At 58.7% G+C, this 57,671-nt stretch carries 53 protein-coding genes and 2 tRNA genes (2 of these 55 only partly in view); 16 read left to right on the plus strand and 39 right to left on the minus strand.

Going from position 1 to position 57,671, the window contains the following annotated elements; translation table 11 throughout:
- A protein-coding gene (locus R5R33_RS05215) for an NADP(H)-dependent aldo-keto reductase (RefSeq protein ID WP_318954987.1) crosses the window boundary here: on the minus strand, positions 1-183 show its 5' portion. It extends 861 nt beyond the left edge of the window; 183 of the gene's 1,044 nt are visible here — the first part of the coding sequence; it begins with the start codon at positions 181-183; the stop codon falls past the left edge of the window.
- A 226-nt stretch (positions 184-409) separates the two neighbouring features.
- Positions 410-1,588 (minus strand): enoyl-ACP reductase FabV, encoded by a 1,179-nt coding sequence (fabV, locus tag R5R33_RS05220; RefSeq protein WP_318954988.1) that lies wholly within the window; start codon positions 1,586-1,588, stop codon positions 410-412.
- Between the two features lie 577 nt (positions 1,589-2,165).
- Here fabV and R5R33_RS05225 point away from each other — a divergent pair.
- Complete coding sequence (locus R5R33_RS05225; RefSeq protein ID WP_318954989.1) at positions 2,166-2,579, plus strand: acyl-CoA thioesterase; 414 nt, start codon at positions 2,166-2,168, stop codon at positions 2,577-2,579.
- Positions 2,580-2,666: 87 nt separating this feature from the next.
- Here R5R33_RS05225 and R5R33_RS05230 read toward each other — a convergent pair whose 3' ends face one another.
- Positions 2,667-3,524: a universal stress protein gene (locus tag R5R33_RS05230; RefSeq protein ID WP_318954990.1), complete on the minus strand. Its 858-nt coding sequence runs from the start codon at positions 3,522-3,524 to the stop codon at positions 2,667-2,669.
- Between the two features lie 222 nt (positions 3,525-3,746).
- Positions 3,747-5,255 carry a SulP family inorganic anion transporter gene (locus tag R5R33_RS05235; RefSeq protein ID WP_404810386.1) on the minus strand — a complete coding sequence of 503 codons (1,509 nt, stop codon included), beginning with the start codon at positions 5,253-5,255 and terminating at the stop codon, positions 3,747-3,749.
- Between the two features lie 535 nt (positions 5,256-5,790).
- Between R5R33_RS05235 and R5R33_RS05240 the strand changes: the two genes are divergently transcribed.
- The 6 genes from R5R33_RS05240 (at position 5,791) to R5R33_RS05265 (ending at position 13,156) form a co-directional block, all read left to right on the plus strand.
- Positions 5,791-7,071, plus strand: a complete 1,281-nt coding sequence (locus tag R5R33_RS05240; RefSeq protein WP_318954991.1) for an efflux RND transporter periplasmic adaptor subunit — start codon at positions 5,791-5,793, stop codon at positions 7,069-7,071.
- Between the two features lie 55 nt (positions 7,072-7,126).
- Positions 7,127-7,828, plus strand: a complete 702-nt coding sequence (locus tag R5R33_RS05245; RefSeq protein WP_318954992.1) for an ABC transporter ATP-binding protein — start codon at positions 7,127-7,129, stop codon at positions 7,826-7,828.
- 10 nt (positions 7,829-7,838) lie between these two features.
- Positions 7,839-9,152: an ABC transporter permease gene (locus R5R33_RS05250; RefSeq protein ID WP_318954993.1), complete on the plus strand. Its 1,314-nt coding sequence runs from the start codon at positions 7,839-7,841 to the stop codon at positions 9,150-9,152.
- Between the two features lie 27 nt (positions 9,153-9,179).
- Entirely contained in the window at positions 9,180-10,391 is a 1,212-nt protein-coding gene (locus R5R33_RS05255) for an ABC transporter permease (RefSeq protein WP_318954994.1), read from the plus strand.
- Positions 10,392-10,463: 72 nt separating this feature from the next.
- On the plus strand, positions 10,464-11,810 hold the full coding sequence (locus tag R5R33_RS05260) for a sigma-54-dependent transcriptional regulator (protein WP_318954995.1): 1,347 nt from the start codon (positions 10,464-10,466) through the stop codon (positions 11,808-11,810).
- Entirely contained in the window at positions 11,810-13,156 is a 1,347-nt protein-coding gene (locus R5R33_RS05265; protein ID WP_318954996.1) for a sensor histidine kinase, read from the plus strand. The genes R5R33_RS05260 and R5R33_RS05265 overlap by 1 nt, the downstream gene beginning before the upstream one ends.
- A 1-nt stretch (position 13,157) precedes the next feature.
- Here the strand turns inward: R5R33_RS05265 and R5R33_RS05270 are convergent, their stop codons facing one another.
- The 7 genes from R5R33_RS05270 to R5R33_RS05300 form a co-directional block, all read right to left on the minus strand.
- Entirely contained in the window at positions 13,158-13,553 is a 396-nt protein-coding gene (locus tag R5R33_RS05270) for a hypothetical protein (protein ID WP_318954997.1), read from the minus strand.
- Between the two features lie 61 nt (positions 13,554-13,614).
- Positions 13,615-13,881, minus strand: a complete 267-nt coding sequence (locus R5R33_RS05275; protein WP_318954998.1) for a hypothetical protein — start codon at positions 13,879-13,881, stop codon at positions 13,615-13,617.
- 82 nt (positions 13,882-13,963) lie between these two features.
- The gene (locus tag R5R33_RS05280; protein ID WP_318954999.1) at positions 13,964-14,233 is read right to left on the minus strand and encodes a hypothetical protein; all 270 of its coding nucleotides are present in this window, start codon (positions 14,231-14,233) and stop codon (positions 13,964-13,966) included.
- Positions 14,234-14,528: 295 nt separating this feature from the next.
- On the minus strand, positions 14,529-16,172 hold the full coding sequence (gene aceF / locus R5R33_RS05285) for a dihydrolipoyllysine-residue acetyltransferase (RefSeq protein WP_318955000.1): 1,644 nt from the start codon (positions 16,170-16,172) through the stop codon (positions 14,529-14,531).
- A gap of 26 nt (positions 16,173-16,198) precedes the next feature.
- Positions 16,199-18,868, minus strand: coding sequence for a pyruvate dehydrogenase (acetyl-transferring), homodimeric type (gene aceE / locus R5R33_RS05290; RefSeq protein ID WP_318955001.1), 2,670 nt, complete (start codon positions 18,866-18,868; stop codon positions 16,199-16,201).
- Positions 18,869-19,496: 628 nt separating this feature from the next.
- Positions 19,497-20,114 carry a class GN sortase gene (locus R5R33_RS05295; RefSeq protein WP_318955002.1) on the minus strand — a complete coding sequence of 206 codons (618 nt, stop codon included), beginning with the start codon at positions 20,112-20,114 and terminating at the stop codon, positions 19,497-19,499.
- A complete protein-coding gene (locus R5R33_RS05300; protein ID WP_318955003.1) occupies positions 20,111-22,447 on the minus strand; it encodes a marine proteobacterial sortase target protein in 2,337 nt (778 codons plus the stop codon). The genes R5R33_RS05295 and R5R33_RS05300 overlap by 4 nt, the downstream gene beginning before the upstream one ends.
- Before the next feature lie 46 nt (positions 22,448-22,493).
- Here R5R33_RS05300 and R5R33_RS05305 point away from each other — a divergent pair, with 46 nt between their 5' ends.
- Entirely contained in the window at positions 22,494-24,074 is a 1,581-nt protein-coding gene (locus tag R5R33_RS05305; RefSeq protein WP_318955004.1) for a DUF1254 domain-containing protein, read from the plus strand.
- A 60-nt stretch (positions 24,075-24,134) separates the two neighbouring features.
- On the opposite strand, the gene R5R33_RS05310 is transcribed toward R5R33_RS05305, so the two are convergent.
- The 3 genes from R5R33_RS05310 to R5R33_RS05320 all read right to left on the minus strand — a co-directional run bounded on the left by R5R33_RS05310 (position 24,135) and on the right by R5R33_RS05320 (position 26,826).
- A complete protein-coding gene (locus R5R33_RS05310; protein WP_318955005.1) occupies positions 24,135-25,238 on the minus strand; it encodes a phosphoribosylaminoimidazolesuccinocarboxamide synthase in 1,104 nt (367 codons plus the stop codon).
- A 120-nt stretch (positions 25,239-25,358) separates the two neighbouring features.
- Positions 25,359-26,474 (minus strand): AI-2E family transporter, encoded by a 1,116-nt coding sequence (locus tag R5R33_RS05315; protein WP_318955006.1) that lies wholly within the window; start codon positions 26,472-26,474, stop codon positions 25,359-25,361.
- A gap of 79 nt (positions 26,475-26,553) precedes the next feature.
- Positions 26,554-26,826, minus strand: coding sequence for a sulfurtransferase TusA family protein (locus tag R5R33_RS05320; RefSeq protein WP_318955007.1), 273 nt, complete (start codon positions 26,824-26,826; stop codon positions 26,554-26,556).
- A gap of 164 nt (positions 26,827-26,990) precedes the next feature.
- Here R5R33_RS05320 and R5R33_RS05325 point away from each other — a divergent pair, with 164 nt between their 5' ends.
- Positions 26,991-28,514, plus strand: coding sequence for a M48 family metalloprotease (locus R5R33_RS05325; RefSeq protein ID WP_318955008.1), 1,524 nt, complete (start codon positions 26,991-26,993; stop codon positions 28,512-28,514).
- Between the two features lie 75 nt (positions 28,515-28,589).
- Here R5R33_RS05325 and nadA read toward each other — a convergent pair whose 3' ends face one another.
- The 18 genes from nadA to R5R33_RS05415 form a co-directional block, all read right to left on the minus strand.
- A complete protein-coding gene (gene nadA, locus R5R33_RS05330; RefSeq protein ID WP_318955009.1) occupies positions 28,590-29,669 on the minus strand; it encodes a quinolinate synthase NadA in 1,080 nt (359 codons plus the stop codon).
- Positions 29,670-29,873: 204 nt separating this feature from the next.
- A tRNA-Lys gene (locus R5R33_RS05335) sits at positions 29,874-29,949 on the minus strand.
- A 92-nt stretch (positions 29,950-30,041) separates the two neighbouring features.
- A tRNA-Lys gene (locus R5R33_RS05340) sits at positions 30,042-30,117 on the minus strand.
- Between the two features lie 131 nt (positions 30,118-30,248).
- Positions 30,249-30,923: a 7-cyano-7-deazaguanine synthase QueC gene (queC, locus tag R5R33_RS05345; protein ID WP_318955010.1), complete on the minus strand. Its 675-nt coding sequence runs from the start codon at positions 30,921-30,923 to the stop codon at positions 30,249-30,251.
- Positions 30,924-30,981: 58 nt separating this feature from the next.
- On the minus strand, positions 30,982-31,671 hold the full coding sequence (gene queE / locus R5R33_RS05350) for a 7-carboxy-7-deazaguanine synthase QueE (protein ID WP_318955011.1): 690 nt from the start codon (positions 31,669-31,671) through the stop codon (positions 30,982-30,984).
- A gap of 270 nt (positions 31,672-31,941) precedes the next feature.
- The gene (ybgF, locus tag R5R33_RS05355; protein WP_318955012.1) at positions 31,942-32,730 is read right to left on the minus strand and encodes a tol-pal system protein YbgF; all 789 of its coding nucleotides are present in this window, start codon (positions 32,728-32,730) and stop codon (positions 31,942-31,944) included.
- Between the two features lie 57 nt (positions 32,731-32,787).
- Positions 32,788-33,261: an OmpA family protein gene (locus tag R5R33_RS05360; RefSeq protein WP_318955013.1), complete on the minus strand. Its 474-nt coding sequence runs from the start codon at positions 33,259-33,261 to the stop codon at positions 32,788-32,790.
- 136 nt (positions 33,262-33,397) lie between these two features.
- Positions 33,398-34,672 carry a Tol-Pal system beta propeller repeat protein TolB gene (gene tolB / locus R5R33_RS05365; protein ID WP_404810387.1) on the minus strand — a complete coding sequence of 425 codons (1,275 nt, stop codon included), beginning with the start codon at positions 34,670-34,672 and terminating at the stop codon, positions 33,398-33,400.
- Between the two features lie 20 nt (positions 34,673-34,692).
- Positions 34,693-35,487 (minus strand): cell envelope integrity protein TolA, encoded by a 795-nt coding sequence (gene tolA / locus R5R33_RS05370; RefSeq protein WP_318955015.1) that lies wholly within the window; start codon positions 35,485-35,487, stop codon positions 34,693-34,695.
- Between the two features lie 16 nt (positions 35,488-35,503).
- Positions 35,504-35,935, minus strand: coding sequence for a protein TolR (tolR, locus tag R5R33_RS05375; protein WP_318955016.1), 432 nt, complete (start codon positions 35,933-35,935; stop codon positions 35,504-35,506).
- 35 nt (positions 35,936-35,970) lie between these two features.
- Positions 35,971-36,663, minus strand: coding sequence for a protein TolQ (gene tolQ / locus R5R33_RS05380; RefSeq protein ID WP_318955017.1), 693 nt, complete (start codon positions 36,661-36,663; stop codon positions 35,971-35,973).
- A gap of 4 nt (positions 36,664-36,667) precedes the next feature.
- Positions 36,668-37,072, minus strand: a complete 405-nt coding sequence (ybgC, locus tag R5R33_RS05385) for a tol-pal system-associated acyl-CoA thioesterase (protein ID WP_318955018.1) — start codon at positions 37,070-37,072, stop codon at positions 36,668-36,670.
- 133 nt (positions 37,073-37,205) lie between these two features.
- On the minus strand, positions 37,206-38,225 hold the full coding sequence (gene ruvB / locus R5R33_RS05390; RefSeq protein WP_318955019.1) for a Holliday junction branch migration DNA helicase RuvB: 1,020 nt from the start codon (positions 38,223-38,225) through the stop codon (positions 37,206-37,208).
- Positions 38,226-38,270: 45 nt separating this feature from the next.
- A complete protein-coding gene (gene ruvA, locus R5R33_RS05395) occupies positions 38,271-38,882 on the minus strand; it encodes a Holliday junction branch migration protein RuvA (protein WP_318955020.1) in 612 nt (203 codons plus the stop codon).
- A gap of 51 nt (positions 38,883-38,933) precedes the next feature.
- The gene (gene ruvC, locus R5R33_RS05400; RefSeq protein ID WP_318955021.1) at positions 38,934-39,464 is read right to left on the minus strand and encodes a crossover junction endodeoxyribonuclease RuvC; all 531 of its coding nucleotides are present in this window, start codon (positions 39,462-39,464) and stop codon (positions 38,934-38,936) included.
- Positions 39,465-39,614: 150 nt separating this feature from the next.
- Positions 39,615-40,358, minus strand: a complete 744-nt coding sequence (locus R5R33_RS05405; protein WP_318955022.1) for a YebC/PmpR family DNA-binding transcriptional regulator — start codon at positions 40,356-40,358, stop codon at positions 39,615-39,617.
- Between the two features lie 95 nt (positions 40,359-40,453).
- Positions 40,454-42,232, minus strand: a complete 1,779-nt coding sequence (gene aspS / locus R5R33_RS05410; RefSeq protein WP_318955023.1) for an aspartate--tRNA ligase — start codon at positions 42,230-42,232, stop codon at positions 40,454-40,456.
- 32 nt (positions 42,233-42,264) lie between these two features.
- Positions 42,265-42,546: an FmdB family zinc ribbon protein gene (locus tag R5R33_RS05415; protein ID WP_318955024.1), complete on the minus strand. Its 282-nt coding sequence runs from the start codon at positions 42,544-42,546 to the stop codon at positions 42,265-42,267.
- 305 nt (positions 42,547-42,851) lie between these two features.
- Between R5R33_RS05415 and R5R33_RS05420 the strand changes: the two genes are divergently transcribed.
- The 4 genes from R5R33_RS05420 (at position 42,852) to R5R33_RS05435 (ending at position 47,216) form a co-directional block, all read left to right on the plus strand.
- Entirely contained in the window at positions 42,852-43,319 is a 468-nt protein-coding gene (locus tag R5R33_RS05420) for an HU family DNA-binding protein (RefSeq protein ID WP_318955025.1), read from the plus strand.
- Positions 43,320-43,437: 118 nt separating this feature from the next.
- Positions 43,438-45,168: a proline--tRNA ligase gene (locus tag R5R33_RS05425; protein WP_318955026.1), complete on the plus strand. Its 1,731-nt coding sequence runs from the start codon at positions 43,438-43,440 to the stop codon at positions 45,166-45,168.
- Between the two features lie 398 nt (positions 45,169-45,566).
- Positions 45,567-46,127, plus strand: a complete 561-nt coding sequence (locus R5R33_RS05430) for a lytic transglycosylase domain-containing protein (protein WP_318955027.1) — start codon at positions 45,567-45,569, stop codon at positions 46,125-46,127.
- A 36-nt stretch (positions 46,128-46,163) separates the two neighbouring features.
- Positions 46,164-47,216 carry a helix-turn-helix transcriptional regulator gene (locus tag R5R33_RS05435; RefSeq protein ID WP_318955028.1) on the plus strand — a complete coding sequence of 351 codons (1,053 nt, stop codon included), beginning with the start codon at positions 46,164-46,166 and terminating at the stop codon, positions 47,214-47,216.
- Between the two features lie 200 nt (positions 47,217-47,416).
- On the opposite strand, the gene R5R33_RS05440 is transcribed toward R5R33_RS05435, so the two are convergent.
- Positions 47,417-47,728 (minus strand): c-type cytochrome, encoded by a 312-nt coding sequence (locus R5R33_RS05440; RefSeq protein WP_318955029.1) that lies wholly within the window; start codon positions 47,726-47,728, stop codon positions 47,417-47,419.
- A gap of 240 nt (positions 47,729-47,968) precedes the next feature.
- Between R5R33_RS05440 and R5R33_RS05445 the strand changes: the two genes are divergently transcribed.
- A complete protein-coding gene (locus tag R5R33_RS05445; RefSeq protein WP_318955030.1) occupies positions 47,969-48,832 on the plus strand; it encodes a peptidylprolyl isomerase in 864 nt (287 codons plus the stop codon).
- Entirely contained in the window at positions 48,829-49,845 is a 1,017-nt protein-coding gene (locus R5R33_RS05450; protein ID WP_318955031.1) for a HupE/UreJ family protein, read from the plus strand. The genes R5R33_RS05445 and R5R33_RS05450 overlap by 4 nt, the downstream gene beginning before the upstream one ends.
- A gap of 3 nt (positions 49,846-49,848) precedes the next feature.
- Here R5R33_RS05450 and R5R33_RS05455 read toward each other — a convergent pair whose 3' ends face one another.
- The 6 genes from R5R33_RS05455 to R5R33_RS05480 all read right to left on the minus strand — a co-directional run bounded on the left by R5R33_RS05455 (position 49,849) and on the right by R5R33_RS05480 (position 57,229).
- Positions 49,849-50,325 (minus strand): Lrp/AsnC family transcriptional regulator, encoded by a 477-nt coding sequence (locus R5R33_RS05455; protein WP_318955032.1) that lies wholly within the window; start codon positions 50,323-50,325, stop codon positions 49,849-49,851.
- Positions 50,326-50,478: 153 nt separating this feature from the next.
- The gene (locus R5R33_RS05460) at positions 50,479-51,672 is read right to left on the minus strand and encodes a pyridoxal phosphate-dependent aminotransferase (protein ID WP_318955033.1); all 1,194 of its coding nucleotides are present in this window, start codon (positions 51,670-51,672) and stop codon (positions 50,479-50,481) included.
- Positions 51,673-51,816: 144 nt separating this feature from the next.
- On the minus strand, positions 51,817-54,006 hold the full coding sequence (locus R5R33_RS05465) for an autotransporter outer membrane beta-barrel domain-containing protein (protein WP_318955034.1): 2,190 nt from the start codon (positions 54,004-54,006) through the stop codon (positions 51,817-51,819).
- Between the two features lie 67 nt (positions 54,007-54,073).
- Complete coding sequence (locus tag R5R33_RS05470) at positions 54,074-54,589, minus strand: DUF2878 domain-containing protein (RefSeq protein WP_318955035.1); 516 nt, start codon at positions 54,587-54,589, stop codon at positions 54,074-54,076.
- Between the two features lie 113 nt (positions 54,590-54,702).
- Complete coding sequence (locus R5R33_RS05475; protein ID WP_318955036.1) at positions 54,703-56,190, minus strand: cryptochrome/photolyase family protein; 1,488 nt, start codon at positions 56,188-56,190, stop codon at positions 54,703-54,705.
- A 7-nt stretch (positions 56,191-56,197) separates the two neighbouring features.
- Positions 56,198-57,229 (minus strand): YbgA family protein, encoded by a 1,032-nt coding sequence (locus R5R33_RS05480; RefSeq protein ID WP_318955037.1) that lies wholly within the window; start codon positions 57,227-57,229, stop codon positions 56,198-56,200.
- A 237-nt stretch (positions 57,230-57,466) separates the two neighbouring features.
- Here R5R33_RS05480 and ydiJ point away from each other — a divergent pair, with 237 nt between their 5' ends.
- Positions 57,467-57,671 carry the 5' end (the start) of a D-2-hydroxyglutarate dehydrogenase YdiJ gene (gene ydiJ, locus R5R33_RS05485; RefSeq protein ID WP_318955038.1) on the plus strand. It continues 2,882 nt past the right edge of the window, so the window shows 205 of its 3,087 coding nt (coding positions 1-205); its start codon is at positions 57,467-57,469; the stop codon falls past the right edge of the window.

Raw genomic sequence — 57,671 nt, forward strand, 5'->3', positions numbered from 1 at the left:
AGTTTCAGGCTTCGGCGGCACCGGATACATTTCCGCGCAGTCGATGAAATTCACCCCGTGGGCAACCGCGTAATCCAACTGCTCGAAGGCTTCAGCTTCCGAATTCTGCTCACCAAAGGTCATGGTGCCGAGGCAGATCTTGCTCACCTCGAGATCGGTTTTTCCGAGCTTGCGGGTTTCCATGAAACGTCTCCTGCGGAATCAAAAGTTCACAAGTATAAAACGGAAACGCCGGGCAAATACCCGGCGTTTCATTCCTGCGATTTTTTTAACAATAACAAGTATCGGAAAAAATCGTAGCGAGCGGGTGGCTGACGGTGGCCGCCGGAGCGCAGGCCGCGGAATGTATATGTGATACATGAGCAGCCGAGCACCGCCGGACGCCGTCAGGCGCACGCGCAGTAGATTTTTATTTGAAGTCTGCTTCCACCAGCGGGCTGGTGTCGGCATCGTAGTCGATACCCTTTACACCAAAACCGAACAGCTTGAGGAAGTCGTCCGCATAACCTTTGTAATCGGTCAGCTCAAACAGGTTTTCCTCGGTCACTTCCGGCCACAGTTTTTCAATCTTGGCCTGGGTTTCCGCGCGCAACTCCTTGTCATCCATACGGAAGCGATTGACGTCGTCGAGACGCGGGGCATCGGTGTACAGGCCTTCGGTGTAGAGGCGGTACAGCTGTTCGATACAGCCCTCGTGGGTGCCCTCTTCCTTCATCACCTTGTAGACAAGAGAAATGTACAGCGGCATTACCGGAATCGCGGAGCTGGACTGGGTGACCAGGGCTTTCAGAACGGCAACGTTGGCGCTCGCACTGCCGCTGTCGCTGATGGCCTTGGCAGCGCGGTCCAGGTCTTCCTTGGCCTTGCCGATGGTGGCGTGACCGTAGATCGGCCAGGTAAGTTTTTCGCCGATGTAGGTGTAGGCAACGGTTTTGCAGTCGTCCGCCAGTACACCGGCGTCGTTCAAGGCCTGCATCCACAGTTCCCAGTCTTCACCGCCCATCACTTTGACGGTGGCCGCGATCTCTTCTTCGTTCGCTGGATCAACACTGATGTCAGAAATTTCCAGCTTGTCGGTGTTGAGGTTTTTCGCGGTGTAGGACTTGCCGATGGGCTTCAACACGGAGCTGTACAGTTCACCGGTTTTGGGGTCGGTACGACGCGGAGACGCGAGGCTGTATATCACCAGGTCAATTTTGCCGAGGTCTTTTTTGATGAAGTCGATGGCCTGGGCTTTGATTTCGTCAGAGAAGGCGTCGCCGTTGATGCTTTTGGCATACAGGCCGGCTTTGTGGGCCTCTTCTTCGAAGGCGGCGGAATTGTAGTAACCGGCAGACGCAGTGCGCTTATCGGTCGGCGGTTTTTCGAAAAATACACCGAGGGTGTTGGCACCACAGCCGAAAGCGGCGGTGATGCGGGAGGCGAGGCCGTAACCGGTGGAAGCACCTACCACGAGAACATTCTTGGGACCGTTTTCGATGGCGGGCTGAGATTTGATGTATTCGATCTGCTCGCGCACATTGGCAGCGCAGCCCTGCGGGTGGGCGTTGGTACAGATGAATCCGCGAACTTTCGGCTGGATGATCATGCCGGGCTCTCTCCGTTGGGTGATTCTTCGTTGGGGGGACCGCTGAAAAACGTAGCGAGCGGGTGGCTGGTGGTGGCCGCCGGAGCGGAGCAACCGGAGCGTACTGAAGTACGTGAGGATTGCGAGCACCGCCGGACGCCGCCAGGCGCACGCGCAGTAGTTTTTCAGTGGTACCCATAGATGGCCGACTGACCGGCCATTAAAGCCGCACATTCTAATGGCGTTTGGAGGCAACTCCCAGAGTGGCAGGTCACGATACGGGAATTTCGCGGCCAGAATATCTGGTATTGCGGCCAGTTTAGCCAAGCTCAGGCAGTAGTGCCTGCCCCCATTAAGTGCGCGCCGCACATAATTTGTACATCTCTGACTGCAACCAGCTCAATGGTCGCCTTTTAAACAAGCCAGGTGACGGTGTGACGCCGGGTAACTGGCACTTTTACTTCCGATCCCCGCCTTCCCCTTCACATCTAAATATTCACAAATCCTTGGCATGCTTAATGCAATTCATGTAGTGGGGCCGCTATGGAATGCGGCATTTTCCAGTCCCAAACAAAGGGTAACCAGCGAGGTATCACTCATGAAGTACTACTCACGTCATTTCGTAAAACCCGGCGACCTGAATCCGGCCCAACGTCTGTTCGGCGGCCAGGCACTGGCGTGGATAGATGAGGAGGCGGCCATTTTCGCGGGATGCCAGATGGGTACCGCAAACATCGTTACCAAGATGATGTCGGAAATTGATTTTGTCAGTTCCGCTGTGTGCGGGGACATTGTGGAATTCGGGTTTGAGGTAGTGGATATCGGCCGTACATCGCTGACGGTGCACTGCGAAATGCGCAACAAGCAGACCCGGGACCTGATTGTGCGGGTGGATCGTATCGTCTTTGTGGCCCTGGATGCGGAAGGAAAGCCCACCCCCCACAAGAAAGCGGGCATGACCGTGGAGCAGGCTGCAAATTCAGCCATCGCAGAAAACAAACTTGCCAGTTAATTTTTTCTAATTTCATTGGCCCGGAGCACCCGGCTCCGGGATTTCAGAAAATCGCATGCAACTTTCAATCAGCCAAGCAACTTCCAATCAGCGCAGCAATAACAACGGCTGCTTGGTCCCCAGCAACATCTTCGCCGTCACACTACCCAGCAACAGATCCCGCAACTTACTGTGGCTGAACGCCCCCATTACCGTCAGGTCGATGTCGTGCTGCTGCTGATAGGCAATCAGTGCATCCACGGTTTTACCCTGCAGGTTTGCACTGATTACCGAAATACCACCGTGGCTCAACGCTTCCGCCCCTTCCATCAGCACCGACTGAGCACCCTCGCCAACGTGTACCAGGTGACACTCAATGCCCTTAAACACCGGGCTACTCGCCACCATATCCAGCGCCTTGCGCGCAGCTTCACTGCCATCGTAGGCGAGCATGATCGAGCGCGGCGCCTTGAACTCCCGGTTCACCACCAGAATCGGTTTGTGTAGCGAGCGCACAATCGACTCCAGCTGTGCGCCCAGGCCCCGGTTTTGCTGTTCGTGTTCCTCACCGCGAATTCCCAGCACCAGAACCCGGATATGATCCTCCAGTTCCACCAGCGACTCCACCAGGGAACCGTGGCGCTGACACGTCAACACCCGCTCCGCCCCGGCATCCGCTGCCCGCTCTTTGGCCCTCTCAAGCATCTGCCGGCCCTGTTCCAACAACAGCTTCGAACGCTGCTGCTCCAGGTTGGCCAGCTCTTCCAGCAACTCTTCCTGACTGCCGAGACCAATGCTGCCGGAAAGATCCGCTACTGCGGGTGTGGAAACACGTTCGATATTGTGAAGAAGCTTCACCGGTGCGCCTGTGCGGCTGGCAATCCACGCGGCGTAATCACAGACGGCGCCGCTGTAGCGGGAGCCGTCGATGCAGGAGAGCACAAGGGGATCTTTCTGTTCGGTCATTATTATTTTCTCTTCATCACTCGCTAAAAATTTCAAATCCGGAGCACCTAAAGAACAGGGCTCAGAAATCAAAATCTAAGGCAGGGTGGCGGGACTTGGGTTTCAAAAGCGTCGGCGACATGGACGTCGCCGACGCAGCGTACAGGGATGTATACACAGCGGTTTTGAAACCCAAGTCCCGGTGCGCTGCCGCCACCTAATTCACTGACGAAGCACCGTTCCTCAATGCCCCCCCAGCACCTTCTCAATTTCTTCAGGCTTATCGTGCACCCCAAAGCGGTCCACAATCGTCGCACTGGCCTCATTCAGGCCGATCAACTCTACTTCTGCACCCTCACGACGGAACTTCAGCACCGCCTTATCCAGCGAGTACACCGCCGACACATCCCAGAAGTGCGCCCGGCTCAGGTCAATCACCACCTTATCCAGCGCTTCCTTGAAATCAAACGCCGCAACGAACTTGTCCGCGGAATTGAAGAACACCTGCCCCGCAACTTTATAGGTCCGGCAATTCTTCTCCTCATCCAGCTCCGAGCTCACGTACATAAAGTGGCTCACCTTGTTGGCGAAGAACAGCGATGCCAGCAGCACCCCCACGAAAACCCCAAACGCCAGGTTGTGGGTAAACACTACCACAATCACTGTGGACAACATCACCAGATTGGTCGACAGCGGCAGTCGCTTCAGGTCGCGCACCGAGCCCCAGTTGAAGGTACCGATAGACACCATGATCATCACCGCCACCAGTGCGGCCATCGGAATCACGGCCACATAATCGCTCAGGAAAACCACCAGTGTCAGCAGCCCCACACCTGCCACCAGCGTCGACAGGCGGCCGCGACCACCGGATTTCACGTTGATCACAGACTGGCCGATCATCGCGCAACCCGCCATACCGCCCAACAAACCCGCACCGATATTCGCAATACCCTGCCCCTTGCACTCGCGGTTTTTGTCGCTGCTGGTATCGGTCAGATCGTCGACGATAGTTGCCGTCATCAGGGATTCCAGCAGGCCCACCACGGCGAGGCCGGCGGAATACGGGAAGATGATTTTCAGGGTTTCGAGGTTAAGCGGAACTTCCGGCCACAGGAATACCGGCAGCGTGTCCGGCAGATCGCCCATGTCACCCACGGTGCGGATATCCAGCCCAAGAGCCACAGACACTGCGGTACAGGTGAGGATACAAACCAGCGGTGAGGGCAGCAGCTTGCCTACCACCGGCATATAGGGAAACAGGTAGATGATGCCGAGGCCTGCCGCGGTCATCGCGTAGACATGCCAGGTGACATCGATCAGTTCGGGGAGCTGGGCCATAAAAATAAGGATGGCCAGGGCATTTACGAACCCGGTGACAACCGCCCTCGATACAAAGCTCATCAGGCTGCCAAGTTTCAGGTAGCCGGCGATGATCTGCAGTACGCCGGTGAGCAGCGTGGCGGCGAGCAGGTATTGCAGGCCGTGCTCCTTGACCAGGGTCACCATGAGCAGCGCCATCGCGCCGGTGGCGGCAGAGATCATGCCAGGGCGGCCGCCGATAAAGGCGATGACCACGGCGATACAGAAGGAGGCGTAGAGGCCTACACGTGGATCGACGCCGGCAATGATGGAGAAGGCGATGGCCTCGGGAATGAGAGCCAGGGCGACCACGAGGCCGGCGAGCACGTCGCGGCGGATATTGCCGAACCAGTCGTTTCTGGTGGACGACAACAGGGTATTGGAGAACTGCATTGTCAGAAGAGCCTGTCTGGAGAGTCTTGTTCTTAGCCCGGAAAAGGGGGCGCGGATTCTAGCATCTTGGGGTTTCTGGCTAAAGAACGCTCAGTGCATTGATCCAGTTTTCGTGGCGGTGCCGCTACCGGGTATTCCTTTGCGAGACACGAGCTAGGCGCCCCCCCTCAACCCATCCATCGGGGCTCGGCTGCGGCCATCCAGGCCGCAGACGGTCTTGCATAGCGGCACCCGGTATCGAGATCTTCATTTTTACCACCCGCGCTACGAATCCTGTGTCGCCAAATGTCACTCCTGTCCGCCCGTCCGGACAGCGTTCAGCGGACACATTTTCCGGACACTCCCCCGCCCCACCGGAAATGCACAAAAATTTTATTTTCTATATTTTTCAATCAGTTAGGAGGATTTTCCGGCTTGGCACGGCGATTGCGATAAGGCTGCTGCATCCAAAAACTTCACTGTGCATCCGCGGCGCGAATTACCCGCGTCACAGACGCAGAACAAGACAAACCGATTCGACGTACTTGGGAACAACATGATCAGAGATACCTCCGGGCAGGACGTCCAGCTCACACCGCAAAGCCCGTGGAAGAACCCGCGTGTGCTGAAACGCGCAGGCCTTGGCCTCGGCGCGGCGGCATTCGTGGTTTGGGGGCTGGTGAGCTGGCAGAGCTCCAACGCTGTGGATGGGAGCCTGTCGCTGTCGCGTATCAACATTGCCGAGGTACAGCGCGGGGATCTGGTGCGGGACCTGGTGGTGCAGGGCAAGGTAGTCGCAGCCAACAGCCCGACCCTGTTCAGCCCGGCCCAGGGGATTGTGAAGTTCACGGTCAAGGCGGGCGACGCGGTCACACGTGGACAGCTGCTGGCGGAAGTGGACAGCCCCGAGCTGCAGAACCAGCTCGCGCAGGAAAGTGCGCTGTTCAACAAGCTGAGCGTCGAGTTGGCCCGCCAGAAGATCCAGGCGAAGCGCCAGCGCCTCGAGAACACCCAGAAAGCCGACCTCGCCAAGGTCGACCTCACCGCCGCGCAGCGCGAGCTGAAGCGCGCACAGCTGTCACAAGAGAAACAGATCATCTCCCAGCTGGATTTCGAAAAGGCATCGGACGACCTCGCCCGCGCCGAGCTGGAGTACAAGCAGGCGGTACAAAACGCGCAGCTTGAAGACGAAGCCCTGGCCTTTGAAACCCAGACCCTGGAACTGCAGGTGTCGCAACAGAAACTGCAGATGGAAGAGCTGCAGCGCAAGGTCGACGACCTGCGCATTGTGTCCCCGGTCGACGGCACTATTGGCAGTCTCGCGGCAACCCAGCGCTCTGCGGTGGCCGCCAACACACCGCTGCTCACGGTGGTGGACCTCACCAGTTTCGAACTGGAAGCCGCGGTGCCAGAAAACTATGCGGATGACCTGGGCCTGGCGATGGCGGTTGAAATCAATATGGCCGGCAAGAAGCTTCCCGGGGAAATCACCGCGATTGCGCCGGAGGTCATCGACAACCAGGTGATTGCCCGCGTTCGCTTCACCAGCAACCAGCCTAACAACCTGCGCCAGAACCTGCGCCTCACCGCGCGCGTGCTGCTGGAAAACCGCGCGGATGTGATCCTCGTCAAACGCGGCGCCTTCCTCGATCAGACCGGCGGCCGCTTTGCATGGAAACTGAACGACCAGCACCAGGCCGTGAAGGTGCCCATCACCATCGGTGCGCTGGGGCTCAATCAGGTGGAAATTGTTTCGGGCCTCAACGAGGGCGACAAGATCATCACCTCCTCCGCCGACGCTCTGGAAAATGCGCAACTGGTTGCGCTGAAAGACTGAATCAAATCTGTAAATAAAACCAACAAGCTCTCACGTTAAGACAAGGACATCCATCATGTTGAAAATGCACAACATTCGCAAAAGTTACCGCACCGATACCATCGAGACCCACGCGCTCAGGGATTTCAGCCTGGTGGTCAACGAGGGAGAGTTCGTTTCTGTCACCGGCCCCAGCGGTTCCGGTAAAACCACCTTTCTGAATATTGCCGGTCTGCTGGAAACCCCCACCGGTGGTGAATACCTGCTGGACGGACAGGAAGTGGGCGGTCTTTCCGACCGCGAGCGCTCACATCTGCGCAATGAAAAAATCGGCTTTATTTTCCAGGGCTTCAACCTGATTCCCGATCTCAACCTGTTCGACAATATCGATGTGCCCCTGCGCTATCGCGGCTTCAATGCCAAGGAGCGCCGCCGCCGCATTGAAAAGTCGCTGGAACAGGTTGGCCTCTCCGCGCGCGCCAAACACCTGCCGGCACAGCTCTCCGGTGGTCAGCAGCAGCGTGTGGCCATTGCCCGGGCACTTGCCGGCGAACCCCGCTTCCTGCTCGCGGACGAACCCACCGGCAACCTCGACTCACTGATGGCCCGTCAGGTCATGGAACTGCTGGAATTCATCAACGAGTGGGGCACCACCATCATCATGGTGACCCACGACCCCGATCTGGCCCGTCGTGCTCAGCGCAACATCCAGATCGTGGACGGTCAGGTTTCCGACCTGCGTCAGGCCACACCGCAAGAACAAGCGGCCATCGCCTGAGGAGACGACCATGTTTGGATATTACGTTTCGCTCGCAATACGCAGCCTGCGCCGCACACCGGTGCTGAGCGCACTGATGGTCGCGGCCATCGCTGTCGGTGTCGGCGCAGCCATGACCACTCTGACCCTCAACTACATGATGTCGCGCAATGCACTCGCCGCCAAAGACGACGTGCTGTATGCCGTGCAGCTGGACGGCTGGGATCCCCACGAAGCGTCGGATAACCCCAGTGAAATGCCCTGGCAGCTTACTTATCAGGATTCAGTGAACCTGCTGCGCTCGGACATTCCAACACACCAGGTTGCCATGCACCGGTGGGGGGGGCCCATTTCTCTGGAAGATTCCGATATCCGTCCATTTACCGCCGATGCCAGGGTCACCAGCAGCGATTTCTTCGCCCTGTTCGGTGTTCCGTTCATTTACGGAGGTACCTGGTCAGCCGAAGCGGACCAGGGCCCGGTTCAACAACTGGTGCTGTCAAAGGAAACCAACGACAAACTGTTCGGTGGCGAAAACAGCGTCGGACGCACCGTCAACTTTAACGGTGTGCCCTTCACGGTGGTGGGGGTTACCGAGCACTGGCAGCCCAGTCCCAAGGTACACGACCTGAATAACGGCCACTTCAACGAATCCGCCGAAGTGTTCCTGCCGTTCGGCCTGCACCGCACGTTTGAGATTTACCCCTGGGGCAACACCAATGGCTGGAAGTCCGAAGAGATCAACAGCTATGAAGATCGCCTGAACAGCGACATGGTATGGCTGCAGTACTGGGTACAGCTAGATACGCCTCAGCAGATCGAAGCCTATCGGGATTTCCTCACCGGCTACATTCGCGAACAGAAAGAACAGGGACGCTTCCCGCGCCCGCTGAAATTCGGCCTCAGCAAACCGTCCGAATGGTTGGTGCTGAACGAGGTAGTAGACGGTGATGACCGTATGCTCAACTGGCTGTCACTGGCCTTCCTGCTGGTGTGCCTGGTGAACGCGGTTGCGCTGCTGCTGGCAAAATTCCTGCGCAAGGCACCGGAAGCCGGTGTGCGTCGCGCGCTCGGTGCCAGCCGCAACGCGGTGTTCAGTCAGCATCTGGTGGAAAGCAGTTGTGTCGGCCTGCTCGGCGGGTTAGGTGGCATCCTGCTGACACTCGCCGGTCTGGCGCTGATTCGACAGCTGCAGATGGGTTATATGGATCGCGTTGCCTCCATGGACTGGACCATGATGCTGGCAGCGATTGGGCTCGCAGTGATTTCCAGCCTGCTTGCCGGTTTCTACCCGGCTTGGCGTATCAGCCGCACCAATCCGTCCATTTACCTGAAAACCCAGTAAATCAGCGCAAGCAGAAAGGAAAATACCATGTTGGAACTGCGACCCATTTTATCGGCGCTGTGGCGCCACAAAGTCTCCGCACTGCTGATTGCACTACAGCTGGGGCTCACGCTCGCCATCGTCAGCAATGCGCTAGTGGTCATGAACGAACGCACCGAACGCATGTCGCGGCCCACCGGTATCGCCGAAAATGACATTGTCACTTTCAATTTCATGGCGATCCCGAAGGACTACGACATGTACGGCGCCTTCCGCCAGGATATGGACATGATCCGGTCCCTACCGGGTGTGGCAAGCGCTTCCGTATCTAATGCAGTACCGCTTTCCGGCAGCGGCTCTGCCAGTGGTTTCTATTCCGAACCGAACAAGGAAACCGGCGCGACGGGTGCCAACTACTACACCATGGATGAACACTTCATCGATGCACTGGGTATGAAGCTGGTCGCCGGCCGCGGGTTTTACCCCGAAGAGGTGATGAAAATCAGCCCCAGCAGCAACGATCGCCCGACAATCGCCGTGGTGACCCAGAAATTTGCCGATGACCTATTTCCCGAGAGCAATGGCAATGTGCTGGGCAAAGTGTTTTTCAACGGCGGTGACGACCATCCGATCAAGATTGTCGGCATCGTAGAGCGCAACCTGGGACCTTGGCCCAACTCCTCCGTGGCCGGTCGCGGTGCGTTTTATCCGGCCATCACCGACCGCTGGTTCCACTATATCGTGCGCGCCGAACCTGGGCAGCGCGACAAGGTGCAGAAGTTGGTCGAGGAAAAGCTGGCCGAGCGCGATGGCAACCGCGTCATCAACTCGCACACGATCGAAGAGGAAAAAGCTCAGTACTACGCCGGTGACAACACGATGGTCAAGGTACTGAGCGGCGTCGTCATTCTGCTGACTTTTATCGTTGCCCTGGGCATCGTGGGACTAACCGTATTCTGGATTACCCAGCGCCAGAAGCAGATCGGCGTGCGTCGCGCATTGGGCGCCACCCGCACCGCCATCTGTCGCTACTTCCTGCTGGAAAACCTGATGATCGCGGCCACCGGTATTGCCCTGGGAACCGCTGCCGCACAGATTTTCAACGGTCTCCTGGTGAGGGAATTCGACCAGCCAGTACTGCCACTGATGATTACCGTCTCCTGCGCAGTGGCTCTGCTCGTGGTAAGTCTGGCAGCATCCCTGATCCCGGCGTTGCGCGCGGCCAATATCTCACCGGCAACCGCCACACGCAGTGTATAAAGCAGGGTACACTATCTCCCCTACCGGAACGGGCGCCCGCGCCCGTTCTCTCCTGCAGCCCGAAATGGAATTATGGATAAAGTTCTTGTCATAGATGACAACACCGGCATCATCTCTGCCCTTTCCCTGCTGTTGTCCCTCCACGATATCGAAACCCTGAGTGCCATAACTCCCCAGGCCGGCCTGCAACTGCTGCGGGAAAACCCGGACATCAGTCTTGTCATCCAGGACATGAACTTCACCGCCGACACCACCTCCGGAGAAGAAGGGCGAGCTCTGTTTTTCGCCCTGCGCGAGTTACAGCCAGACATTCCGGTCATCCTGCTTACCGCCTGGACCCAACTGGAAATGGCCGTGGAGCTGGTCAAGGCCGGTGCCGCCGACTATGTCGGAAAACCCTGGGACGACAACAAGCTCATCGCCACGATCAAAAACCTGCTGGAACTGCACGAATTGCAACAACAGCAACGCCAGTCCCAGCGCCGCGCGCAACAGGCGCGGGAACAACTGCAACAGCAATTTGACCTGCAGGGTATCGTCTACCGCAGCCAGCAGATCCAATCCTTGTTGGAAATGGCCACTCAAGTAGCGCACTCCGATGTACCGGTACTGATTACCGGCCCCAACGGTGCCGGCAAGGAAAAGATTGCCGACGTTATCCAGGCCAACTCCAGCGTCAAAGATGGTCCCTACATCAAGGTCAACGTCGGCGCACTGCCGGAAGAGCTGATGGAAGCGGAGTTGTTCGGCGCCGAAGCCGGGGCCTATACCGGCGCGGGCAACAAAATGCGTCAGGGCCGATTCGAGGCCGCCGACGGCGGCACCCTGTTTCTCGATGAAATCGGTGAGCTGTCTGCCAGCGGCCAGGTGAAATTGCTTCGCGTATTGCAGACGGGGGAATTCCAGCGCCTCGGCAGCAGCCAGACCCGCAAGGTTCGCGTGCGCGTTATCAGCGCCACCAACAGCGACCTGCCGCAGATGATCAGCGATGGCAGCTTCCGCCAGGACCTGTTCTACCGTCTGAATGTGATTGAACTGAAACTGCCACCGCTATGGGAAAGGCCGGAAGATATCCTGCCGCTCGCGCGCGCGTTTCTCACCGCCAGCGGCAAGCAGCTTTCGCCCCCCGCACAGCAACGCCTGATGCGCTACAGTTGGCCCGGCAATGTACGCGAACTGCAGAATGTCATGCAGCGCGCTGCGGTACTCACCAGGGGCGATACCATTGAGGAGGCGACCCTGGCACTGCCGGAAGATACGCAATCGAAAATCCCCGAGCACAGTTTCGAACCCAGCCGGGAATTACTGGAACAGACACTGGCCAACTGCAACGGCATCATCGCCCAGGCCGCGCGCGAACTGGGCCTCAGCCGCCAGGCCCTGTACCGGCGGCTGGACAAATACGGAATTCCCTATTGATGCCTCGTATCGCCCGCTCCCGGGTTTCGCTGGAAGGAAAACTCTTCGCCACAGTACTGATCGCGGTGGCACTGGGTACCGGTATTCCCTTCGGATTATTAACGCTCGGCGCCGAGCCCGCTCTCGCCTGGAGCGCCGGCCTGCTGTTCGCGCTTATACTGGCGTTCGCGCTATTGCGCCCCCTCACCCGTAATCTGAATCGCGCACTGCAAAGCCTGGAGGGCGGCCTGCTCAATTTTCGCGACGGCGACTTTTCCATATCCCTCGCACTGAACCGCAATGATCAACTGGGCCATCTCGCACGCCTGTATAACGAAGTGGGCGAAATACTGAGACGGGAACGCGCGCACATTCACCAGCGGGAATTATTGCTGGATACCGTAATCCAGAGTTCACCACTGGCGCTGCTGCTGGTGGATCAGGGTGAACACATCATCTATGCCAACACTAGCGCCCGCCACCTGCTCCACGGCGGCAAAGCCCTGCAGGGCCACCTGCTGCAACAGGTGTTTCCGCACTGCCCGCCGGAGATTGCCCAGGCCATAGAGCAGCAGCGTGAAGGACTCATCAGCTATCTCGATGGAGAGAGCAGCCAGACACTGCATATCAGCAACAGCACCTTTGTCCTCAACTCCCAGCGACACCGCCTTATTCTGTTGCGGGAAATGACCAGGGAACTAACGCGGGCGGAAGTGCAGGTGTGGAAAAAGGTAATCCGCCTGATCAGCCACGAGCTCAACAATTCCCTCGCACCGATTTCGTCCATGGCGCACAGTGGCAAATTACTGTCGGAAAAAATGCTGCCCGATAACCTGCACGCGCAACAGCTGGCCGGTGTTTTCGACGTTATCGCCGATCGCTGTCGTCACCTCACGGAATTTACCCAGGGCTACGCACGCTTCGCCAAATTGCCGGCGCCGGCCTGTGAAGAGGTCGCATGGAGCAGATTGGTCGCGAGACTGCAGCCGCTACAGCCTTTTACCCTGCAGGGCGAGCTGCCTTCTCGCCCCGGATATTTCGATGCGGCGCAGATAGAACAGGCACTGCTGAACTTGCTGAAAAATGCCGCGGAATCCGGCAGCGAGCAAAAGGACATAACCCTGCGCATCGAAACCGACGCGCACGGGCAATTGCTTACGGTTGCCGACCGCGGCGCCGGCATGAGCGACAGGGTGCTGCAACAGGCGCTGCTCCCCTTTTATTCCACCAAACCGCAGGGGGTTGGACTCGGGCTCGCCCTGTGCCGGGAAATCGCCGATGCCCACGGCGGCCAGATTCGCTTGCATAACCGCAGCGACGGCGGCCTTCAGGTCAGTATCTGGCTACCCTGGTCTCCTAAGGTATGAACTAGGCGTCAATTGAGTAACAGCGAAGGCCTTCGCTGAACAACCAGCAACGACCGCCCTCGGGGCATGGCGCATCCATGGTCAACGGCGCGCTGCCGGCGGGGCACTGGGGTGTGACGCCCGCGGTACACCAGTTACCGGTATCCAGTTGATAACAGACGGTATCGCCGGTGAGGCAGGCGCTGGCCGTTGGGATTTGCGAGTCGCCGGCAAAGCAATTGCGGGGATACAGCGGCGTCAGGTTTTCGGGCAGCCGTCCCTGATAGTAGGTGGCAGGACTACCGGTGAGGTCACACCAGAATCCGTCCAGGCTTGTGACATTGTCCATGTTGCTTGCAGTGCCGGCACAACCGGCAAAGAGAGCAGTAGCGAACAGGGCAAACAGGCGCAATTTCATCGCACATCCTCTGTGAACACCAATGGGCTTCCCTGCCCAATCCCGGCAGTTTTCCGCAGGCTTACTTCTCGTAAACGATACAGCGGCGTCCGCCGGCAATTTCGTAGCACTGGGCCGAGGCCGGGCAGATGGAGCCCGGTGCCAGCTCCTCGGCATCGCCGGGACAGCCGCCGTAATTGGTTTTCTGCTCTTCCTGCGCGCGGGGAATGGGCGCACTGTTAGGGTAGACCACCTGATCGCGCACGCTACTGGTTCCACAGGCGGCAAGAAACGAAGTGGAAAGTGTGGCTGCCGCCAACAGGGAGAGAGTCATCACGGGTGTGCGCATGGAGCCTCCTGGCCATGGGACCTTGATACTGCGACCTGCCGAACAGGAAGGTCGTAATGAAATCCGGAGTTATTTGCGGGAATTAGTAGACCCGCATCACCGGGAAAAACCAGCAGGCAGAGCCCACCCTGGCGTTTTCAACATCTGTCGAACACTGGCGACTGGCCGCAGGCGGCGCAGAGGTATTGGGAAGGTAGTTCCCCACCTCAACGAAATCTGCGGTCTGGCTTTTGTCGTCCGGATTGAAGAAGAACGGGTCGTAACTGTGTTCATTTTCGAAGGGTACGAATATACAACCTTGTAAGCACAGGGTGACACTCATTGCCACCACTGCGATCCCTGAGCGATTCATGACTCGACTACCTCGCGATTCGCATTGCACCACTTCGGCATGCCCGGAGTGTCCTATCCCGGGACCCGCCTGTTGTATTTTCAGTTTAGTCATCAGGACGTGTTCGACGACGCTGTACAGCTTTTAACCAGAATTAAAAGCGCGGGATTCAACTGCAGCAAACATTACGCGACAGCCGCGGGAGATACGGCGTCAACCTATGACGTTGAGGCGTCGGAAACCGCCAAATTGCACGCATAAAAAAACGCCGGCGGGTTTCCCCACCGGCGTTCTTGAGTAGGCACGGTGCCGTCGATTACAGCAGCAGTCGACGCACGTCGGCGAGCATTGCAGACAGGTAGGTCAGGAAACGCCCCGCATCACCGCCGTTCACCGCGCGGTGATCGTAGGACAGCGCCAGCGGCAGCATCTGCCGCGGTACGAATTCCTTGCCGTTCCACTCCGGGCGCACCGCCAGCCTGGAAACGCCGAGGATACCCACTTCCGGCGCATTCACGATCGGGGTAAAGCCAGTGCCACCGATGGCGCCGAGGCTGGAGATGGTGAAGCAGGCACCCTGCATATCGCGGGGTTTCAGCTTGCCATCGCGCGCCGCAATCGCCATTGCGGTGGCTTCTTCTGCCAGCTCGTAGAGCCCCTTCTTGTCCACGTCGCGGATCACCGGGACCATCAGACCTTTCGGGGTATCTACCGCCATACCAATGTGTACGTAATCCTTGTGCACGATGTGCTCGCCATCGTTGTGCAGGGATACGTTGAAGCTCGGTACTTCGCGCAGTGCTGCCGCCGCCGCTTTCAGCAGGAATGGCACGGGGGTGAGTTTCACCCCGCGCTTTTCCGCTTCCGCTTTCATGGACTTGCGGAATTCTTCCAGCTCGGTGATATCCGCGTCGTCGAACTGGGTAACGTGGGGCACGTTCAGCCAGTTGCGCGACATGTTGGCCGCGGTGATCTTGTGGATCTTGCTCATCGGCTCGGTGCGCACCGCGCCGAACTGGCTGAAGTCGATCTCCGGCATCGGCGCGATGCCAATGCCGCCACCAACACCAGCTACCGCACCGCTTTCCGCCTTCTTCACCTGCTCCTTGATATAGGCGTGCAGGTCATCCTTGGTGACACGGTTGCGCGGGCCGGAGGGTTTGACCTTGTTCAGGGTCACACCCAGCTCGCGCGCCAGCTTGCGCACGGCGGGGCCGGCGTAAACTTCCGCAGCCGGGGAGTGATCCCGCTCCAGGTGAGGATCTTTCTGCGGTGCCGCCGGCGGTTCCTGGGAGGCCGCCACAGCCACCTCGGCAGCTGCCGGTGCCACCGCGGGAGCGTGGGCCGCTGCAGGCGCCGGTGCTGCAGCACCAGCGGCCTGGGCCTTCATCACACCGATCACGTCGCCAGTGGAAACCTTGTCGCCCACCTTCACGGACAGGGACACGATGGTGCCCGCTGCCGGTGAGGGAACATCCATGGAGGCCTTGTCGCCTTCCACCACGATCAGGGAGTCGCCCTCGCCCACTTCGTCGCCGGCGGCAACGGAGAGTTCGATCACATCCACAGACTCGGCGCCGCCGAGGTCCGGTACCACGATGTCCTGCTCCACCGCCGCGCCTGCGGGCGCAGCAGCAGGGGCCGGCGCGGGCGCCGCAACCGGTGCCGGAGCAGCGGCCGCTTCGGCGACCGGTGCCGCTTCCTCCGCTTGCGCGGAATCGCCGGCAACCTCAATCTCGCCGATGACATCGCCTTCGGAGATTTTGTCACCCACCTTGACGGAGATGCTCAGGATCTTGCCGGCCAGCGGCGCGGGTATGTCCATGGAGGCCTTGTCGCCTTCGACGACAATCAGCGCATCCTCTTCCGCCACTGTGTCCCCCACAGCAACGGCAATTTCAATTACATCGACCTGATCGGCGCCGCCGAGATCGGGCACTTTAATGACTTGTTTTGCCATATCTCTAGTTTCCTTTTCAGCGGACCTTAAACGAGGCGCGGATTAACTTTTTCCGCATCGATGTTCAGTTTCTTGATGGCGTCCGCCACTTCACTGGCATCGATCACACCCTGCTTCGCCAGGCCGGTCAGCGCGGCGATGGCCACATAGTTGCGATCCACTTCGAAGAAGCGGCGCAGCTGCTCACGGCTGTCGGAGCGGCCGTAGCCGTCGGTGCCGAGCGCAATCATGTCGCCATCGATGAACTCGCGCAGCGGCTCTACGTAAGCGCGGATGTAGTCGGTGGAAATCACCACCGGGTTCTCGTTGCCGGCAAACTGATCGCTGATCCACGCGGTGCGCGGTGCTTCGGTCGGGTGCAGCATGTTCCAGCGCGCCACGTCCTGGGCCTCGCGGGCCGCTTCGGTGGCGGAGGTCAGGTTCCACACGTCGGAAGTCACACCGAATTGGGTGGCGAGGATGTCCGCGGCGGCGAGTACTTCGCGCAGGATGGAACCGGCGCCCACGAGCTGTACATGCTTGCTCGCCGCCTTGCCTTTGCCAGCCTTGCGGGAGTTGCCTTCCAGCTTGTAGATACCACGGATGATGCCCTCTTCCACACCCTGCGGCATTTCCGGCTGCAGGTAGTTTTCGTTCTCGATGGTGACGTAGTAGAAGAGGTTCTTCTGCTCTTCGTACATCTCTTTCAGGCCGTGACGGATGATTACCGCCAGATCGTAACCGTAGGCCGGGTCGTAGCTCTTACAGTTCGGGATGGTGGCGGAGATCACGTGGCTGTGACCGTCCTGGTGCTGCAGGCCTTCACCGTTAAGGGTGGTACGGCCGGCGGTGGCACCTACCAGGAAGCCGCGCGCCTGCATGTCGCCTGCCGCCCAGGCCAGATCGCCAATGCGCTGGAAGCCGAACATGGAGTAGTAGATGTAGAACGGCACCATGGGCACGCCGTGGTTGCTGTAGGCAGTAGCCAGAGCCATCCACGCGGACATGGCACCGGCTTCGTTGATACCCTCTTCCAGCACCTGGCCTTTCTTGTCTTCCTTGTAATACATGATCTGGCCGTGATCGACCGGAGTGTATTTCTGGCCCTGGGAAGAGTAGATACCCAGCTGACGGAACAGACCTTCCATACCGAAGGTACGGGCTTCGTCGGGCACGATCGGCGCCACGTTCTGGCCCATGTTCTTGTCTTTCACCAGCACCGACAGCAGACGTACAAACGCCATGGTGGTGGAGATTTCGCGATCGCCGGAGCCCTTGGTGATGGCACTGAAGGCATCCAGTTCCGGGATTTCCAGCTTCGCCACGTCCACGCTGCGAGACGGAACCGGACCGCCCAGCGCCTTGCGACGCTCGGCCATGTACTTCATTTCCGGGCTGTCGGGGGACGGACGGTAGTAGGGAACCTCTTCGATTTCCTTGTCGGTCAGCGGGATCGCAAAGCGGTCGCGGAAACGCTTCAGCGCCTCGGTGTCCATCTTCTTGACGTTGTGGGTATCCATCGCCGCTTCGCCGGCGGAACCCAGGCCGTAACCTTTCACGGTCTGCGCCAGGATCACGGTGGGCTTGCCCTTGCTCGCCATGGCTTCGGCGTAGGCTGCATAGACCTTGTACGGGTCGTGGCCGCCGCGGTTCAGCTTCATGATCTCGTCGTCGGACATGTCCTTGACCATCTCTTCCAGCTCGGGGTATTTGCCGAAGAAATGCTCGCGGGTGTAGGCGCCGCCGTTGGCCTTGAAGTTCTGCATCTCGCCATCGACGGTCTCGTCCATGACCTTCTGCAGCAGACCCTTGTCGTCTTTCTCGAACAGCGGATCCCACAGACGGCCCCACAGGACCTTGATCACGTTCCAGCCGGCACCGCGGAATACGCCTTCCAGCTCCTGCACGATCTTGCCGTTGCCGCGCACCGGGCCATCCAGACGCTGCAGGTTACAGTTGACCACGAACACCAGGTTTTCCAGGTTCTCGCGGCCAGCCAGGGCGATTGCACCCAGGGATTCTGGCTCGTCACACTCGCCATCACCCAGGAATGCCCACACCTTGCGATCGCCGCGCGGAGACAGGCCACGGGCGGACAGGTAGCGCATGATGTGCGCCTGGTAGATCGCCTGGATCGGGCCGAGGCCCATGGATACGGTGGGGAACTGCCAGTAGTCCGGCATCAGCCACGGGTGCGGGTAGGAAGACAGGCCCTGGCCGTTCACTTCGCGACGGAAGTTGTCCAGCTTGTCCTCATCGAAGCGACCCTCCAGGTAGGAGCGGGCGTAGATGCCCGGCGCGCTGTGGCCCTGGAAGAAAATCAGGTCGCCGCGCTCTTCACCCTCGTTGCCGCGGAAGAAGTAGTTGAAGGCAACGTCGTACAGGGTGGCCGCGGAGGAGAAGCTCGCGATGTGGCCGCCCAGGCTGTCGCTGTTGGAGTTGGCGCGCACCACCATGGCCAGCGCGTTCCAGCGGATCAGGGAGCGGATACGACGCTCCATGAACAGGTCGCCGGGCATGCGTTTTTCCGCCTGCACCGGAATGGTGTTGCGGTACGGGGTGGTAATGGCCGCCGGCAGCTGTACGCCAATATTGGTGGCGCGGTCAGACAGCTGCTTGATCAGGAACGCAGCGCGCTCCTTGCCGCTGTGGCGGATGACCGCCTGCAGCGCGTCAAGCCATTCCTGCGTTTCCTGAATGTCGGTTTCTTCGTGCATCAAATGCTCCTCGGCGAAAGTACGACGTCGAGTCGGTGTTTTTTATGGTCAGAATTTTGACGCGCAACAGTACCTTATGCGCGGGAGTTCACTCCCACATCTGGCTCCTCATGCGCCAATTCACCGCCACAAATGGCGGAAAAGCAGCGTTCACTGATCAGTGTTTCAGCACTGTAGTGACCAAGGAGGGACTGAGCGACCTGAATACCGCCGGTTTTTGGCCGGCTCGACTGAATTCGGCATTGAATTCGATAGTGCTACGAGGCCAGTTAAGCAGAAATTGGACCGCTTACAGCACCTAGCATGCTGTAACTGTCCTCAATTAACAGACCTGCATTAGCAAGCGGAGGCGATTGTAGTATTACTACAAACGATTTACCAGATAGGACAATTAGTAACAAATAAAACCAAATTCCAAAACAAATAGTTTTCACAACGCGGCTTCAGCGGATGATTTTGCCGTGAATGCGAGAAATTTTATTACAAAATAGAGTCCAAGAATCTCATCCCGGTCACGCCCGTACCAAGTCCACCGGGTTTCGACGGACAGTCGCATCCAGCTACGGCAATTCCCCAAATTTGACGCTGCAATCCAAAGGATCGGCAATCCCCGATGCCGGCGACCGCCTCACAGCTGCACGGTTGTCGGCTGCTCCGAATATTCCGCATAAACCAGATAGCGCAGCGGACCACCGGCATCCACTGCATCAAACGGATAGCAGGTCACCAGAATCAGGCCAGGAACAGTGCCGGTGCGCGCAAACGCCGGTAAAGCGCCACTGCGGCTGTCGACCACCTGCGCGCCCTGCACCCGGAAACTGTGCCATCGGCCATCGCTCCCCTGCAGTTGCACCGGCATTCCCGGGCGCAGGCGATTGAGCCCGCGGAAATGGGTATCCCGGTGCGCGGCGATGACGGTCACCGGTGCGCCGGCGCTGGCTCCCGGTGACGTGGCAGCGGTTTCATACATCCCCGGCCCGAAGGCCAGGGCTTGGCCGCTGGTGCCCTGCAATACCACCAGTGGTTTGTCGTTGCCGAGCTTCAGCTGTGCCACCGGCCAGGTATCCGCCCAGGGCCAGGGTTTGTGAATCTCGCCGCTGCTGAGCTGGCGCTGCCAGGAGTCACTGATCAGGTACTGCGCCAGCTCAGCCTTGAGCAGTATCCAAGTGCCACCACCCAGCTGCCAGAGTCCGGCACAAATCAGCAGTGTGGATACCCAGCGCACACTTTTGCCGAGAGGAATCACTGCACTTGCTCCTGTCCCAATCCACCCTGCGCCCTGTGATTGCGCAGATCGGGTAACAGACGGCGCAGTACCCGGCGCAAATTGCGCTCGATATACACACGCCATACCCGCAGCAGCCCGCCCAGACCGAAAAGAAGTGCCGCCAGAAGCCACTGGCCATATATGCCATTGGCGGTAGCGGGGTAAGTGAACGGTTGCTGGACCTGGCCGTGCGCTACCGCATTCGGCACTGGACTGGATTTGAGTGACTCGGACGCCGGGCGCGCCGGTGTCTGCTCCACCGCGACAAAGCTGGTGTAGGGGCTGGCCAGTTGATAGTCCAGCGCCAGCTTAAGAATTTGCTCACGCAGTGGATCTTCGGCTTCCATGTCGCGCAGCTGTCCGCGTTCACGCTGTTCGTCCCTGAGCGCACTAATCTTCTCTCTGGCCCACAGACTGCCGATGCCATTGCCAGAGTTATCCACAGTCAATTGCGACAGCGACAGGTTGCGGGTAAAACGCTGCCCCGCGAGGCGGCCGCTAATCCTGATTTCCCCCATGCCGCTGCTACCCAGTGCACCATCTTCAAACCGCGCCACCAGCTGTACCGGCTCACCGCGATACAGGTCTGGCAGGCGTTGCGGATAGCCTTCCACTTTTACTCCGCGGGGCCACTGCACCTGCAGGTCGGTCACCAGTGGGCTCTCCAGCTTTTCGAACAGCGCGCCCATTTTTGCCTGCACCTCGTCGAGATCTCCGATGTGCACAAAACTGCCACGGCCGTATTGCGCGGCTTTGGTCATAAAGAAACTGTTGGGTGCGGATCCGATACCCACAGTAAACAGGCGCACCTCGCCGAGGCGCTGGCGAATCAACTCAAACAACGCGCTTTCATTGCCTACCGCACCGTCGGTGATAAAAATTACCTGGCGCACCAGCTCGCCGGGTTCGTCGTTCAATTGCTGGGACAGTGCTTCTTTCAGGGCTGGCGCCATCTCGGTGCCGCCGCGGGCATCCAGGGATTCCACCCAGTCCCTTGCGCGCAGGATATTATCCGGAGTCGCCGCAAGTGGGCGCGGATAAAGGGTGTGGTAGTCACTGTTAAATTCGATCACGTTGAAACGATCCGCCACAGTGAGGCGCGACAGCGCCAGCAACAGGCTTTCCTTCGCCTGGCGAATGGAGTAGCCGCCCATGGAGCCGGACGTATCCACCACGTACACCACTTCCCGCGCAAGTTTGCGCGCACTGGTACTGCCCTGGGGCGGCAACAGCAACAACTGCAGATGCTGGGTGGAATCCTTCGCCGACTGCTCGGCAAACATCGCCGCCGCCGGCATCGCTGAAGCTTGTGGTCGCCAGTAAAGTGCAAAATCCCGATCCATGGGCACGCTGCCCTGCTTCAGGCGGATGGTGTAGCGATGGTCGCTCTCGCTGCGGAAATCGATTTCGTGATACGGGCTGTAAATATCCGCGAGCGGCAAGCCCATGCCGAGATCAATCTGGACCTTCATCTGATGACTGCCCTGCTCCGCCAGCTCGCTCACCGGCAGCATCACCGGAGAAATCTGGTCTGCATCTGGCACCTGATCGGTGGGGAACGACCAGCCGTGGGCGTTGAGATTTACCTGCTGCTGCGCAGCGACCGGAATGCCCGGCATATAGCGCGGTGTCAGCGTGCTGGGCAGGCGCAGGCTGAATTGGCCGGTATCAAAACGCAGGGTCTGCAGGTAGCGCACTTCCACCACAATCTTTTCACCCGGTGCGATATTGGCGACACGGCTGGTAAACAGGTTTGGGCGCTGCTGTTCCAGCAGTGCCGCACGCTTGCCCGCCTCGCGCGCCTCTTTATAGATCTTTCGCGCCTGCTGGCGCTCGCGTACCTCACCGACAATACGCCGCTCACCAACCACAATTTCCATGCCGTTTACTGCCGCGTTTCCTGGCAGCGGCAGTACATAGACCGCCTCCTGCCACTTGTCCGAAGCATTGGAAAAAGTCTGGTGAATTTCCACTTCGGCCACCAAGCCGCGCACTTTGATTTCCACTTCAGTGCCGAGGTGAATGGCGGGAATGTAGCGACCTTTTTCCGAAGTCTGAAACAGCAGGTCGCCACTAGCGGAGTCATTGATACCCACGCTCTCAAACTCCGCCCCCTGTGCCGGGCTGACGTCAATATCCGTCTCCTGGGCTTTGGCGCCCACCGCTGCCAGAAGCACGGCAATCGTGGTCACCAGCAGCAGCAACCAGCTACCGGTGCGATTTTTGCGGTAGCGACGGCGGTAGTATTCATCGGCGGGAAGAATCAACAGGTCGCGGTGAATGCGCGGTGCATGGAAAAAGGGACGGTTCACTGGTGCCTCCAGAGTTTTCATCAATAGAGGCATTAAACAGCTGTAAGTGGGCGGCAGTGGGGAGCAATCCGGGCAAGGCCGAGATCAATTATGGCGAATTGTGGCACGGCCAATCTGTGGGCATGGTCGCTCGACACACTACACTTTGCCGACTTCCCAACCTAAAGCAGTTTCAGGGGACTCCCCTATGGCATCAGCAAACTGGATACGGCCCACGCGGGCAATATTTTTACTCGCGGCATTTTGGGTCGGGTTAGTCAGCCAGTCACTTTGTGCGCAACCCTGGCCTACAGCAGAGGAGACCAAACAGATTGCGGAGAAAGGTTATATCTACGGACTGCCACTCGTCATGGACTATGCCGTCATGTATGAGTTCACCATCGACAAGGATTCCGGCCAGTACAAAGCCCCATTCAATACACTCAGCAATGCCGCCAATGTGTTCACATACAAAGATACGGCCGTGGTCACTCCCAACAGTGACACGCCCTACTCCATGCTGTGGATGGATTTACGGGCCGAACCCATGGTCATATCCGTGCCGGCAATCGACAACAAGCGCTACTACTCGATCCAGCTGGTGGATGGCAACACGTTCAATTACGGCTACATCGGCAGCCGTGCCACCGGTAATGGCGCGGGCAACTATATGATCGCGGGCCCGGGCTGGCAGGGAGAAAAGCCGCCGGGCATCAACCAGGTATTTGTTGCCGGCTCGGATTTTTCACAGGCCATATTCCGTACCCAACTGTTCAACCCGAAAGATATCCAGAACGTGCGGGAGATCCAGGCCCAATACAAGGCACAGCCGCTGTCGGCCTTTCTGGGCAAGCAGGCACCACCCGCCGCCGAGAAAATTGATTTCCCCAAAATCGACAAACAATCCATGCAGTCCGATTTTTTTACGTACCTGGATTTTGTACTTCAGCTAATACCGCCGAATCCTGATGACAGGGACATTCGCGAACAACTGGCGCGCATCGGCTTAGGCCCTGACAAAAAATTTTCCATCAATGACCTGCCTGAGGAACAGCGCAAAGCTATTGCAGAAGGCATCAGTCAGGCGCAGCAGAAAATCGCCATGGCAGTGGATAGCATTGGCGCCAAAATAAACGGCTGGAATATCGCCGCGGCCTTTGGCGATCGCGCCTTTTACCATGGCGACTGGCTGCTGCGCGCGGCAGCAGCCAGTGCGGGAATTTATGGTAACGATGCCGAGGAAGCCACTTACCCGATGACCCGGAGCGATGGCAAAGGTGCACCACTGGATGGCAGCAAGTACAAATATACGCTCACCTTTGCCAAGGGCGCACTGCCACCGGTCAATGCCTTCTGGTCTGTGACCATGTACGACGGCAAAAGCCAATTGCTGATCAAAAACCCGATCAACCGATACCTGATCAATTCGCCCATGCTGCCAGGCATGAAGAAAAACGATGATGGCTCGGTAACCATCTACATTCAGAAGGACTCGCCCGGTGCGGATCTTGAATCCAACTGGTTACCCGCGCCGGACGGACCAATCTATCTGGCCATGCGCCTGTACTGGCCAAAAACAGATCCCCCCTCGGTACTCCCTCCCGGAAAGGGCACCTGGAGTCCTCCGCGTATCGAAGTTGCAGATTAGGCGTCGGCCATTCACGCATAAAAAAACCGGCGCAAGCGCCGGTTTTTTATTGGGGGCCAATCAGTCGATCAAGCCGTACTCGTCACGGAGCACCTGAATGATTTCCGTTTTCGGGTTGTCGGAGATCGCCAGTTTCTCGCCAATGATTTTTTCAGCAATACCCACATAAGTCCGGGACAGGTCCATCAGCATGGATTCGGGCAGCACGTTGTCGCGTGCCAGCGCCTCGCGCTCATCCATGCGATCCTTGTTCAGCAGGATATCCGGGTCCGGGAAGTAGTTCAGCAATGCCTGGCGGAAGCCCTCTTTGGAGTTTTCCACAATCTTGCCATTGCGATAGGCCTCGCCATCCCAAATACGGGAAGAGTCCGGAGTACCCACCTCATCCATGTAGATCAACTTTTCGTTGCCGTCCGCATCGGTCACGTAACCAAACTCGAACTTGGTATCTACGAAGATCTGATCCAGCTTCGCAAGCTCTGCAGAGATAACCTCAAAGCCCTCTTTCAGCAGCTTTTCGTACAGGTCGATATCGCCCTTGCTGCGGAAATTAAACGCCGCGAAGTTGTCTTCGATGTTCTTGCGGGTAATGTTCACATCGTCCGCTTCCGGAACACCGGGGATGCCTTTGAGAATGCCCTTGGTGGATGGGGTGACCAGCAGCTCTGGCAACTTCTGGTCCTTCTGCAGCCCGCCCGGAATCTCGATCCCACAGAACTCGCGCTCGCCCTTGCTGTAGGCGCGCCACATGGACCCGGTAATGTACTGGCGCACAATCGCCTCGATCTTCACCGGACTGGCTTTCTGTACGATCCACACGCCCGGGTGCGGGATATCCAGGATATGGCTTTCCGCCAGGCCCTGTTCTTTGAACAGTTTGAACCAGTGGTTGGAAATCGCATTCAGGGCAGCACCCTTGCCCGGCACGCCCAGCAGACCACCCTCACCGGTCCAGATGCAGTCAAACGCGGAGATGCGGTCGGAGATAACCATCACCGCCAGCGGTGCATCTGCAGCTACCGGGTAGCCCTTCTCTTCGATCAGGCGGCGGCTGTCCGCCTCGGTCAGCCAGTACACGGAGCGGACCTTCCCGCTATGCACAGGCTTGTCGGTGCGGATCGGCAAATCGTTGTTCACTGCCAGTACTTTGTCAGCAAGGCTCATGGGTCTTTCCTATGGCTAGTTCTGCGGCTTGACCGCACAGTGCGGCGGTGGGGCCTGAAATGAAGCGCGGGATATTAGTGCCCCGGGCGGGAGAATTCCACAACCGCCGGGGCCAGTGCGTTATTTGACGGCGATGTCGGAGTCGTCAGCGGTAGCCAGCAGTTCGCGCGCCTGCCACGCCGCCTGGTGATCCGCCGTGGGCCAGGCGTTCATGATCGCCTTCGCCAGGGTCGCCAGCGGGATGGCGAAAAACACGCCCCAGAAACCCCAGATACCGCCGAATACCAGCACCGCCAGAATGATCGCTACCGGGTGCAGGTTAACTGCCTCAGAAAACAGGATAGGCACCAGGACGTTGCCGTCCAGCAGCTGGATGATGCCGTAGGCAAACATCAGCCAGAAAAACTCGCTGCTCCAACCCCATTGGAACAGCCCGATGGCCGCCACCGGGATGGTGACCACCGCCGCACCAATGTAGGGAATGAGCACCGACAACCCCACCGCCACTGCCAGCAACAGCGCGTAATTGACACCCAGCAGCAGGAAGGCGATATAGCTGACCACCGCCACGATGGCGATCTCGATCACCTTGCCGCGCACATAGTTGGCCACCTGGTCGTTCATCTCGTGCCAGATCTGGCGCAACATGGGGCGCTGGTGTGGCAGGAAGGCGGCGCACCAGCCCAGCAGTTTGCTGGAGTCTTTCAGAAAGAAAAACACCAGGATTGGCACCACCACCAGATAGATGAGAACCGCGGCAAGCACCGGAATATTGGTAAGGGAAAAAGTCAGCACCGTCTGGCCAAAATTGCCAAGCTCGCTGCCAACGGTATTAAAGATTTCGTCGATCTGCTGGGCGGTAACCAGACGCGGATACTGCTCCGGTAACAGCAACAGCAGCTCCTGCCCCCGGTCGATCATGTTTGGCAACTCAGCGAACAGCCGCACCGTCTGGCGCCAGATGATGGGCATGACCACGAACATCAGGCCAGCGATAGCGCCTACCAGCACCAGACAGGCAATCGAGACGGCCAGCCAGTGGGGCACCTTCCAGGACTCCAGCCGCTGCACCATCCCCTGCAGCAAAAAAGCAATGACCAGTGCCGCCAGCACCGGTGCCAGCACGCCCCCCAGGGTCGCCAGCACAACCATGGCTACCAGCAATAGCAGTACCAGCAGCACCACCTCTTCCTGGCTGAAATAGCGATTTACCCAACCCCTGACAATCGCAAACATAGAACGAAGTTACCTGACAGTGATGTGTGAAATTTAACGGGCGGCGGCGTGGCGGATTCCCCATCGGCACACGAACGCCTCAGATAGCGGCTAGCCAGTAATGAAACTCGTCATCCCGGCACTCGGCACGCAGCAAAGGTACACCACTCAGGCGGCAAAAGCTGCGAATATCCTCGCTGGACGCGGGGTCCGTGGCCACCAGATGTAACAGCGAACCCGGCGCCAGCGATTTCAGCGCGCGGCGCATGGCCAGCAGCGGCTGCGGGCACGGCAACCCCCGGGCATCTACCTTTAAAGCAAACTCCCATGCAGAATCCGGGGCTAAAGTGGCTTGCGTGGCTATTTCGGTCATGGATTAGCGGTAAAGATCCGTAAATGCGCGAATTATAACGGCGAGCACAGGTCAAAGGGTCATGTAACAGAACCTTTGACCCGGGTACTGTTCAAAACCTCGACAGTCCCACAGGGTTACGTATAGTGTTAGCCACAGGCAACCCGGCAGACGCAGTAAACGATATGACCGAGCATTCCACTACTTTCAGGCGAGCTTCAGGGTGCAATCAGCGCCCGAATCGGCGCTGGCAGAGCCTGCGCCAGGGCGCGGCCGGCATTGCCGCCGGCCTGCTGCTTGGAGCCGCCCCCATTGCCGCCATCGCGCAGGATGACCACCAGATTCAGCTGCCACAGCTTGGCGACACCAGTAGCGGCCTGGTCTCCCGCGCGCGGGAGAATGAACTGGGCGAGATGTGGCTGCGCATGTTCCGCAGCCAGGTGCGCACTTCCAGCGACGCCCTGCTGCAGCAGTACGTCGAAAACTCCCTCAAAGTCCTCGCCGAATACAGCCCGCTGGAAGATAAGGCCCTGGACGTGGTGGTGGTCAAAAACGACACCATGAACGCGTTTGCGGTGCCCGGTGGCGTGGTGGGGGTACACACTGGTCTGTTCCTGTTTGCCGAAAATGAAGACCAGTTCGCCTCCGTGCTTACCCACGAACTCGCGCACTTGAGCCAGCGCCACTACGCACGCTCGCTGGAGGCCCAGCGCAACAGCACCCTGCCCACTCTGGCCGGGATGCTCGGTGCACTGGTGCTCGCCGCCACCGCCGGCGGTGACGCCGGCATTGCCGCAATGACCGCCACCCAGGCCGCCGCCCTCGACAACCAGCTACGCTTCTCCCGCCAGAACGAGCAAGAAGCAGACCGCGTGGGCATCGAGACCCTGGCCAAGGCCGGCATGGATCCCCAGGCCGCCGGTGAAATGTTCGAGCAGATGCTCAAGGCCACCCGCTACTACCGCCGCCCGCCGGAATTCCTGCTCACACACCCGGTGACCGAAAAGCGGATTGCCGATGCCAAGCTGCGTGCCAACCGCATGGATAAGGTCCCGCTGCGGGACAGCCGTGAGTACCACCTGATGCGCGCCCGTATTCGCGTTGCCGCCGAGGCCACACCGCAACAGGCGGTGAAGCGCTTCCAGGCGGAACTGCTCGGGGTTAACGACAACGAAGACGCCGCGCGCTACGGCCTGGTACTGGCCCAAACCGCCGCCGGCAAAGCCGATGAAGCGCTGGACAGCCTGCAGCCGCTGCTGGACAAGGATCCGGACAAGGACGCCTTTATCCTCGCCCGCGCCGATATCGACCTGGCCCGCCACGATTACACCAGCGCCACCCGGCGCCTGGAAAAAGCAGTGGAGAGCAACCCGAAAAATCACGCGCTGATCATGGGACTGGCCAACGCCCACTTTAAAGCGGGCAACTATTTGGCGGCCGAGCGTATCCTCTCCAAGCACAGTCGGGTGCGCCGCAAGGATCCTGCCGTGTGGTACCTGCTGGCAGAAACCCACGGCCTCGCCGGTGATATCGTCGGCGTCCACGAGGCCCGCGCCGAGTATTACATCCTGAACGGCGTATTCGACAAGGCGCTGCAACATCTGCGTCACGGTGTACGCCTGGCGAAAAACGACTACCAGACCCACGCGATCCTGGAACAGCGCATGAAAGATGTGATCAAGATGCAGGAAAAGGCCAAGGAACTTTGACGGAGAGCTGATTCCCACTAGTCACAAGCAAAAAAAAGAGCGGCAATTGCCGCTCTTTTTGTAACCGGGAACTGCTCAGTCCAACGGTTTACGGAAATCCAGCATCCGCTGCAACGGCATCATCGCGCGCTTGCCCAGTTCCGGGTCGACAATAATTTCATTGTCGCCGCGCTCCAGTACCCCGCACAGATTTTCCAGCGAGTTCATCGCCATCCACGGGCAATTGGCACAGCTGCGGCAGGTAGCACCGGAACCAGCGGTGGGCGCAATGATCAGTTCCTTGTCCGGACACTGCTGCTGCATCTTGTAGAAAATGCCCTGGTCAGTGGCGACGATAAACTGCTTGTTGGGGCGGGTTTTGGCGGCATTGATGATCTGGGAAGTGGAGCCCACCACATCGGCCAGCTCCACGACCGCCGCGGGTGACTCCGGGTGTACCAGTACCAGCGCATCGGGATACAGCGCCTTCAGATCGGCAACGCCCTTCGCCTTGAACTCCTCGTGCACGATACAGGCGCCGTCCCACAACAACACGTCGGCACCGGTCTGCTTCTGTACATAACTGCCCAGGTGCTTGTCCGGTGCCCACAGGATTTTTTCCCCCTGGGAATCCAGGTAGTCCACCACATCCAGCGCAATGCTGGAGGTTACCACCCAGTCTGCGCGCGCCTTAACCGCGGCCGAAGTATTGGCATAAACCACGACGGTGCGGTCGGGATGCTGGTCGCAGAACGCGGAAAACTCATCGATCGGGCAACCGAGATCCAGCGAACAGGTGGCTTCCAGCGTCGGCATCAGCACCCGCTTGTGCGGCGTCAGGATCTTGGCGGTCTCACCCATGAACTTTACCCCGGCGACAATCAGGGTATCCGCCTGGTGCTGGGCACCGAAACGCGCCATTTCTAGCGAGTCAGACACACAGCCGCCGGTCTCTTCCGCCAGCTGCTGAATCAGCGGATCGGTGTAGTAATGTGCAACCAGCACCGCGTTCTGCTCTTTCAACAGGCGCTTGATACGCTCGCGCCACTGTTCCAGCTCTTCCGGGCTGTACTCATGCATGCCGGGGTGTATCAGGTGCTCCTGTACAAATTCGCGGGCATCAATGGCATTTGGCGCGGGACTGCTGGTGGCAATTTTTTCGCTGCTGTCTGTCATGCTGTGATGGATCTCTGTCACACGGAAAGGCCGGCATTATACCGGTATGCAGAAATTTCGCTGAATTTAGACCCGCACCCCGGTGTTTGCTTCTTCAGCAGAAATTCTAGAGTGAAAGAAGTAAGAGAACGACGCAGACAAGCGCTGGATTACCCGCAGAATTTTGCAGGAATTCAATTTCGAATTTGGGGAATAGAGAAGAAATGGTGGGTCGTGCTGGATTCGAACCAGCGACCAATTGGTTAAAAGCCAACTGCTCTACCAACTGAGCTAACGACCCTTTGTGCAGCCCGATATCCGATTGGATTACCTGACCGAAACAGATAACGAACTGCCTGGTAGAGAGCGAATTCGCTATTTGGCGGGGAGAAATGGTGGGTCGTGCTGGATTCGAACCAGCGACCAATTGGTTAAAAGCCAACTGCTCTACCAACTGAGCTAACGACCCTTAATCCCCCTCGCCTTGAGGAGCTGCGTATCTTACGGATCTAAATCGAAAACACAAGCCCCGATTACAAAAAAATTTCTAACGATTTTAAGGGCTTAGGTGTGGGATTCCGCACGGTCCCAAAGCCCTCATCACGCGTAAATCGTCGGATCACTCAAGCCGGCTTCCGCAAAGCCCGCTGCGCGCAGACGACAACTATCGCAACGCCCACAGGCGGCGCCGTTGGGCTGCGCCTGATAACAGCTGACAGTAAGACTGTAGTCCACACCGAGTTCCGTACCGCGCTTTACGATATCCGCCTTGCTCATTTTCATCAGCGGTGCGTGAATCGTCAGTTTCCTGCCTTCCACCCCCGCGCGGGTCGCCAGATTGGCCATCTTTTCAAAGGCATCAATGTACTCCGGGCGGCAGTCCGGGTAACCAGAATAGTCAACCGCATTCACGCCCACAAAAATATCCTGTGCCCCCAGTACTTCAGCCCATCCCAGAGCAATGGACAGAAACACGGTATTGCGCGCCGGTACATAGGTAATAGGGATACCGCTGGTTTCTTCTTCGGGTACCGCAATGCTGTCATCGGTGAGCGCGGAGCCGCCAATGACCCGCAAGTCCAGCTTCACCACCTTGTGCTCCTCGGCCCCGAGGTCCGCCGCCACCCGCTGCGCGGCCGTCAGCTCCGCACTGTGGCGCTGACCGTAATCAAAGCCGAGGGCGTAGCATTCATAGCCGTCGTGACTGGCCATGGCCAGAACCGTGGCGGAATCGAGACCGCCAGACAGGAGAACGACCGCTTTCTTCTTACTCATAGTTCCATCCGAATTCTTGTGGGCATTTTTCCGGCGCGAATCGGTAACGCTCTCGGCATCACACGCCGGGGACATCGCCCCACAGTAATTTGTGCAGCTGGATCTGCATCCGCACCGGCAGACCGTCCTCCAGGATCCACTCCGCCAACTGGCGCGGGTTCAACTGCTCGTAGCTGGGCGAAAACAGCACCTCTCCCACCCGCTCGGACAGGCGATACTGATCCAGGGTAAACCTGGCCCAGTCGTAGTCGCCGCGATCGCAGATCACAAACTTGACCTGGTCTTCGGGCCCCAGCAGCGGAATGTTCTCGAGACGGTTGCGCGACTGTTCACCAGACGCGGGAGTTTTGAGATCCACCACCTTGGACACGCGTGGATCCACTGCATCCACTGGCATGGCGCCGCTGGTTTCCAGTGACACCCGATATCCCGCATCACACAGTGCGGTCAGCAGCGGCAGGCAATTGGGCTGAGCCAGTGGTTCGCCACCGGTGACACAGACATGGCGGGCGGGATAGCTTTGCACCTTTTGCAAGATATCGGCCAGCGTCATGCGCTCGCCGCCATAAAAAGCGTACTCTGAGTCGCAGTAGGTACAGCGCAGCGGGCAACCGGTGAGACGCACAAATACGGTGGGCAAGCCGGAGTCCCGCGCTTCGCCCTGCAGAGAGTAAAAAAGCTCGCTGATACGGAGAGACTCCGCAGTCAGGTCAACTTCAGTCAGATCTGTCTTTGCCTCGGTGGTCATTCGCAATCCGTATCCCGCGCTGTGAATATCTCGCACTCAGTCCCGCAGCCACTCCAGAATTAAAGCAGCACACGGCACATATAAAAACGCCCGGGTGGAGCTAACCACCCGGGCGCGGGATCATAGATTCTTTTTGATCACAAAACCAGCACCGACTGCCGGCTCCCGGCGGTACCATTCCTGACACCGCCAGCGCCAAACCTTCCCCTCACGCTCACCATCGTTATGGGCCGATGGTTGCTCAGGACGAAGAGAGTTGCTCGGTACTCGTTAAAAATTTTCCTTCAGGTACTGTTTTGCAAGTCCTGAGGCGCGTTCGCCGCTGGATGCCACCTGCTGCAGCAATTCCTTGGCCTTAGCGTTATCGCCCAACTGGTGGTAAACCGTGCCTAACTTATAACGCCCGTCCCAGACCTTGTTGGAATTGGGGTAGTTATCAAGCAACGACACGAACCAGGTGCGCGCCTCTTCCACATTGCCCTGCACCAGCGCTATCTCACCCAGCCAGTAGCTGGCGTTGGGTGCATATTGGCCGTTCGGGAAATCCTCCAGGAGGCTCTTGAATGCCTTGCTGGCACCAGCGTAATCGCCGTTGCGTGCAAGGTCAAAGCTCGCCTGGTAGCGATCCTTCTCGTTTTCGCTGGCTGCCGCGGCGCCACCGTTTGCCGGTGTTTGGGGCTGAACGCCCACACCAGCACCTTCGGCGTCGGTAACTCCGGACTCGGGAGCACCGGTCGCGGGGGCAGTGCCGCTCAGTTTGGAAATCCTGCGGTCGAGATCCATGTAGTCCTCGGTGCGCTGTTGGCGCAGCCGCTTGACTTCATGCCTCAACTCCTCCACAGCGCCTCTCAATTCCTGAACTTCCTGCTGCAGAATCTGCATCTGGTAGTAGGCGTCCGCCTGCGGGTTTGCCTGCAGGCGGCCGGATGAGCTATCCACACGGCTGGCTAGCTGGGGATAGCTCGAGGGCGGCGGAGTTGCAATGCCCCGGTTTGTGGTACTGCCGCTGGACAGATCCACCACCGGAGCCTGCGCATACGAGGTCGATACCGCAGCCATAAAGGCTGCGGTAACCGCGATATTTCTAATCAGAAAAGACAAGTGCATGCTTTCAGATTAGTTGATAACCACACGACGGTTCATAGCGCGGGCGCTTTCGCTGGAGCCTTCCTGAGCCGGACGCTCTTCACCGTAGCTGATCACTTCCAGGTTAGCGGCGTTTACGCCTTGCAGTACCAGGAAGTCGCGAACGGCGTTGGCACGACGCTCACCCAGGGCCAGGTTGTACTCACGGGTACCCAGCTCATCAGCGTGGCCTTCCAGACGTACGGTGCCGGTGGCGCCGCGCATACGGTCAGCGTGCTTGATCAGCAGCTCGCGAGTGGAAGGCTTCAGCAGGGACTGGTCGAAGTCGAAGTAAACGACATTGTCCAGAGCAACCGGAGCCTGAGTAGTAGTATCCTCAACAACGGGAGGAGGGGTTTGGTCGACCATGGCGTTGCCAGAGTCTTGGGTATCGGTGCTGGAACAACCGGCCATTACAGCCAGTACGCAAGCCAGACCCAGGCCGGTTTTTACTGATTTGAACATAAACAACTCCGCTTTAAGTGTTATCGAAAAATCTTGTCAGATTTACCACCCGGTAACTTTACCGGGCTTTACCTACTTCTTATTTGTTTGACTTCACACCCACAGCAAGAACATAAGGCTCACTGTGGGTACTGCATCAATCAAAGTAAGGCGACCACGCCGGTTCGCGGACATTTCCCTGTTGCGAAGGCAGACTGTATTTGACTCCGGCATCCAGCGACACCGCTGCCAGAATACCCTTGCTCCCCCGCTTGGTGGCGTACATCAGCATCGCGCCGTTGGGCGCAATACTTGGGGATTCGTCCAGGCGCGTCTCCGTGAGGACACGCATTCTGCCGGAAACGATATCCATCGTAGCGATGGTGAAAACCCCGCTGCTACGATGCACCATAACCAGCGTTTTGCCATCGGGAGAGACCCGCGGACGTGCGTTGTAATCGCCGTCGAAGGTTAAGCGGTCTACTTGACCCGTGGCAAGAGTCAATTGATAAATTTGTGGCTTACCTCCCCTGTCGGAAGTGAAAACCAGCGACTTTCCGTCCGGCATCCAGTTCGGTTCGGTATCAATGGAGAAGTGACGGGTCATCCGGGTGAACTGACCACTGCGCAAATCGAGCACATAGATCTCCGGGTTGCCATCTTTTGACAGCACCATGGCCAGCTTGGTCCCGTCGGGCGACCAGGTCGGGGAGCTGTTCAGCCCCTTGAAGTTGGTCAGCTGCTGACGCGCACCGGTGCGCAAATTCTCACGGAAGATCGCCGGGCGCCCGGTCTCGAATGACACGTAAGCCACTTCCTGCCCGTTGGGCGACCAGCTCGGTGACATTACCGGCGCGCTGAAGCGGCGGATCTGGCGCGCGCGCGCGCCGTCAATGTCTGACAACATCAGTGCATAGCTGGGCTGTCCACCGCGCTGGGTTTCCTGCACATAGATCATCTGGGTACCGAAGGCCCCACGAATACCGGTAATGGCCTCGTAGATTTCATCCGCGGCGCGGTGGGCGATATCCCGCAGCTGCTGCGGCCCACCGGTAACCTGCTTGGTAAACATCTTGCTCTGGCCGAAGATGTTCACCAGATCAAAACTCAACAGGTAACCACCCGCCTGGGGTTGCATACGCCCGGTTACCACATACTCGGTACCCAGCACACGCCAGTCGCGGAAGCTGACCTCTTCCGGCGTTTTCGGGAAGGACAGCATGTCCTCCCTGGGTACTGGTGCGAACAGGCCGCTGCGGCGCAGGTCGGCGGAGATGATCTCGGACACATCTTCCGCCAGCACACCGGTTCCGGACCAGTCAAACGGGGATACCGCTATCGGGGTTGGATCCTGGTTGCCGCTGGTAATTTCCACCACCAGCTGTGCCCGGGCGGACAGTGCCAGCACACAGCTGACCAGTGTCGCTAACATCAGTGAAACGTTCTTTTTCATCATTGGCGCAGGTCTTCGGGTCTGAAAATGAGTTTGGTAGTTCGGATCTGCCGCTCAAACAGCGACGGTTCCTCGCGGGCCACATCGGCCACTTCCGGGAATACTTCCACCTTCTTGATTGCGGTCAACACCGATCTGTCCACCGCAGCATTGCCACTGCCCTGGGTAATGGTCGCCGCCACCACCCGGCCGGTTGGCACGAAATTGATCTGAACTTCCACCACCATGCCGTTGCGGGCACTGGGCGGACGGCTCCACACAGCCTGGATACGCTGCTGGATAGCCTGGGCCACCGACATGACCGCAGTAGCGTCGTCGCTGGCATCCTGGATTTCCTCTTCATCCTCGAGGGCCTCCTCAAAAGCGCTCTTGCGCTCCTGTTCCAGTTTTTCCTTGCGCTCTTTTTCCTTGCGCTCCTTTTCCTTGCGCTCCTTTTCCTTGCGGGCCTTGTCTGCCGCTTCTTGTTTCTTGCGCGCCTCGTCAGCCTTGCGCTTTTTGTCCGCCTCTTCCTTTTTCTTGCGTTCAGCAGCAGCCTTGCGTTTCTGGTCTTCCGCCCCCTTCTGCTGGCGCTCCCGCTCCTGCTGTTGCTGGCGTTGCTTGATCAAATCCACCTTCGGCGGCGCCTTTGGCTTATTGGACTTGGATTCGAGCGTTACCAGTTTCGCCTGCACGAATTTAGGCATGGGCTTGAGCTCTTTCTTGTGCTCCCCCACCCACCCAAAAGTCAGCACCGCGATCAACAGCGCGTGCAGGGCAACACTTATAACGATAGCCGGGCCGTACGAGCCATTCATACTGGAACGCCCCGGATCATTCTGAAGGCGGTTCGGTGACGAGACCCACGCTCGGCGCACCCGCCTGCTGCAGGTGTGTCATTACACCCACGATCAGGCCGTACTTCGCGTCGGTATCCCCCCACACCAGCACCGGAGTTTTCGGCTTCTGGCGCAGTACCTTGGCCACGGTTTCCTTGATCTCCGGCAGTGGTTTGGCGACCTTTTCATCCTCACCCAGGTTGAGGTAATAGGTGCCATCCGCACGCACGGAAACGATCAGCGGCTCGTCATCGGTATCCTCGATCGGCGCGGACGGAGCGTCCGGCAGATCGACCTTGACCCCCTGCATCAGCAGCGGCGCGGTCACCATGAAGACGATCAGCAGCACCAACATCACGTCGATGTAGGGCACTACGTTGATCTCGGAGACCAGCTTGCGCTTGGGGGCTTTGCGAAAATTGCTCATGGTTCGACTCTTGGCACAGCTTCGCTGATGGCGCCTTAGCTGGCGGCGTGCACTTTGCGGTGCAGGATGGAGGAGAACTCCTCCGCGAAGGTCTCATAGCTGGACAGCAGCCACTCTGCCTTGGCGGAGTAGCGGTTGTAGGCCATCACCGCAGGAATGGCGGCAAACAGCCCCATCGCGGTAGCCACCAGTGCCTCGGAGATACCCGGCGCTACGGTGGCGATGGTCGCCTGGTGCATGGTGGCAAGTCCGCGGAAGGAGTTCATGATGCCCCACACGGTGCCGAACAGACCGATGTAGGGACTGACGGAACCCACGGTGGCAAGGAACGGCAGGTTCATTTCCACCTTCTCCTGCTCCCGGGACATGGCCACGCGCATCGCGCGCTCGGTACCTTCCATTACCGCCGCCGGGCTGCTCTTGCCCTGCTGGCGCAGACGGGTGAATTCGGTGAAACCCGCGCGAAACAGGGATTCGACACCGTCGATCTTGCCCTTTTCCGCCGCGGCATTGCCATCGCGAAACAGCTGGTTCAGGTCCGAACCGGACCAGAACCGGCGCTCAAAATTGATCATGGCCTTGCGCGCGCGGGACAGGTAGGTACCGCGCTGGATGATCATCACCCAGGAGACGACTGAGGCCATGAGCAGCATCAGCATTACCAGCTGTACCAGCAGACTGGCGCTGGAAATCAGCCCCCACAGAGAAAGTTGTTCACCGGCATTCATGTTGTTAACTCACTGCCTTCAATGCTTGATAGATGGATTCGGGTAGAGCGCACGGTTTGCGGCTGGCGTCGTCGACGCAGGCCACTTTGACCACACCCTCGCAAATAATTTCATCGCCGCGCCAGATTTTCTGTTCAAAGGTAACGGCGGCACGCCCCAGCTTGCCGATGGCGGCACTGGCCTGCAATTGGTCGTCTAATATTGCAGACTTTTTATACTGAACCTGCGCTGAATGGACGACCAGTAACAGGCCCTGCTGTGGCATTGCGGGCTTATCATAGCCGAGAGCGCGGACCAATTCTGTGCGGGCGCGCTCCATATACTTTAGATAATTTACGTAATACACGATGCCGCCAGCATCGGTATCTTCGATGTAGACACGAATGGGAATTTGAAAGGGTTCTGACACAAATTGTCCTTAAATCGCCGACCGCGAACTCGGTTTTTCTTGTCTTCTGCGGTTTTGGAGCCGCCGTAAACTCATTAGAAGTGCCGGCGGCGACCAACGATGGACACCATGCTACAGGATGACGACCGGTTCGTCAGGCCCGGTCAGGCTTGGGAATACCGAAATGTTCATACGCCAGCGCGGTCACTACCCGCCCGCGGGGGGTGCGGGTGATATAGCCCTGCTGGATCAGATAGGGTTCGAGCACATCTTCGATGGTATCGCGCTCTTCGCTGATGGCAGCAGCGAGACTATCTACTCCCACCGGGCCGCCATCAAACTTCTCGATCATGGTGAGCAGCATGCGGCGATCGAGCTGATCGAAACCGCGCGCGTCCACATTGAGCATATTGAGCGCGCGATCGGCAGTTTCAGCACACACATGACCGTTGCCTTTCACTTCCGCATAGTCGCGCACCCGACGCAACAGGCGGTTGGCGATACGCGGGGTACCGCGAGCACGGCAAGCCACTTCGCGGGCCCCGCCCTCATCCATCTCCACGCCCATCAGGCGGGCAGACCGGGCAACGATGCTGGTGAGGTCGTCGATATTGTAGAACTCGAGTCGCTGCACAATGCCAAAGCGATCCCGCAGCGGCGAGGTGAGCAGGCCCGCACGCGTAGTCGCGCCCACCAGGGTAAACGGCGGCAGGTCGAGTTTGATCGAACGTGCAGCCGGCCCTTCACCGATCATGATATCGAGCTGGTAGTCCTCCATCGCCGGATACAGCACCTCCTCCACATGGGGGCTCAGGCGGTGGATCTCGTCGATAAACAGCACATCACCGGGTTCCAGGTTGGTCATGATGGCCGCGAGATCGCCGGCTTTTTCCAGTACCGGACCGGATGTGGTCTTGATCGCCACCCCCATTTCGGCGGCGATGATGTTGGCCAACGTGGTCTTACCGAGACCGGGCGGCCCGAATACCAGAGTGTGGTCCAGCGCTTCGTTACGCAACTTTGCCGCCTGGATAAAAATTTCCATCTGCTCGCGCACCACCGGCTGGCCGACGTAATCGGACAGGGATTTGGGGCGCACGGCGCGGTCGTACTGCTCTTCCTGGCCGGAGGGGCCGATGGGTTCAGGGGCGATGAGTCGATCGGCTTCAATCACGGGGCATTCTCAAAAATTCAGGCTCAAAAATTCAGGCTCAGATAATCAGGCCGGAGCCATGCTCTTAAGGGCGTGTCGGATCAGGGTGGCACTGTCGGCGTCGGGCTGATCCTTGGCCGCACGGGCGACCATTTTGCTGGCGTCGGTGGGTTTGTAGCCCAGGGCGACCAGAGCACTTTCGGCTTCGCCAGCGTGGTCCATTTTGGGTTCGGCATTCACCGCCAACAGCGGGATGTCCCCAAGGTCGCCGGCCTGCGGGGTGAGCTTGCCGCGCAGTTCGATGATCAGGCGTTCGGCTGTCTTTTTACCCACACCGGGCACTTTCACCAGCGCACCGACATTGTCGTCGGCCACGCAGCGTGCCAGCGCGGCGCCGTCGAGACCGGAGAGAATCGCCAGCGCCATTTTCGGACCGACACCGTTGACCTTGATCAGGATACGAAACAGCTGGCGATCGGATTCGCGGATAAAACCGAATAGCTGCTGGGAGGTTTCCGATACCGCCAGGTGGGTGTGCAGCTGTACATTGCCGCCCAACTGAGGCAGTTCAAAGATGGTGGTCATGGGGGCGAGCACTTCGTAGCCAACGCCCTGGACGTCTAGCAAAAGTTGCGGTGGCTGAACCGCAGCCAGTTTACCGGTGAGTCTTCCGATCATTGTTGTTCCAGATTTTATTCAAGGTTCCGGGATAGGCGTCTTTCAGACCAGTCAGGTAACACTCAACCGCCCGCGCCGGAATCTGGCGCGCGAGCCTGTGGAGGCCTGAATCAGCGTCTGCATGGTGTGCATGTGGCAAAGCGCCACTGCAAGCGCATCCGCGGCGTCTTCCTGTGGTGACGCCGGCAGTTTCAGCAGGGTTTTCACCATGTGCTGCACCTGCAGCTTGTCCGCCGCACCGTTGCCCACCACAGCCTGCTTCACCTTGCGTGCCTCGTACTCCGACACTGGCAGATCCGCATTGGTGGCGGCGACGATGGCCGCCCCTCGCGCCTGCCCCAGCTTCAGAGCCGAGCCAGCACTCTTGGACATGAATACGTTTTCGATGGCCATCTGCTGCGGTTGATACTGCTGGGCGATCTGACTGACCGCATCGAAAATGAGCTTGAGGCGCTCCGGCAGCGGGGCATCCGGTATGCGGATTACACCACTGGCCACATAGCGTGCGTTCGAGCGCTCCACATCGATCAGGCCGTAGCCGGTCTTGCGCGAGCCGGGATCTATCCCCAGGATTCGGGTCACGGCTGCCAGCCCCCTGTACATTTATACAATTCTGGCGGGAAGTGTCCCAAGGTGATCGCGGGGCGTCAAGGCGAATGGGGAGTCTCGATGTCGAGATACAAAAATGCCCCGACATGCGGGGCACTTTTAACGAAAGACGAAGCCGAGGACTCAGTCCAGCTCCGCCATTACCTCTTCCGGGATATCTGCATTGGTATAGACGTTCTGCACATCGTCCAGATCTTCCAGCATGTCCACCAGTGCCATCACCTTCTCTGCGCCCTCCTTGTCGAGGGCTACGGTGGTAGACGGGATCATTGCGATCTCCGCGCCGCCTGGGGCAAATCCCGCTGCGGAAAGCGCCTCTTTTACCGACATGTAATCGGTAAACTCGGTGGTCACTTCGATACTGCCGTCGTCGCTGGTAACGATATCCTCGGCACCGGCCTCCAGCGCGGCTTCCATCAGTGCATCCTCATCCACGCCGGACTCGTAGAACATCTGGCCCTTGCGGGAAAAGAGATAGGCCACGGAGCCATCGGTTCCCAGGTTGCCGCCGCGCTTGGTGAACGCGTGGCGCACCTCGCTGACGGTGCGGTTGCGGTTGTCGGTGAGGCACTCCACCAGCACCGCGACACCGCCAACGCCGTAACCTTCGTAGGTCACGGATTCGTAGTTGTCGCCGTCATTGGCGCCGGCACCGCGGGCAATCGCCTTGTCGATGGTGTCGCGCTTCATGTTCGCGCCCAGGGCCTTGTCGATGGTGGCACGCAGGGTGGGGTTGTCATCCGGGTTTCCGCCGGCCTTGGCGGCGACGGTCAGCTCGCGAATGATCTTGGTGAAAATCTTGCCCCGCTTGGCATCCTGTGCGGCCTTGCGGTGCTTGATATTGGCCCATTTACTGTGTCCCGCCATCGTCAACTCCCCCGATTTGGCTCCGAAATCCATAGCTTAAAAATGAAAAAGGCTTCCGGTGGCGGCCGGAAGCCTGGACCAGAAGCCGGGTGGGCTTAACCCACCTGCTCCTCTTTGCTGCGCAGGCGAATGCTCAGCTCGCGCAGTTGTTTGGCATCTACTGCGCCCGGTGCATCGGTCATCACACAGGCCGCGCTCTGGGTTTTCGGGAAAGCGATGACGTCGCGGATGGAATCGCTGTTGGTCATCAGCATCACCAGGCGATCGAGACCGAAGGCCAGACCACCGTGGGGCGGCGCACCGTATTTCAGCGCATCCAGCAGGAAGCCGAACTTCTCACGCTGCTCTTCCGCACTGATGCCCAGTGCACGGAATACGATCTGCTGCATCTCCTGGTTGTGGATACGGATAGAACCACCACCCAGCTCGGTGCCGTTCAGTACCATATCGTAGGCGCGGGACAGCGCTTCCAGCGGGTTCTTCTCCAGCTCGTCCGCAGGACAGGACGGCGAGGTGAACGGGTGGTGCAACGCGGTAATGCTGCCATCGTCGTTCTCTTCGAACATGGGGAAGTCCACCACCCACAGCGGCGCCCACTCGGCGACGTACAGGTTCAGGTCTTCGCCCAATTTGCAGCGCAGGGCGCCGAGCGCCTCGGTCACGATTTTGCCCTTGTCGGCGCCGAAGAAGATCAGGTCGCCGTTCTCCGCATGCAGGCGGTCGAGGATGGCTGCGCGCACCTCGTTGGGCAGGAATTTGACGATCGGCGATTGCAGGCCGTTTTCCAGGTCGGACTTGTCGTTGACCTTGATATAGGCGAGGCCCTTGGCACCGTAAATACTGACGAACTTGGTGTAGTCGTCGATCTGCTTGCGGGTCAACTTGTCGTTGCCGCCCGGCACTTTCAGCGCGGTGACACGGCCCTTGGGGTCGTTCGCCGGGGCGGAGAACACCTTGAAGTCGACCTCGGTCATCAGGTCCTTGATGTCCACCAGCTCCAGCGGAATGCGCAGGTCCGGCTTGTCGGAGCCAAACTTGGCGATCGCTTCGCTGAACGGCATGCGCGGGAACTCGCCCAGCTCCACACCTTTCAGCTCTTTGAACAGCTTGCGGATCATGCCCTCGGTGATGGACATGATGGCGTTTTCATCGAGGAAACTTGTCTCGATATCGATCTGGGTGAATTCCGGCTGGCGGTCTGCACGCAGGTCTTCGTCGCGGAAGCACTTGGCGATCTGGTAGTAGCGGTCGTAGCCGGACACCATCAGCAGCTGCTTGAACAGTTGCGGGGACTGCGGCAGCGCGAAGAATTTGCCAGCGTGGGTACGGCTCGGCACCAGGTAGTCACGGGCACCTTCGGGTGTGGCGCGGGTCAGGATCGGGGTTTCGATATCCAGGAAACCCTCGCCATCCAGGTAATTGCGGATGGCATTGGTGATCTTGGAGCGGAACCGCAGGTTGCGCTGCATTTCATTGCGGCGCAGGTCCAGGTAGCGGTATTTCAGGCGCACGTCCTCGCCGACAGCGGTGTGCTCGTCCAGCTGGAAAGGCGGGGTTTCCGCAGAGTTGAGGATTTCCAGCTGCAGACCGTACACCTCGATCTCACCGGTCACCATATTCGGGTTGACCGCTTCCGGCGCGCGCGCGCGCACACGGCCGGTAACCTTGAGAACGTACTCGCTGCGCACGCGGTCCGCCATTTTGAAGTGTTCGGCGGTATCCGGATCAAACACCACCTGAGCGATACCATCGCGGTCGCGCAGGTCGATGAAGATCACCCCACCGTGATCGCGGCGGCGGTCTACCCAGCCACACAGGGTTACTTCGCGGTCAATATCGGCGGATCGCAGGGCGCCACAATAATCGGTGCGCATGGAGTCTTATTCCCTTAGTCAGTAGTGTTGAATCAGCTTGCTTTGGCAGTGCCGGAGGTGGATGTGCCCGCACTGGCTGCCGGCTTGTCCTTGTTCGGTTTGGCGGCGTCCCCCGCCAGGTTCTTCTTGCTGCCGGTCTTGAAATCGGTCTCGTACCAGCCACCGCCTTTGAGCCGGAATCCGGCCGCGGAAATTTTCTTGCTCAGTTCCGCCTGATTGCAGGCAGGGCAGTCTGTCAGCGGCGCATCGCTCATACGCTGCAGGGCTTCCAACTGATGGCCACAGGCCTTGCACTGGTATTCGTAGATAGGCATGGTTTCTACCCGAAATCTCACGGCATTCAAAGGGGCGCAGATTATACATGAGCCCCCCGAAGGGAAGAAGTTACCTGCATCGCGCGGCCACAAAGCCAGCTCTACCCGCACCGAAAGGCTAAATTCCGGCCAAAACCCTATAAAAATGCACTTTTTTTCCAATTTTCCCCGATGCGCGCGGATAAAAACTGGATATACTCAGTTCAGTACTTGGGAACCCCCTGTCGTACTGGAGAATCCGACCGATTTCCGGAGCTCCCGAACCACTTTCACTGGAAAAACACTGATATAGAAGGAAGCTAACGATGGCCGCACGCAAGACCGCCGCAGCTAAGAAAGCCCCCGCCAAGAAAGCTGCAGCCAAAACTGTAGCCAAGACTGCAGCTAAAAAGGCTCCAGCCAAGAAGGCAGTAGCTAAGAAACCAGCAACCAAGGCCGCTCCGGCCAAGAAGATGGCTGCAGCCAAAGAAAAGTTCACCAAAACCCAAATTCTGAACCACATTGCCGAGACCACCGAGCTGTCCCGCAAGCAGGTTCAGGCGGTTCTGGACGAGCTGACCAATGTGATCGAGAGCCACGTATCCAAGAAAGCGGTGGGCGAATTCGCCCTGCCGGGTCTGCTGAAAATCACCACCGTGAAGAAGGCGGCCAAGAAAGCGCGAAAGGGCATCAACCCCTTCACTGGCGAAGAGACCATGTTCAAGGCCAAGCCTGCGAGCATTCAGGTAAAAATCCGTCCGCTGAAGAAGCTGAAGGAAATGGCCGAGTCTTGATTCTCGCCGCTTTCCGCCACGAAAACCCCGCTTTTGCGGGGTTTTCTGTTTGTATGCCCGCGGCGTAAAATGGTCGCCCTCTAAATTTCCCAAATTCACCGACAGTAAAGAAAGCCCTATGCGCGCCTCCCGCTATCTGATCGCCACCCAGAAAGAAACCCCCAATGACGCAGTGGTCATCAGCCACCAGTTGATGCTCCGCGCCGGAATGATCCGCCGCCTGTCTTCTGGCCTGTATACCTGGCTGCCCACCGGTCTGCGCGTGCTGCGCAAGGTGGAGCGCATCGTGCGCGAAGAAATGGACCGCGCAGGCGCGCTGGAAGTGCTGATGCCAGTGGTGCAGCCGGCGGAGCTGTGGGAAGAATCCGGCCGCTGGCAGCAATACGGACCGGAGCTGTTGCGCATCCAGGATCGTCACGACAACCCCTTCTGCCTGGGCCCGACCCATGAGGAAGTGATCACCGACCTGATCCGCACTGAGGTCAGCAGTTACAAGCAGCTGCCGGCGAACTTCTACCAGATCCAGACCAAGTTCCGCGACGAGATTCGCCCGCGCTTCGGCGTGATGCGCGCCCGCGAGTTCACCATGAAGGATGCCTACTCCTTCCACCTTAACGCGGACTCCCTGCAGGAAACCTACGATGTAATGCACGATGCCTACTGCCGCATCTTCGATCGCATCGGCCTGGATTATCGTCCGGTACTGGCTGACACCGGTTCCATCGGCGGTTCCCACTCCCATGAATTCCACGTACTGGCCCAGAGTGGCGAGGACGATATCGCGTTTTCCACCGTGAGCCGTTACGCGGCAAACGTGGAACTGGCGGAGGCCGTGGCGCCCGCCGGTGAGCGTCCGGCCCCGTCCAAAGAGATGGCGGAGCTGCACACCCCTGGCCAGAAAACCATTGCCGCACTGGAAGAGGCGTACGGTATTGCTGCCAATTCTTCGGTGAAAACCCTGATCGTACTGGGCGAGACCGAGGAAGAAGGTGCGGAAGCTCCGCTGGTGGCACTGGTGCTGCGCGGTGATCACGACCTGAATGAACTGAAAGCGGAGAAGCTTTCAGGCGTTGCCAGCCCGCTGCAGTTTGCCCCGGAAGCGCGCATTGCCGCGGAACTCGGTTGCGGAATCGGCTCACTCGGCCCGGTGGGTATGAAAATCGATGTGATCGTGGATCGCGCCGCGGCGCATCTGGCGGACTTCGTATGCGGTGCCAACAAGGATGATTACCACCTGACCGGTGTGAACTGGGAGCGCGACGTGGCAATTGCCCGCGTGGAAGACCTGCGCAATGTGGTTGCCGGCGATGTGAGCCCGGATGGCCAGGGCGTGATTGAAATCAAGCGCGGTATCGAGGTTGGCCACATTTTCCAGCTGGGCAACAAGTACAGCAAGGCGATGAATGCCACCGTTCTGGATGAGAACGGCAAAGAACAGGTGATGGTGATGGGCTGTTACGGCATCGGGGTTTCCCGGGTTGTGGCGGCGGCCATCGAACAGAACTACGACGATGCGGGCATCATCTGGCCGGAAGCCATCGCGCCGTTCCAGCTGGCGATCGTGCCGATCAATATGCAGAAGAGCGAAGCGGTTACCCAGAAATGTGAGCACATCTACGAAGCGCTCACCGCGAAAGGTATCGATGTGCTGCTGATGGACGAACCGAAGGCGCGCCTGGGTGCCATGCTGGCGGATGCGGAGCTGATGGGTATTCCGCACCGCATCGTGGTCGGCGACCGCGGTCTGGAAAGCGGCAAGATCGAATACAAGGGCCGTCGCGATTCTGAGAATTCAGAGTTTTCTGCGGATCAGATCGTAGAAATTCTTCTCTCGAAAATCGCTCACTAATCTAGAGCGACTCTCGCAACCCTCTGCACTCCGTTAACTGGCCCGGTGGCGGCCCAGCACTGGGGGGAGGGTTTCGAAACCGCTGTGAATACATCCCTGTACGCTGCGTCGGCGACGTCCCTGTCGCCGACGCTTTCGAAACCCTCCCCCCAGCACTTGGCCTTCGCGATCAGCAAAGTGCTCTTTTCGCTTTGTCCGAAGTAACGCACCTCGATGCGAAGGGCCTGATACCGGGTGCACCCTTGCGGGACCGTCTGCGGCCAGGACGGCCGCAGCCGAGCCCCCATGGATGGGTTCACGGCGTGTCCCGCAAGGGTGTACCCGGTAGCAGGGCCGCCACTCCGCCAGCTTCCTCGCGAAGTACCGAAATTCCAAACCTTCCCGTAAAATCCCACCTCATGATAAGAACAACCCTCGCCACACTCCTGCTGTGCCTGTTCAGCACTACTGTGTCCGCCCAAGTAAAGATGGTGGACCCGGAGGTATTGGAAGCACTGAAGACTGCAGTGACCGAAGCCGACTCCTTTGTCGACCGCTTCGATGCGGAAGTGTGGTTGATGGCCAAGTCCCAGCCGCTGGCGCGCTATATCAAAGATCCACAGCAGCGCATGCACGTGCTCAAGGCCATCCATCGGGAGGCCACCCGCGCCGGGTTGCAACCGGAAATTGTCCTTGCCGTAATCCAGATCGAGAGCGCCTTCGACCCCTACGCCGTCTCCCGAGTGGGCGCCCAGGGCATGATGCAGGTGATGCCGTTCTGGAAAAACGAGATCGGTCGTCCGGACGACAATCTGATCAACATGGACACCAACCTCCGCTACGGCTGCACCATCCTCAAGCACTATATTCAGAAAGCCAAGGGCAACATGGCCAATGCGCTGGCCTATTACAACGGCAGCTATGGCCGGCACACTTACAGCAGCAAGGTGCTTGACGCTTGGGCGGAGCGCTGGCGTTAACCTTCAGCAGAAAAGACCGATGTCGCGAGGTATCAATTGACCCATAGTTTTTTTACCGGCGTTGCCTGCGGGTTGCTGCTGTTGGCGGCAGCGAGACTTGCGATCGGCCACCGGCGCCGGGACAACCGCTGGATACTGATCGTAATTTTCGGGGCCTTTCTCTATCTGCTGCGCCCGCTGCTGAAAGATGTGGACCCGCATCTGGAGCTGCTGATTGATCTCCCCACCATGCTGATACCCGGCGCATTCTGGTTATTCACACACCAGCTGTGCAGCGAGCGTGAACAGTTTCCGTCCTGGGGATGGGGGCTGATAGGCGTCGAGTTGCTGATCGATTTCGCCAGCCAACTACATATTCATTCTTTTTTCTATTTGCTGACGCAGCCCTTCAAACTGGGGTTAATTGGAGCTGGACTGGCAACACTTTTGCGGCAATTGCAAAACGATCTGGTTGCCGAACGGCGGTTACTGCGCATAGCCCTGCTGATCGCTATCGGCAGTTATATGGTGGTCGTGGTATGCGCGGAGTTTTTGTTTTCCTATTTCCCCGTACCCAGTGGCATCGCGGCGATGCACGCACTGATGGCCAGCGTACTCGCCTTCAGTGCATGCCTCTGGCTACTGGCTCTGGCCCCCAATGCACTGGATGAATCGCTGCCGCCGCGCCCGGCGACAGAATCCGAAGAAGAAATGGATAGCTCGATTGATATGGCTCCGCCGATACCGGAGCCGCTGGATGACAGTCAGCGCGAACTGCTGGAGCGGCTGCAAAAACATATGGATAGCGGAGGTTACCGCAAAACGGGACTGACCATCCGCGAGCTGTCGGAGACTCTCGACGCCAGGGAACATGTTTTACGGGTGCTGATCAATAAGTACCTGGGGTTTCGCAATTTCAACGAATACCTGAACCAGTACAGAATTGACGAAGCCAGCCGGCGCCTGGCATCCCCCAAGGAAGCGCACTTGCCGGTGCTCACCATAGCGCTGGATATTGGCTATCGCTCCCTCAGCCCGTTCAACGCTGCATTCAAGCGTCGACACGAAATGACCCCGACAGAATTTCGTCGGGAACAGTTGCCGGCGTGATTGTTTCCGCGCGAAGGGACACAAAGTTTTGATTTGTAAAATCCGCTGGCGGAAATTCAGGAAAAATCGTACGTCATAATTTTATCGGTGGCCACGAGCCAAAATACGCCTCGTAGACCACACTTTATGTTGCAGGACCTGCTCTAAAGACATTTAGCCCAGTCACCACGTAGTCTGCAGATCAGGCTCCTGCAAACCGGTCATGACTTGGGCGAGGACATGAACTGGATCAGCGCCTTGTAGTCGTCTTCACTGCAGTCGGAGCACATGCCCCCGGCCGGCATGGCATTAAGTCCATTCTTGATGGAATTCAGCAGTGCATCCGTCCCCTTGTCCAGGCGGGGCTTCCAGGCTTCCACGTCGTGTAACTTCGGCGCGTTGGCCACTCCGGTGTCGTGGCAGATATAGCAGCTCGACTTGTACTTGTCTTCCACCGCATCCGCTACCACCAGGCCGCTCATGGCCATACCGCCAACAAGAAAACATACTGTTGAGAGCATCGAAGCTTTCATCACATTTCTCCCTAGATTTCACTGCTCGTAATCGTGGTTATCTGCCAGTCAGATGAATCCAGAACAGAGTTTAGATGGCTTTACGCGTCAATAACCACAACTTTTTACTCCCCTACCCCCTCATTAGCCAAAAACTTTCCCACTGCGCCACCCACCATTCTGCGATTCATGGACTATGCTCAATGGCATAAGAAACTTTCCCGCAGCCCCAGCTATAACACCATAAGCCGGAGTTCACCCATGACGCTGCATTGGATCAGAGATCCCAGTGCCCACTTTGCCCTGATCGGGGCATTGCTATTCGCGATCAATAGCCTCTTCCAGGACGGCAGCCAAGTCGCTGATGGCGAAGACATCGTCGTCAACGAAGCCCGTGTAAGCCACCTCGCCGGGATCTTTGAGCGCGGCTGGCAGCGCCCACCGCAGCCGGAAGAACTGCAGGGGCTGATCGACGACTTCGTGCGCGAGGAAGTCCTCTATCGCGAAGCGGTAAAGATGGGGCTGGATAAGAATGACACCGTGATCAGGCGGCGGATGCGCATGAAAATGGAGCTGCTGGCCAGGGATCTGGTGAACGCCGTAGAGCCCTCGGAGCAGGTGCTGCGGGATTATCACCAGCGCAATATCGAGAAGTACACACTCCCCGCCCAGTACAGTTTTGAACAGATTTTTCTCGACAGCGACAAGCGACCACAGGTGGCGGAAGACGCTCGCCTGGTCCTGACCAAACTCACCGCTGGCGGCAACCCGCGCAAGCTCGGCGACAACAGCCTACTGCAGTTCCAGTTTGATGCAGCCAGCACCGAGCAAATCGACCGTCAGTTTGGCGCGGATTTTTCCCAGCAGTTACTGGAACTCCCGGAAAACGAGTGGACCGGCCCCCTCACCTCCGCCTTCGGCGAACACCTGGTAAAAATCTCCACACGGCAACCACAGCGGGAGCCGGATTTCAGTGAAATTCGCACCGATGTATTGCGCGACTGGCAACTGGACGAGCAGAACAAGATTCTGCAAACCCAGTACGAAACCCTGCGAGCCAACTACCGGGTTCAGATCACAGCACCGCCCATCGAAGCACATTCCACCGAGGTTAGCAGGCAATGAAAAAATTCCTGATCCTTGTTGTCGCACTGCTGTTACCCGCCCTAACCCAAGCACATGAATTGCGCCCGGCGTCGCTCAGTATCATCCAGAGTACCGCGCAGACCTTTGACGTCACCTGGCGGGTACCGGCGCGCGGTGATCTGCGCCTGTCGCTGAATGTGAAATTTTCTGAAAACACCGAAAAACTCGGCCTGCCCAAGGCGCAGTTTGCCGGCGGCTATTATGTGGAGCGCTGGCAGATCCAGCACCCGGGGGCTCTTGTCGGCAGCAGTATCGAGATCGAAGGGCTGACGAATACCATGACCGATGCGCTGGTGCGTATCAGCTGGTTAGATGGTCGCGAACAGGTGAGCCGCCTGATGCCTGATAGCCCCCTGCTTACGGTTACGGATCGCGCCGGCTTCGGTGAGATTGCCGGCACTTACTTTGCGCTGGGTGTAGAGCACATTCTGCTTGGCGTCGACCACCTGCTGTTTGTGCTGGCGCTGGTGGTGCTTGTCACTGGCCGGCGGCAACTGGTTTTCACCATTACCGCGTTTACGCTTGCCCACAGTATTACCCTCGCGCTGGCGGTACTGGGGATGGTGTCGGTACCCCAGGGCCCGGTGGAAGCGGTGATCGCGCTCAGTATTGTGTTTGTGGCGGTGGAAATCCTGCACAAGCTGGAGGGGCGCAAAACCCTGGCGATTCGCAAACCCTGGTTGGTAGCGTTTGGATTCGGGCTGTTGCACGGGTTGGGATTTGCGGGGGCGCTATCGGAAATCGGGGTCCCCACACACGCGATTCCGCTGTCGCTGGCGGTATTCAATCTTGGAGTCGAGGCTGGACAGCTCGCGTTTATTCTCGCGGTGAGCGCACTGATGCTTCTGCTGCGGCGCACGCCGCCGGTACACGAATGGGAGATCCGCACCGGGCACACGGCCACGGTAGCTTCCGCGTTACCCGTGGCCTATATCGTCGGCGGGCTCTCAGCCTGGTGGCTGATCGATCGCACGATTGCGCTGGTGGTTTGAGGTTTAATCCTGGAACAAAAGTTCCAGGGGATAACCGGTAAACGGCTTGGTTTTCTCAATGACCAGATGGGATGTCATACGGGTAATGGCGGCGTCTTCGTCCGCCAGCAACTGCTCGGAGACGCGGTTGAAGTCCCCGGCATCCGGGCACACAAACCGCAGCATGTAATCGAATTCCCCGGACATTTTCACACAGGACACGATCTGCTCGATCTTGCTGATGGCACGGCGGAAGCTTTCGCTGGTTTTGGAATCCTGGCGCTTCAGCGCCACGTTCACGTAGAACTCCGCGTGGCGCACCTTGTCCAGATTTACCTCTGCGTGAAACTCGCGAATAAACCTTTCATTGGTGAGTTTCTTGACCCGCGCCAGGCAGGCGCTCTCCGACAGGCCTATCTCATCCGCCAGGTTGAGATTGCTGATACGGGCATTGGTTTGCAGAACTTCGAGAATCTTGAGGTTGTGACGATCTATTTTCACGCTAAATTTACGCTTAGTAAGCAACAGTGAATGTCGACGAAATGGGGACTCCCCACTGAGCAGACGCCGCCGACTGAAAGAAATAACCGGGTCAATGGCGACGTAGGATAACGGCAAACGCCCCCGTCGGAAACTGGCCTCCGCAGAAGTCACTCACCCCGCTTTCTGACAACCGCTCGTCACAAACCGTTCTATGCGATCCAGTGCCCGCGAGAGTTCAACCTCATCTGCCGCCAGGGTCAGGCGCACATGGTTGACCGCACTCGGGCCAAAGGGCTTGCCCGGGAGTACCGAAACCCGCTCCGCATCCAGCAGCGCTTCGGCAAAGGCCTCACCAGAGCGCGCCACTGCGGAAACATCCACCATCACGAACATACCCGCATCCGGAGAATAACAGCTGAGCCCGGGTATACGGTCAATGCGCTGGACAATCAGGTCGCGGCGCTTTTCGTAGGCATCGCGCATCTGCTTGACGAAGTAGGTGTCAAACTCCAGGGCGAAGGCGGCTGCTTCCTGGATAAATTGCGGTACACCAAAAATGGTGGCGCCGGCATACTCAATCAGGCGCGCTACCAGCTCGCCCTGGGCAACCGCCCAGCCAAGGCGCCAGCCGCTCATGGCGTGAGATTTGGACAGACCGTCGATCACGATCACATTGTCCAGCTGTTCCGCCGCGGTGCGCAGGGAGGTGTGACGCCGGGCAAAGGTGATCATGGAGTACATCTCGTCGGAGATGAGCCAGATATTGCGCGCGCGGCAATAGGCGGCGAGCTCACGCAGCTGCTCTGGGGTGGCCATGGCGCCGGTGGGGTTCACCGGGGTATTGATCATGACCGCGCGAGTGTCTTCGGTAATGGCCTGCTTGATGGATTCGATATCAAATGCAAAGCCCCGCTCTGCCGGGCAGGCGACTTTCCTGACATCCAGCTGCAGCGCATTGGTGATCGGTACATAGCCGATATACATGGGTTCGGGAATCACGATCTGCTCGCCGGGGTTGAGCAGGCAGGAGAGCACCGCGTAGATGGCGTTGGTGCCGCCGGGGAAGACCACGACGTCGTCGGGGCTGCAGGGATGCGGACTGACCTTGCTTTCTATGTCGGCGATGGCACGGCGCAGCATGAGTTCACCCGCCGCCGGGGAGTAGTGGGTTCGACCGACGCCGAGGCGGGCGCGGGCAAAATCCAGGATGGGCTCCGGGGTATCAAAGTTGGGGTCGCCAACACACAGAAAGATGACGTCTTCCCCTCTGTTGGCCAGGGTGTGGGCTCGGTCGCTGACCGCCCACACGTCGGCGTCAGCGGAATGGAGGGCCTGGCTCTGCTTGCTAAATCGCGCGGTGTACATCGTCGGAACCCATCTATCGCGGTTGTTATTAATACATCTAAGGTAACAACCAACGAGGTAATTCATGCCGCTTCAGGGCGAAGGTTTTCGCAGCACACCGATTATTTTGTGGCATTTACCGCAGAATATGCGGCGCCGCCCCAATCAAAACCGGTAATTCAGGCTCAGTCCACCCACCGTATCGTCTGGCCGCACCAGCAGGTCCGCGGCCAGGCGCAGTTTTTCCGTGATACTCACCCCCACCATGGCGCCGACACCGTTTTGGAAAAAGCCGGTGTTGTCGCTGCGATAGGACGGCAGGCGGGCCCAGTTACTGCGGATGGAATTAACCCCGATTCCGAGATCGGCAAAATCATCGCCGCTCGTATTCTCAAGCCAGACCTCGCCAAACCACTGGTGTTCCGCGGTGTCGGGGCAGTTGAAAAAGAAACCGGCGCGGTAGCGCAGGTATTCGCGATCCTGCCCGTACACCCTCAGGCCGAGGGGATCTTCGCGTAAGCCGTAATTACCGGCGTAGGTGTATTCGCTTTCGGTATTTTCATGGAAGCCGTTGACGTCGATCTCGCTCCAGTCGATGGCGACAAACGGACCCATCTGGCTGGCGAGATTGCGGCTGGCATTGTAGCCGGCGCGCAGGAAGACGTTATAACCCTCACCGTCGGTATCGCCATCAAGCCGGTGACGAAAGGTTTCGCCAAGACGGACGGTGCGATGGATTTTGTCGTACTGAATATCGGAGAAGCCGATACCGCCATCGGCAAACCAGAATCCGTTATCCCAGCGGGCAAAGGCGCTGAGATTGAAATTGCGGGATTTGGCAAAGAAGTCAGCGGGCTCGTATTCGCTGCCGCCATAGGACATACCGAGCCCCCACTCCAGGTTTTCAAAGCCGGCGAAGCTCATGCCGAAGAACCCGTCCCACGCCGGAAATTCGTCGTTGATCGCCGGGCCGAAACCGAGCTCCGCGTGGCCGACGCTGGCACCGAAAAATACCGTGGTATAGGGATCCCGGTAACGCTGTGAGAGCAGGTGGTGATCGATATTGATGCGGTGCTGGCGGGTGTTCTGGTAACCCAGATCGGGCAGCACACCAAATTCGACCGCAGCGGTAATGGTCTCGTAGTAGTAGTCCGCGAGCATGCGCTGGGCGATGAGCGTCGGGTGGATGCCGTCGTAGAACACCAGCATATCCGCATTGGGGTCGGTGCCCGCTGCACCATAGACGGGGTCAGGGTTGGCACAGTTGATATAGCAGGTTGCGCTCTGGTCGATATCGGCCAATCCGAAAGCGGCAGGATCGTCGATCAGCAACTCCAGGGCGCCCTGCAGGTCCAGTAATAGGATATTGCCGATGCCATTGACCTGCTGACGCAAGCTGTCATTGAAAAGTTCGGTGCCGTAGTTGGCGTAGTCAACCGCCGCCTGGCCGAGGGCGTAGACCGCTGGTGTGCGCCCGATACGCGGGGCATTGGCCATGACGATATATTGCGCACCGGCGGCCTTCAGTTCGCTACCGGCGGTGGAGAGGAAGGTGGCGGCACGCTCCATGGAGGCGGGCGACAGATTGCCGCCGCGCACACCGTCGAGAATATTGTTGCCGCCGCCATTAAGAAAATAGAGATCGCTTCTGGACGGGGTATTGCCCTGCAGGTATCCCTGCCCGCTGCCAAATGGCACACCGGTAAGCGTGATGTTGTTGTTCGGATCGTCCACCAACGCCTGCAGCGCCGCTGGATCATTGAACACCGCGATCGCCGCCTGGACCTCGGCGGCACTCAGATAGGGGCTCTCTCCCGCCGCCGGGTCACAGATGCCATCGGCACCACAGCGACTGGAGTCCGGCAAAATGGTGGTCAACGTATTGTGGTCGGCCACCGTGGTATTCGGGAACAACTGGCGGAAGCGCTGCGGCCCCACAAGATCCAGTAACACATCCGCGGTGCGATTGCCGCCGACGGCCCAGTTTGGGCCATTGGTAAGTACGGAGCCGGCAACCTGCTGAAACTGCTGCTCCGCAGTGCCCGCGGCGGGCGCACAGGGAATGGCACCGCCAAATACCGGCCCCAACCCATAACAGGAATTCAGCCTGGGTACCCCGAGCATGTCAGCAAGGTAAGACACCGCGGGCTGTCGTTGATAGATCCCTTGGGGGTCGTCATTAGTGAACACGCCGGCATTGCCGTTATCGGAAAGGCTGTCGCCGAAGACAATCAATGAGCGGTAAATCGGCTCGTCCGCCTGCGCTGAAGTGTTACTCAGCCCGATGGAAATCGCGAGCGGGCAGAGAAAAAACAGGGAAGGGATTCTGGCGGATGGTTTTTCGGTCGGGAACACTGCAGCCTCCTTGCCACGACAGAAATTCTGGCAAGTATAGGTCAGCTTCAACGATGAAATTGCGCACTCAGGAGAGGTTGCTTTCGGCAGTTTCCATCTGCTCGATGGCCGGAACCAGTACAGCGCTGATTAATGCCGCCAGCGCACACCACACCAGGGCGATGACCAGAAGGCACTCCCACATCGGCCGCCCCCACCCCGCGAGACCAAACTGTACCGTGTTGAAATAAAAAGCGGGGGCAACCAGCAAACCGGCGAGCGCAGCCAACAGGGGCTTGTTGACCAGCCACGACAGGGAGTAGCGCATGGTGGTGGCGAGCATGGCCCAGATACAGACCGACCAGGCCGGTGGCAGGTTGGAGTGGTAGTCCTGCACCCCATAGGCCATAAAGGCCCACTCGACCCCGAAACCACAGAAAATAAAGCCGAGGATCAGAAAAATATCCCGCACGTCGCGCCACAGGATGAAATGCACCATCAGCACCAAAAACAGCGCAATCAACGCCAGCGCATTGCCATATAGTAAAGCCGTCCACCATCCGGCGACGAACAGGGTGAAATTGATCAGTTTCTTATAATTCATTGGCGACTCATTCATCAGAAGGATTTCTGTACCACGAGCGCTTGCCCCAAAATCGGAAAATTTCCTAAAAGGGCATATCGAACAAACGACTTACAAAATAAATCAGACGAACCCTAAGACTTCAAGTTAGCAAATACTTCGATTGCGTGTTTGCGCGATTCGGTCACATCGCAAACGGGGGCGGGATAACTCCTGTCGCTGAATAGATCATTGGGAGGACAGTGAATATCCTTCGCGGAATATCCCTCCAGTTCCGGCACAAAGGCGCGGATGAATGCGCCATCGGGATCGAACCGTTTTGACTGGCTGTAGGGATTAAACACACGGAAGTAAGGGGCGGCGTCGGTGCCGGTAGAGGCCGCCCACTGCCAACCACCGTTATTAGCGGCGAAATCGGCATCCACCAGTTTCTGCATAAAGTAATGCTCGCCCTTGCGCCAGTCGGTCAACAGGTTTTTGGTGAGAAAAGACGCCACCACCATGCGCAGGCGGTTGTGCATCCAGCCGGTCTGATTGAGCTGGCGCATGGCGGCATCGACAATGGGTACCCCGGTCTGCCCTTCACACCAGCGCTCGAAATCCTCAGTGCGACGCGACCAAGGCACCCGTTCGGTTTCCGGCTTGAATGGCAGGTTGCGGCATACCCGCGGGAAATTCACCACCAGATGCTGGTAAAACTCCCGCCACAGCAGTTCGCTCAACCAGCAACTCGCGCCCTCGCTGCTCCCCACCCAGCGGCCATCATTTTCAGCAAGCGCCATCTGCACACAGCGGCGCACAGAAAGAGCACCACAATTCAGATACGGGGACAGCCGCGAGGTGCCCGGGACCGCGGGAAAATCCCGCTGCTCCTGGTAGTCGGCAACGATCGCGGAGAATTCCTCCAGCAGTGTTTTTGCCGCACCCTCGCCCACCGCCCACTCCAGTACCCGGCTGTCGCCTCCCGGCGCCACGCCGTAATCGCCAACCGTATCGGGAATCGCGCGCACCAGATTGTGTTCACCTTCAAGGGCGATCCACTCCGGCCACAGATCGCCGTGATCGGCCCCCAGGGAGCGGGGAGCGGGAAGCGGCTCGAAACCCTGGTCGCGGTTGTCGTGGCGGGCAATAAAGGCGCGCTTGAACGGGGTGTATACCTTGAAACCTTCGCCGCTTCCGGTGGTGAGGCTGCCCGGTGGAATCAGGGTGCGGTCGGTGCAGTACTCCACCGGCACACCGACCGATCTCAGTGTTTCGCGCACCGCTGCATCCCGGCGCTGTTCGTTGAGCGGATATTCCGCATTGGCGAACAGCGCCTCGATGTTGAGCTTGCGACAGATCTGCTCCAGTGCGGCAGAAACCTGCGCAAAACCGCGCAGTTCGAGGAAATACAGCGGGATATGTTTTTTCGCCAGGGACGCCTGCAGAGCTTTCAGCGTGCGCAGGCGCATGGCCACCACATTGTCACCGTCACCGTGACTGCGCCAGGTTTGCGGGCAGGCGATAAATATCACCGCCAAAGCATTACAGGCCTTGGCGGCGCGGTAGAGCGCGGTGTTGTCGTCCATACGCAGGTCGTTGCGCAACCAGACCAGTCCGCGCTGATAGGCTTTCTCGGGCATAACGTTTTCAGTGGAAGTCGCACAGTCCCAGTTCCGCCGGCTCGGCGGCGAGCAGGACCTGGCTGTGGATAAAACTGTTGGGGCTGCGGGGCAGATAGTGGCGCAGCATCGTCAGGACCGCAGACAGCGGTTTGTGGCCGAGTCGGTAATCCTCGATCAGCTGCTGCAGCTCGGCCTTCTCCTGCTTGCTCAGGAATTCCGATAGGTGCCCCTGGCTGTGCATCAGCGCGTTGGTACGGTCCTTGCGACTCGCGGGGCGCGACAGAATCTGCATGATGCGGCCGCGCACTGCAAATGCCAGTTCGTCTTCCGTCATGGATTTGGCGTCCGCCAGCAACCGCCCCAGTTCGCGGGTGGCATCCTGGTTGTGGGCCATCAGCAGATATTTATAGGCGGTGTAAAAGTCGATGATACGCGCGATGCGTGACGGCACTTTTTCAGCTTCGGCTTCCACTGCGGCGTCAATAGCGTCGACATCCTCGCGCTCCACATAGCGAAACCAGGCATCGTAGGCGAACACCCGGGTGAGGAAATTCTCCCGCAGCTCGCTGTTGTTCAACCGCCCCACCTCTTCCATCGGCAGGTGGGGGAAGTGCTGCTGCAGGCGCCGTGCGTAGAGCCCAACCCCCTCACTGTCGATACCGTGGCCGTTGTCGAGATAACGCCGCACACCGCGCAGACCACAGCTGGGGGAGTTCTGCATAAAGATGTAGCCGCGCACCGGTTGCAGCTGAGGCACCACCGAATCCGCATAATCTCGCAGTGGCGCTGTCACATCCACCGTCGAGTCCTCCACCCCCACGACCCGCACCGCGTCCACCGGCTCGCCCGCACGGTCTACCAGCAGGTGGATGGGTTTACGCGGAATCCCGAGGCCGATGGCCACTTCCGGGCACAAAGGCACATACTCGAAACACTGACTAAGCAGCTGGGTACATACTTTGCTGAGCTTGTGGCCACCGTTGTAGCGCACCGGCTCACCCATCGCGCACTGGCTGATGCCCACTGGGATTTTTGACTGGCGTGGCTGTATCCGCATGATCTGCCGCTCCGGGAATATCCTTTGCTCGAAGTGTACTCTGAACGAAGAGTTTCTACCGGGTTATACGCCCGCGCCGGAATTGCGGATCATTGGGCGGGCTGCGCACGCTTGCGCAATTTCCTCGCACCCACGGGGCGGGAACCCGGTAATTGTTGCGCGGCCCGCCACCACCGCTAAAATGCCAGTCCTCCTTTATATATGCACCAAGATTCACCAGACCCCCGGGGCCCCGGAATGATTCCAGCACTGCGCGAAATCAACGATGTACAGGCGCTCTACCTGCAGTTCCTCAAAGCACTCAAACTGGCGGGCTTCCGTGGCGACATGAGCCCGAGCTACGCCAGCCGCACGGTGCTCGCGACGGACAACTCCATCTACCAGGTGCTGCCCCAGGCGGTGGTCTACCCGCGGGGCGTGCACGACCTGCAGTTGCTGATGG

Origin of the sequence: Microbulbifer pacificus, from assembly GCF_033723955.1 — a bacterium.
Classification (GTDB): Bacteria; Pseudomonadota; Gammaproteobacteria; order Pseudomonadales; family Cellvibrionaceae; genus Microbulbifer; species Microbulbifer pacificus.

What these genes read in the sequence shown, in the direction of transcription:
- fabV (WP_318954988.1), bottom strand. Translation starts at nt 1,588, where the DNA reads ATGATCATCCAGCCGAAAGTTCGCGGATTCATCTGTACCAACGCCCAC.
- R5R33_RS05225 (WP_318954989.1), top strand. Translation starts at nt 2,166, where the DNA reads ATGAAGTACTACTCACGTCATTTCGTAAAACCCGGCGACCTGAATCCG.
- R5R33_RS05230 (WP_318954990.1), bottom strand. Translation starts at nt 3,524, where the DNA reads ATGACCGAACAGAAAGATCCCCTTGTGCTCTCCTGCATCGACGGCTCC.
- R5R33_RS05235 (WP_404810386.1), bottom strand. Translation starts at nt 5,255, where the DNA reads ATGCAGTTCTCCAATACCCTGTTGTCGTCCACCAGAAACGACTGGTTC.
- R5R33_RS05240 (WP_318954991.1), top strand. Translation starts at nt 5,791, where the DNA reads ATGATCAGAGATACCTCCGGGCAGGACGTCCAGCTCACACCGCAAAGC.
- R5R33_RS05245 (WP_318954992.1), top strand. Translation starts at nt 7,127, where the DNA reads ATGTTGAAAATGCACAACATTCGCAAAAGTTACCGCACCGATACCATC.
- R5R33_RS05250 (WP_318954993.1), top strand. Translation starts at nt 7,839, where the DNA reads ATGTTTGGATATTACGTTTCGCTCGCAATACGCAGCCTGCGCCGCACA.
- R5R33_RS05255 (WP_318954994.1), top strand. Translation starts at nt 9,180, where the DNA reads ATGTTGGAACTGCGACCCATTTTATCGGCGCTGTGGCGCCACAAAGTC.
- R5R33_RS05260 (WP_318954995.1), top strand. Translation starts at nt 10,464, where the DNA reads ATGGATAAAGTTCTTGTCATAGATGACAACACCGGCATCATCTCTGCC.
- R5R33_RS05265 (WP_318954996.1), top strand. Translation starts at nt 11,810, where the DNA reads ATGCCTCGTATCGCCCGCTCCCGGGTTTCGCTGGAAGGAAAACTCTTC.
- R5R33_RS05270 (WP_318954997.1), bottom strand. Translation starts at nt 13,553, where the DNA reads ATGAAATTGCGCCTGTTTGCCCTGTTCGCTACTGCTCTCTTTGCCGGT.
- R5R33_RS05275 (WP_318954998.1), bottom strand. Translation starts at nt 13,881, where the DNA reads ATGCGCACACCCGTGATGACTCTCTCCCTGTTGGCGGCAGCCACACTT.
- R5R33_RS05280 (WP_318954999.1), bottom strand. Translation starts at nt 14,233, where the DNA reads ATGAATCGCTCAGGGATCGCAGTGGTGGCAATGAGTGTCACCCTGTGC.
- aceF (WP_318955000.1), bottom strand. Translation starts at nt 16,172, where the DNA reads ATGGCAAAACAAGTCATTAAAGTGCCCGATCTCGGCGGCGCCGATCAG.
- aceE (WP_318955001.1), bottom strand. Translation starts at nt 18,868, where the DNA reads ATGCACGAAGAAACCGACATTCAGGAAACGCAGGAATGGCTTGACGCG.
- R5R33_RS05310 (WP_318955005.1), bottom strand. Translation starts at nt 25,238, where the DNA reads ATGAGCCTTGCTGACAAAGTACTGGCAGTGAACAACGATTTGCCGATC.
- R5R33_RS05315 (WP_318955006.1), bottom strand. Translation starts at nt 26,474, where the DNA reads ATGTTTGCGATTGTCAGGGGTTGGGTAAATCGCTATTTCAGCCAGGAA.
- R5R33_RS05320 (WP_318955007.1), bottom strand. Translation starts at nt 26,826, where the DNA reads ATGACCGAAATAGCCACGCAAGCCACTTTAGCCCCGGATTCTGCATGG.
- R5R33_RS05325 (WP_318955008.1), top strand. Translation starts at nt 26,991, where the DNA reads ATGACCGAGCATTCCACTACTTTCAGGCGAGCTTCAGGGTGCAATCAG.
- nadA (WP_318955009.1), bottom strand. Translation starts at nt 29,669, where the DNA reads ATGACAGACAGCAGCGAAAAAATTGCCACCAGCAGTCCCGCGCCAAAT.
- queC (WP_318955010.1), bottom strand. Translation starts at nt 30,923, where the DNA reads ATGAGTAAGAAGAAAGCGGTCGTTCTCCTGTCTGGCGGTCTCGATTCC.
- queE (WP_318955011.1), bottom strand. Translation starts at nt 31,671, where the DNA reads ATGACCACCGAGGCAAAGACAGATCTGACTGAAGTTGACCTGACTGCG.
- ybgF (WP_318955012.1), bottom strand. Translation starts at nt 32,730, where the DNA reads ATGGCTGCGGTATCGACCTCGTATGCGCAGGCTCCGGTGGTGGATCTG.
- R5R33_RS05360 (WP_318955013.1), bottom strand. Translation starts at nt 33,261, where the DNA reads ATGTTCAAATCAGTAAAAACCGGCCTGGGTCTGGCTTGCGTACTGGCT.
- tolB (WP_404810387.1), bottom strand. Translation starts at nt 34,672, where the DNA reads ATGTTAGCGACACTGGTCAGCTGTGTGCTGGCACTGTCCGCCCGGGCA.
- tolA (WP_318955015.1), bottom strand. Translation starts at nt 35,487, where the DNA reads ATGAATGGCTCGTACGGCCCGGCTATCGTTATAAGTGTTGCCCTGCAC.
- tolR (WP_318955016.1), bottom strand. Translation starts at nt 35,935, where the DNA reads ATGAGCAATTTTCGCAAAGCCCCCAAGCGCAAGCTGGTCTCCGAGATC.
- tolQ (WP_318955017.1), bottom strand. Translation starts at nt 36,663, where the DNA reads ATGAATGCCGGTGAACAACTTTCTCTGTGGGGGCTGATTTCCAGCGCC.
- ruvA (WP_318955020.1), bottom strand. Translation starts at nt 38,882, where the DNA reads ATGATCGGAAGACTCACCGGTAAACTGGCTGCGGTTCAGCCACCGCAA.
- R5R33_RS05405 (WP_318955022.1), bottom strand. Translation starts at nt 40,358, where the DNA reads ATGGCGGGACACAGTAAATGGGCCAATATCAAGCACCGCAAGGCCGCA.
- aspS (WP_318955023.1), bottom strand. Translation starts at nt 42,232, where the DNA reads ATGCGCACCGATTATTGTGGCGCCCTGCGATCCGCCGATATTGACCGC.
- R5R33_RS05415 (WP_318955024.1), bottom strand. Translation starts at nt 42,546, where the DNA reads ATGCCTATCTACGAATACCAGTGCAAGGCCTGTGGCCATCAGTTGGAA.
- R5R33_RS05420 (WP_318955025.1), top strand. Translation starts at nt 42,852, where the DNA reads ATGGCCGCACGCAAGACCGCCGCAGCTAAGAAAGCCCCCGCCAAGAAA.
- R5R33_RS05425 (WP_318955026.1), top strand. Translation starts at nt 43,438, where the DNA reads ATGCGCGCCTCCCGCTATCTGATCGCCACCCAGAAAGAAACCCCCAAT.
- R5R33_RS05430 (WP_318955027.1), top strand. Translation starts at nt 45,567, where the DNA reads ATGATAAGAACAACCCTCGCCACACTCCTGCTGTGCCTGTTCAGCACT.
- R5R33_RS05440 (WP_318955029.1), bottom strand. Translation starts at nt 47,728, where the DNA reads ATGAAAGCTTCGATGCTCTCAACAGTATGTTTTCTTGTTGGCGGTATG.
- R5R33_RS05445 (WP_318955030.1), top strand. Translation starts at nt 47,969, where the DNA reads ATGACGCTGCATTGGATCAGAGATCCCAGTGCCCACTTTGCCCTGATC.
- R5R33_RS05450 (WP_318955031.1), top strand. Translation starts at nt 48,829, where the DNA reads ATGAAAAAATTCCTGATCCTTGTTGTCGCACTGCTGTTACCCGCCCTA.
- R5R33_RS05460 (WP_318955033.1), bottom strand. Translation starts at nt 51,672, where the DNA reads ATGTACACCGCGCGATTTAGCAAGCAGAGCCAGGCCCTCCATTCCGCT.
- R5R33_RS05470 (WP_318955035.1), bottom strand. Translation starts at nt 54,589, where the DNA reads ATGAATTATAAGAAACTGATCAATTTCACCCTGTTCGTCGCCGGATGG.
- R5R33_RS05475 (WP_318955036.1), bottom strand. Translation starts at nt 56,190, where the DNA reads ATGCCCGAGAAAGCCTATCAGCGCGGACTGGTCTGGTTGCGCAACGAC.
- R5R33_RS05480 (WP_318955037.1), bottom strand. Translation starts at nt 57,229, where the DNA reads ATGCGGATACAGCCACGCCAGTCAAAAATCCCAGTGGGCATCAGCCAG.